This window comes from Paenibacillus sp. R14(2021) (assembly GCF_019431355.1).
Lineage (GTDB): Bacteria > Bacillota > Bacilli > Paenibacillales > Paenibacillaceae > Paenibacillus_Z.
Genome location: NZ_CP080269.1, coordinates 5141178 through 5198848, shown reverse-complemented (window position 1 = coordinate 5198848; position 57671 = coordinate 5141178). Strand labels below are relative to the sequence as shown.

General features: G+C 55.9%; 51 protein-coding genes and 1 pseudogene (2 of these 52 cut by a window edge). 17 read left to right on the top strand and 35 right to left on the bottom strand.

What is annotated here, in order from left to right; translation table 11 throughout:
* Positions 1–277 carry the 5' end (the start) of a two-component system sensor histidine kinase NtrB gene (locus KXU80_RS24105; protein WP_258171134.1) on the bottom strand. It extends 1310 nt beyond the left edge of the window, so only the first 277 of its 1587 coding nucleotides appear in the window; its start codon is at positions 275–277; the stop codon falls past the left edge of the window.
* 384 nt (positions 278–661) lie between these two features.
* Here KXU80_RS24105 and KXU80_RS24100 point away from each other — a divergent pair, with 384 nt between their 5' ends.
* Entirely contained in the window at positions 662–1918 is a 1257-nt protein-coding gene (locus KXU80_RS24100; protein ID WP_219835657.1) for a BaiN/RdsA family NAD(P)/FAD-dependent oxidoreductase, read from the top strand.
* Positions 1919–1975: 57 nt separating this feature from the next.
* Here KXU80_RS24100 and KXU80_RS24095 read toward each other — a convergent pair whose 3' ends face one another.
* On the bottom strand, positions 1976–2398 hold the full coding sequence (locus KXU80_RS24095) for a hypothetical protein (RefSeq protein WP_219835656.1): 423 nt from the start codon (positions 2396–2398) through the stop codon (positions 1976–1978).
* 88 nt (positions 2399–2486) lie between these two features.
* Entirely contained in the window at positions 2487–3437 is a 951-nt protein-coding gene (locus KXU80_RS24090; protein WP_219835655.1) for a DUF1835 domain-containing protein, read from the bottom strand.
* 70 nt (positions 3438–3507) lie between these two features.
* Between KXU80_RS24090 and KXU80_RS24085 the strand changes: the two genes are divergently transcribed.
* Entirely contained in the window at positions 3508–4455 is a 948-nt protein-coding gene (locus KXU80_RS24085) for a helix-turn-helix domain-containing protein (protein ID WP_219835654.1), read from the top strand.
* Positions 4456–4494: 39 nt separating this feature from the next.
* Here the strand turns inward: KXU80_RS24085 and KXU80_RS24080 are convergent, their stop codons facing one another.
* From KXU80_RS24080 to xylA, 3 genes are all read right to left on the bottom strand, one after another.
* On the bottom strand, positions 4495–6228 hold the full coding sequence (locus KXU80_RS24080; protein WP_219835653.1) for a methyl-accepting chemotaxis protein: 1734 nt from the start codon (positions 6226–6228) through the stop codon (positions 4495–4497).
* Between the two features lie 261 nt (positions 6229–6489).
* Positions 6490–7989: a xylulokinase gene (gene xylB / locus KXU80_RS24075; protein ID WP_219835652.1), complete on the bottom strand. Its 1500-nt coding sequence runs from the start codon at positions 7987–7989 to the stop codon at positions 6490–6492.
* Between the two features lie 14 nt (positions 7990–8003).
* Positions 8004–9317, bottom strand: a complete 1314-nt coding sequence (gene xylA / locus KXU80_RS24070) for a xylose isomerase (RefSeq protein ID WP_219835651.1) — start codon at positions 9315–9317, stop codon at positions 8004–8006.
* Between the two features lie 352 nt (positions 9318–9669).
* Between xylA and KXU80_RS24065 the strand changes: the two genes are divergently transcribed.
* Positions 9670–10833, top strand: a complete 1164-nt coding sequence (locus KXU80_RS24065; RefSeq protein WP_219835650.1) for an ROK family transcriptional regulator — start codon at positions 9670–9672, stop codon at positions 10831–10833.
* 163 nt (positions 10834–10996) lie between these two features.
* On the opposite strand, the gene KXU80_RS24060 is transcribed toward KXU80_RS24065, so the two are convergent.
* The 4 genes from KXU80_RS24060 to KXU80_RS24045 form a co-directional block, all read right to left on the bottom strand.
* On the bottom strand, positions 10997–12328 hold the full coding sequence (locus tag KXU80_RS24060; protein WP_219835649.1) for an ABC transporter substrate-binding protein: 1332 nt from the start codon (positions 12326–12328) through the stop codon (positions 10997–10999).
* A complete protein-coding gene (locus tag KXU80_RS24055) occupies positions 12325–13869 on the bottom strand; it encodes an ABC transporter substrate-binding protein (RefSeq protein WP_219835648.1) in 1545 nt (514 codons plus the stop codon). Before KXU80_RS24055 ends, KXU80_RS24060 begins: the two co-directional genes overlap by 4 nt.
* Positions 13866–14441 carry an RNA polymerase sigma factor gene (locus tag KXU80_RS24050; protein ID WP_374987720.1) on the bottom strand — a complete coding sequence of 192 codons (576 nt, stop codon included), beginning with the start codon at positions 14439–14441 and terminating at the stop codon, positions 13866–13868. Before KXU80_RS24050 ends, KXU80_RS24055 begins: the two co-directional genes overlap by 4 nt.
* Before the next feature lie 242 nt (positions 14442–14683).
* Entirely contained in the window at positions 14684–15103 is a 420-nt protein-coding gene (locus KXU80_RS24045) for a GIY-YIG nuclease family protein (RefSeq protein ID WP_219835647.1), read from the bottom strand.
* Positions 15104–15280: 177 nt separating this feature from the next.
* On the opposite strand from KXU80_RS24045, the gene KXU80_RS24040 reads away from it, so the two are divergent.
* On the top strand, positions 15281–15799 hold the full coding sequence (locus KXU80_RS24040; protein WP_219835646.1) for a hypothetical protein: 519 nt from the start codon (positions 15281–15283) through the stop codon (positions 15797–15799).
* Between the two features lie 39 nt (positions 15800–15838).
* Here the strand turns inward: KXU80_RS24040 and KXU80_RS24035 are convergent, their stop codons facing one another.
* Positions 15839–16024 (bottom strand): hypothetical protein, encoded by a 186-nt coding sequence (locus KXU80_RS24035; RefSeq protein ID WP_219835645.1) that lies wholly within the window; start codon positions 16022–16024, stop codon positions 15839–15841.
* A 230-nt stretch (positions 16025–16254) separates the two neighbouring features.
* Positions 16255–17478 (bottom strand): MFS transporter, encoded by a 1224-nt coding sequence (locus KXU80_RS24030; RefSeq protein ID WP_374987719.1) that lies wholly within the window; start codon positions 17476–17478, stop codon positions 16255–16257.
* Positions 17479–17818: 340 nt separating this feature from the next.
* Between KXU80_RS24030 and KXU80_RS24025 the strand changes: the two genes are divergently transcribed.
* Complete coding sequence (locus tag KXU80_RS24025; RefSeq protein ID WP_219835644.1) at positions 17819–18865, top strand: efflux RND transporter periplasmic adaptor subunit; 1047 nt, start codon at positions 17819–17821, stop codon at positions 18863–18865.
* Positions 18866–18957: 92 nt separating this feature from the next.
* Here the strand turns inward: KXU80_RS24025 and KXU80_RS24020 are convergent, their stop codons facing one another.
* The 6 genes from KXU80_RS24020 to KXU80_RS23995 form a co-directional block, all read right to left on the bottom strand.
* Positions 18958–22071: a beta-galactosidase, LacZ type gene (locus KXU80_RS24020; RefSeq protein WP_219835643.1), complete on the bottom strand. Its 3114-nt coding sequence runs from the start codon at positions 22069–22071 to the stop codon at positions 18958–18960.
* 179 nt (positions 22072–22250) lie between these two features.
* Positions 22251–23423, bottom strand: coding sequence for an ABC transporter permease (locus KXU80_RS24015; protein ID WP_219835642.1), 1173 nt, complete (start codon positions 23421–23423; stop codon positions 22251–22253).
* Positions 23389–24120, bottom strand: a complete 732-nt coding sequence (locus tag KXU80_RS24010) for an ABC transporter ATP-binding protein (protein WP_219835641.1) — start codon at positions 24118–24120, stop codon at positions 23389–23391. Before KXU80_RS24010 ends, KXU80_RS24015 begins: the two co-directional genes overlap by 35 nt.
* Positions 24120–25586: an efflux RND transporter periplasmic adaptor subunit gene (locus KXU80_RS24005; RefSeq protein WP_219835640.1), complete on the bottom strand. Its 1467-nt coding sequence runs from the start codon at positions 25584–25586 to the stop codon at positions 24120–24122. Before KXU80_RS24005 ends, KXU80_RS24010 begins: the two co-directional genes overlap by 1 nt.
* Positions 25583–26302, bottom strand: a complete 720-nt coding sequence (locus KXU80_RS24000) for a hypothetical protein (protein ID WP_219835639.1) — start codon at positions 26300–26302, stop codon at positions 25583–25585. The genes KXU80_RS24005 and KXU80_RS24000 overlap by 4 nt, the downstream gene beginning before the upstream one ends.
* A gap of 165 nt (positions 26303–26467) precedes the next feature.
* Positions 26468–27241, bottom strand: coding sequence for a phytanoyl-CoA dioxygenase family protein (locus KXU80_RS23995; protein WP_219835638.1), 774 nt, complete (start codon positions 27239–27241; stop codon positions 26468–26470).
* 134 nt (positions 27242–27375) lie between these two features.
* Between KXU80_RS23995 and KXU80_RS23990 the strand changes: the two genes are divergently transcribed.
* Positions 27376–28254 (top strand): helix-turn-helix transcriptional regulator, encoded by an 879-nt coding sequence (locus tag KXU80_RS23990; RefSeq protein WP_219835637.1) that lies wholly within the window; start codon positions 27376–27378, stop codon positions 28252–28254.
* 161 nt (positions 28255–28415) lie between these two features.
* On the opposite strand, the gene KXU80_RS23985 is transcribed toward KXU80_RS23990, so the two are convergent.
* On the bottom strand, positions 28416–30044 hold the full coding sequence (locus KXU80_RS23985; protein ID WP_219835636.1) for an amidase family protein: 1629 nt from the start codon (positions 30042–30044) through the stop codon (positions 28416–28418).
* Positions 30045–30724: 680 nt separating this feature from the next.
* Positions 30725–32680, bottom strand: a complete 1956-nt coding sequence (locus KXU80_RS23980) for a glycoside hydrolase family 127 protein (protein ID WP_219835635.1) — start codon at positions 32678–32680, stop codon at positions 30725–30727.
* A 149-nt stretch (positions 32681–32829) separates the two neighbouring features.
* Between KXU80_RS23980 and KXU80_RS23975 the strand changes: the two genes are divergently transcribed.
* The gene (locus KXU80_RS23975; RefSeq protein WP_219835634.1) at positions 32830–33723 is read left to right on the top strand and encodes a helix-turn-helix transcriptional regulator; all 894 of its coding nucleotides are present in this window, start codon (positions 32830–32832) and stop codon (positions 33721–33723) included.
* Positions 33724–33906: 183 nt separating this feature from the next.
* Here the strand turns inward: KXU80_RS23975 and KXU80_RS23970 are convergent, their stop codons facing one another.
* The gene (locus KXU80_RS23970) at positions 33907–34488 is read right to left on the bottom strand and encodes a sigma-70 family RNA polymerase sigma factor (RefSeq protein ID WP_219835633.1); all 582 of its coding nucleotides are present in this window, start codon (positions 34486–34488) and stop codon (positions 33907–33909) included.
* A gap of 231 nt (positions 34489–34719) precedes the next feature.
* On the opposite strand from KXU80_RS23970, the gene KXU80_RS23965 reads away from it, so the two are divergent.
* Positions 34720–36264 (top strand): GGDEF domain-containing protein, encoded by a 1545-nt coding sequence (locus KXU80_RS23965; RefSeq protein ID WP_219835632.1) that lies wholly within the window; start codon positions 34720–34722, stop codon positions 36262–36264.
* 110 nt (positions 36265–36374) lie between these two features.
* Here the strand turns inward: KXU80_RS23965 and KXU80_RS23960 are convergent, their stop codons facing one another.
* From KXU80_RS23960 to KXU80_RS23950, 3 genes are all read right to left on the bottom strand, one after another.
* The gene (locus tag KXU80_RS23960; RefSeq protein WP_219835631.1) at positions 36375–36791 is read right to left on the bottom strand and encodes a hypothetical protein; all 417 of its coding nucleotides are present in this window, start codon (positions 36789–36791) and stop codon (positions 36375–36377) included.
* Positions 36792–37038: 247 nt separating this feature from the next.
* A complete protein-coding gene (locus KXU80_RS23955; RefSeq protein WP_219835630.1) occupies positions 37039–37269 on the bottom strand; it encodes a hypothetical protein in 231 nt (76 codons plus the stop codon).
* A gap of 9 nt (positions 37270–37278) precedes the next feature.
* On the bottom strand, positions 37279–37419 hold the full coding sequence (locus KXU80_RS23950; protein ID WP_219835629.1) for a hypothetical protein: 141 nt from the start codon (positions 37417–37419) through the stop codon (positions 37279–37281).
* A 173-nt stretch (positions 37420–37592) separates the two neighbouring features.
* Here KXU80_RS23950 and KXU80_RS23945 point away from each other — a divergent pair, with 173 nt between their 5' ends.
* Together KXU80_RS23945 and KXU80_RS23940 are read left to right on the top strand one after the other, a co-directional pair.
* Entirely contained in the window at positions 37593–38561 is a 969-nt protein-coding gene (locus KXU80_RS23945; protein ID WP_219839210.1) for an aldo/keto reductase, read from the top strand.
* Positions 38562–38693: 132 nt separating this feature from the next.
* On the top strand, positions 38694–38996 hold the full coding sequence (locus tag KXU80_RS23940; protein ID WP_219835628.1) for a glycosyl hydrolase-related protein: 303 nt from the start codon (positions 38694–38696) through the stop codon (positions 38994–38996).
* Positions 38997–39849: 853 nt separating this feature from the next.
* Here the strand turns inward: KXU80_RS23940 and KXU80_RS23935 are convergent.
* Both KXU80_RS23935 and KXU80_RS23930 read right to left on the bottom strand, forming a co-directional pair.
* Positions 39850–40782, bottom strand: a complete 933-nt coding sequence (locus tag KXU80_RS23935; RefSeq protein ID WP_219835627.1) for a manganese-dependent inorganic pyrophosphatase — start codon at positions 40780–40782, stop codon at positions 39850–39852.
* A gap of 135 nt (positions 40783–40917) precedes the next feature.
* Positions 40918–41442, bottom strand: a complete 525-nt coding sequence (locus tag KXU80_RS23930; protein ID WP_219835626.1) for a hypothetical protein — start codon at positions 41440–41442, stop codon at positions 40918–40920.
* A 272-nt stretch (positions 41443–41714) separates the two neighbouring features.
* Between KXU80_RS23930 and KXU80_RS23925 the strand changes: the two genes are divergently transcribed.
* From KXU80_RS23925 to KXU80_RS23915, 3 genes are all read left to right on the top strand, one after another.
* Positions 41715–42017: a Dabb family protein gene (locus tag KXU80_RS23925; RefSeq protein ID WP_219835625.1), complete on the top strand. Its 303-nt coding sequence runs from the start codon at positions 41715–41717 to the stop codon at positions 42015–42017.
* A 238-nt stretch (positions 42018–42255) separates the two neighbouring features.
* Entirely contained in the window at positions 42256–43245 is a 990-nt protein-coding gene (locus KXU80_RS23920) for a lipoate--protein ligase (RefSeq protein ID WP_219835624.1), read from the top strand.
* A 52-nt stretch (positions 43246–43297) separates the two neighbouring features.
* A complete protein-coding gene (locus KXU80_RS23915) occupies positions 43298–43522 on the top strand; it encodes a hypothetical protein (protein WP_219835623.1) in 225 nt (74 codons plus the stop codon).
* 126 nt (positions 43523–43648) lie between these two features.
* Here the strand turns inward: KXU80_RS23915 and KXU80_RS23910 are convergent, their stop codons facing one another.
* Positions 43649–44422: an MBL fold metallo-hydrolase gene (locus KXU80_RS23910; RefSeq protein ID WP_219835622.1), complete on the bottom strand. Its 774-nt coding sequence runs from the start codon at positions 44420–44422 to the stop codon at positions 43649–43651.
* A gap of 155 nt (positions 44423–44577) precedes the next feature.
* Between KXU80_RS23910 and KXU80_RS23905 the strand changes: the two genes are divergently transcribed.
* From KXU80_RS23905 to KXU80_RS23895, 3 genes are all read left to right on the top strand, one after another.
* Positions 44578–45171, top strand: a complete 594-nt coding sequence (locus KXU80_RS23905; RefSeq protein ID WP_219835621.1) for a TetR/AcrR family transcriptional regulator — start codon at positions 44578–44580, stop codon at positions 45169–45171.
* A gap of 223 nt (positions 45172–45394) precedes the next feature.
* Positions 45395–46978 carry an MDR family MFS transporter gene (locus tag KXU80_RS23900; protein WP_219835620.1) on the top strand — a complete coding sequence of 528 codons (1584 nt, stop codon included), beginning with the start codon at positions 45395–45397 and terminating at the stop codon, positions 46976–46978.
* A 4-nt stretch (positions 46979–46982) separates the two neighbouring features.
* Positions 46983–47618 (top strand): PadR family transcriptional regulator, encoded by a 636-nt coding sequence (locus tag KXU80_RS23895; protein ID WP_219835619.1) that lies wholly within the window; start codon positions 46983–46985, stop codon positions 47616–47618.
* A gap of 35 nt (positions 47619–47653) precedes the next feature.
* On the opposite strand, the pseudogene KXU80_RS23890 reads toward KXU80_RS23895, so the two are convergent.
* The 4 genes and pseudogenes from KXU80_RS23890 to KXU80_RS23875 form a co-directional block, all read right to left on the bottom strand.
* Positions 47654–47884, bottom strand: a pseudogene (locus KXU80_RS23890) (hypothetical protein); the annotation flags it as partial.
* Positions 47885–48013: 129 nt separating this feature from the next.
* Positions 48014–49735, bottom strand: coding sequence for a type 2 periplasmic-binding domain-containing protein (locus KXU80_RS23885; RefSeq protein ID WP_219835618.1), 1722 nt, complete (start codon positions 49733–49735; stop codon positions 48014–48016).
* Between the two features lie 92 nt (positions 49736–49827).
* Positions 49828–50706, bottom strand: a complete 879-nt coding sequence (locus tag KXU80_RS23880; protein ID WP_219835617.1) for a carbohydrate ABC transporter permease — start codon at positions 50704–50706, stop codon at positions 49828–49830.
* Positions 50707–50719: 13 nt separating this feature from the next.
* Positions 50720–51649 (bottom strand): ABC transporter permease, encoded by a 930-nt coding sequence (locus KXU80_RS23875; protein ID WP_219835616.1) that lies wholly within the window; start codon positions 51647–51649, stop codon positions 50720–50722.
* 218 nt (positions 51650–51867) lie between these two features.
* Here KXU80_RS23875 and KXU80_RS23870 point away from each other — a divergent pair, with 218 nt between their 5' ends.
* The gene (locus tag KXU80_RS23870) at positions 51868–52527 is read left to right on the top strand and encodes an SGNH/GDSL hydrolase family protein (RefSeq protein ID WP_219835615.1); all 660 of its coding nucleotides are present in this window, start codon (positions 51868–51870) and stop codon (positions 52525–52527) included.
* 132 nt (positions 52528–52659) lie between these two features.
* Here the strand turns inward: KXU80_RS23870 and KXU80_RS23865 are convergent, their stop codons facing one another.
* The 4 genes from KXU80_RS23865 to KXU80_RS23850 form a co-directional block, all read right to left on the bottom strand.
* Positions 52660–54342, bottom strand: a complete 1683-nt coding sequence (locus KXU80_RS23865) for a response regulator transcription factor (protein ID WP_219835614.1) — start codon at positions 54340–54342, stop codon at positions 52660–52662.
* Positions 54335–56140: a cache domain-containing sensor histidine kinase gene (locus KXU80_RS23860; RefSeq protein ID WP_219835613.1), complete on the bottom strand. Its 1806-nt coding sequence runs from the start codon at positions 56138–56140 to the stop codon at positions 54335–54337. The genes KXU80_RS23865 and KXU80_RS23860 overlap by 8 nt, the downstream gene beginning before the upstream one ends.
* A 250-nt stretch (positions 56141–56390) precedes the next feature.
* Entirely contained in the window at positions 56391–57167 is a 777-nt protein-coding gene (locus tag KXU80_RS23855; protein ID WP_219835612.1) for a DeoR/GlpR family DNA-binding transcription regulator, read from the bottom strand.
* 205 nt (positions 57168–57372) lie between these two features.
* A protein-coding gene (locus KXU80_RS23850; RefSeq protein ID WP_219835611.1) for an MFS transporter crosses the window boundary here: on the bottom strand, positions 57373–57671 show its final stretch. It continues 976 nt past the right edge of the window; 299 of the gene's 1275 nt are visible here — the last part of the coding sequence; the start codon falls outside the window, past its right edge; its stop codon occupies positions 57373–57375.

Sequence of the window (57671 nt, the reverse complement as noted above, 5' to 3'; positions counted from 1 at the left end):
TTCGCTGCTGCGTGAGTTGAATGAAACCGTTGTTGTACTTATAAATGATCGGGATGATCAAGAGGAGTGTGCCAATCGTCTCCACATTACTCCAGCTGCCGTCCATCATCAGCCAGCCGACGATCAAATAAACAGCCGTCAAAGCCAGCAGAACCCAGCCTCCGCCGTACAAGGAACCGAATATCAAGGGTATGTAATGATAATCCAGCTTGAAGCCGTGTATGTCTATGGAGATTGCAAAGCCAAGGAACAAGCAGGTTCCGCAAAACAGAAACACGATGAAAGGAACTCTTTTGAGAGGTTTGGAATAGTCATACCAAATTTGAAAAGCAAATAATGGCATTAAGGCTACAATGGTCTGCAAAAGAATAAGCTTCCACACAAAAACGAGCCCCACCCTTCAGAAGAAACCCAGTTATTGGTTCGCATGTTTTCCCTTTATTCCGATTAAATCATAGGTTTATCTATTTTACAATGTCTGTAAATGGTAGTTTTTGATGTCATTTAATGCCGAACATGCTTCTCCAGGCAATTATGTCTAAATATCCGTCAATAATCGAGCCGTTCCTTCGTGTAGACGTGCTTCTTTCTGGATAGTATGATAGGGTATCGGCGGCTGCACAGCCGCATAAACGGATACGGATTCGAGGAGAAACTGCGCGTGAACTACGATGTCATTATAATAGGCGGCGGTTCTGCCGGGCTGATGGCCGGCATTGCGGCCAGCAAGAACGGCGCGAAGACGCTGCTGCTCGACAAGGGCGATAAGCTCGGACGCAAGCTCGGCATTTCCGGGGGCGGACGCTGCAATGTGACGAACAATAAGGACATGGATGAGCTGATCAAAAATATTCCGGGCAACGGGCGGTTTCTGTACAGCGCCTTGTCCGGCTTCGGCAATAAAGATATTATCGCCTTCTTCGAGAGCCTTGGCATTGCGCTCAAGGAAGAAGATAACGGACGGATGTTTCCGGTAACCGATAAAGCGAAGACGGTTGTCGACGCGCTCGTTCATCAAGTACGAAGACAGGGCGTCGACATTCGGGTCAATACGCCCGTCAGCCGGGTCGTGTATGCCGGCGGGCAAGTAAGCGGCGTTGTGCTCAAGTCGGGGGAAACCTTCCCCTGCCGCAGCGTCATCGTTGCGACCGGCGGCAAGTCCGTGCCCCATACCGGCTCGACCGGGGACGGATACCCATGGGCGGAACAAGCAGGCCACTCCATTACGGAGCTGTTCCCGACGGAAGTGCCGATCACGTCGAACGAGCCGTTCATTCAGAGCAAGGAGCTTCAAGGGCTGTCGCTCCGCGATGTCAGCCTCTCTGTCTGGAATGCAAAGGGTAAACGCGTGATCGAGCATCGGGGGGATATGATTTTCACCCACTTCGGCGTATCCGGTCCCATCGCGCTTCGCTGCAGTCAGTTTGTCGTCAAGGAGCTGAAGAAGGGCGATGCGCGGAACGCACTCCTGACCATCGACCTGCTGCCGGACCTCAGCAGCGATGAATTCTACAAGGAGTCGCTCCTTCTGGCGCAAGCCGAAGCCAAGAAATCGGTCAAAAACGTGCTGAAGAGCTGCCTGCCGGAACGGATGATCCCGCTCTTGCTGAAGGGCGCAGGGCTGGACGAGCAGCTGACCTTCGATCATATTCCGAAGCAGGCCTGGCTGGACCTTGCCAAGCTGGTCAAGGCCTTTCCGATCCGTGCTTACGGCACGCTCAGCCTTGAGGACGCATTCGTCACCGGAGGCGGGGTCAATCTCAAAGAGATCAATCCCAAAACAATGGCATCCAAGCTGACGAAGGGACTCTACTTCTGCGGCGAGGTGCTTGATATTCACGGCTACACGGGGGGCTATAACATCACAGCCGCCTTCTCCACCGGCTACACGGCAGGCACGAGCGCCGCCCTATTATAATAGAAGGCTGACCGAGCGGATATCCGCCTGGTCAGCCTTCTTAGCGTACGAGCCCGATCAGCTGTGCACGTCTCCCGAGAAATACCCGTAAGAGCCGTCATCGGGGAAAAACTCATCCTCGTCCGGAGCATCATCATCCCGATTGCTGAGGCCGTCTCCGGCTGCTTGGTCCCCCGCTTCTTCCTGCGAGACCCAGTCCTCGTTGACGACATGCGCCGGAATCGCAATATGATTCTCCATATGGTAGGCTTCGTTCGTCAGCTCGATATCCGGAATGGAGGATTGCACCGCCAGCTGTCCGCCGTGCGACTGCGCGATCTCCAGCGCCGAGGGAAGATCGTCCCCGTGCATGTGGATGTGGATGTCGCTCCCCTGCTGGACGACGGGATCGTAGCCAAGCTCCTGAAAGGTGCTTCCGGCCATGGCGGCGGTACGGGAATCGCTGAACTGAAACAATAACGCAGTGTCATTTTGCTGCATAGCAGGCACTTCCTTTTCGGCTAAAATGTTCCATTCCCATATAGCCTGCCCCGATCGGCTTCGCGTCATTCTCTCCCGCTTCATCCTTCTACGGCGCTGACTCAGCTTGCCTCGCAGTCCATACAGATCTGCCGTGCGCCGTAATTGAGATCGTCCACTGCTGCCAATCGATGGGATGAACAGCCGCAAAGTCCGGCAGCGGCGCATCGCCCTGCACTGTGAGCAGCGGCATGCCGTCGTTCAGCGCCATCCCCTTCAGCACCTGCCAATACGAGAGATCGCCCATCCCGAGCATCGCAAGCTCGGATGAGACCGCGCCGAACAAAATCTCTGGCGTAACCGGACCGATATCGGAGAGTTTAGCAAGCGTCGTCGCTTCCACGATGCCGAGCCCGCCTTCTGAGTGAGCACCCGAACGCAGCAGATGAAAGTCCATGGCCTCCGCCATGACAGGCAGTGCCGCGCCTTCCGCCGTCAGCCATGCTTGAAGCGCACAGGCACATTCGTCAGTCTCCGTCGATACGTACGCTTCCCAAGCCCGCGCTCCAGCAGCCAGCTCTTCAGCGCTCACTTCCCGACGCAGCTGCCACAATTCGGCTGTCTGCTCCGGCGTCAGCCCGCCAATGCCGCGAAAATCCGTTACGCCGGGCACCGCTTCCTTCCCCACAATGACCCAAGAAAGCTGCAGATGGGGAACCGTAGCCCCCCTGCTGGGTTCTTCTGCCAACCAATGCAGCAGTGCAGCCAGTATCGCTTGATCATACAAATCATATTCGAACCACAGCACGATCTCTTCGCCGCGCCTCACCACCTCCGTCAGCTGCACGAGCTGCTCTTCAGCCTGCCGGCGAAACAAGTCCTGCGGTACGCCGAAGGCATGTTCAAACCAGCGGGAACGCGCTGCCAGACTGCCCGCCTCCCACCAACGAAGCTGCAGCGGACCGTCAATCCAGCTTTCCCGCCAAGGAAGCACATTCCCTGGCATGCCGGCGCGGACAAGCAAGGACGCGGCGCTGTCACCATTTGTAACATGAAGCATAACAATCTCCCTCCAATTTAGACGAATGTGATATAATGGACGGACAACAAGAGCAGGGGTGTAGAAGAAGATGGTAGATATCTTCGCTTATTCTTCAGATGCGGTAATGATTATACGTAAGAATCCTGACAATTGGACAGTATACGCATGCAGCTCAGCCTTCTACAGCTTAATAGATTCTTCCTGCGAGCAATTAATAGGCAAGGATCTATCCGAGCTGCCGCTCATTGGTATCTATCCATTATGGCCGATTATCAGGCGGATGTGCAGCGATATTTCTCCTGGCACCCCTGAAGTTTACGCCGAATCCTATTTCTCGCTGACGGGCGACACGCAGCTCTTCGGCGAACTCTATGCCAAGAAGCTGCAGGAATCCGGCGAGCCTCTCATCATGATTACAATCCGTGACAGATCGGAGCATCATTGGATCGATGACAGAGTCAGCGAGTCGACCCCGATCGTATCCCTTCTGCTAACGAACAGCTTCACGATCGCCTCGCTGCGGAGCTACCGCGGCCCCATCATGTACGACATGCTGGAACTCACGCGCGCGGAGAGCGGACAGTTTCTGGCCGAGCAGGACCGGGAGCGCGTACGATCTCAGCTCTTGGATATTCAAGCCAGCGGTAATACGTCGGAGCTGTATTTTACGCAGCAGCTTGACGAGAAGCAGTACCTCACAAGCATCGTCGTCAAACCCTTCTATCATGCCAACGGCAGCTTTAAATGCTACGCAATCGTTGTTTATTCCATGGTACCGGTCCAAGATGAAGAAGTAAGCTTAGCTGCACCCGTAAATGAGCTTATCCAACGCGACGCTTCTTACAAGCTGCGCCTGCTCATGATGGAAAAGCAAATCTCAGTCACCAAATTAGCAGAGAATACGCAAATCTCGCTCACTACGATTTCCAACATCCGCAACGGCAAGATCAAAAAACCGCAGCGGCTCACCGCCAAGCTGATCGCCGACGAGCTCGGCGTTGCTCCCTCCGATATTTGGGATGCATTTCAATCATAGAGAAAGCGCGTTCCCGTACACGAGGAACGCGCTTTTTTCTTACAGCTTGAACCTGGCGGCCAGTTCGTTCATTTGCGATGCAATGGAGCTCAGCGACCGGGAAGACGAGGCAATCTGCTCCGCGGAAGCTGTCTGAGCTTCCGTCGTCGCGGCAACCGTCATGGCGGTCTCCGCGCTTTGCTTGGCAAGCTCGCGCAGGCGCAGCATAGCCGCTACGAGCTGATCCGAGCCTGCGGCCATCTCCTCGGAGGCGGCCGCCACCTCCTGCACCTGCCCCGATACCCGCTCGGAGGCGTCCGCGATTTGGGCAAAGGACGAGCCGGCTTCGCGAACGGCGACCATCCCCGTCTCTGCCTCGGCCGCGCTTGTCCGCATCTGCCGGGCCGTCTCGAACGTATCGTCCGTCACCTGCGCAATAACGTCGTCGATATCGAGTACGGCCTGCGACGTTTGCTGCGCCAGCTTGCGCACCTCGCCCGCGACAACGGCAAAGCCCCGACCATGCTCGCCTGCCCGAGCCGCCTCGATTCCCGCATTAAGCGCCAGCAAATTGGTCTGACGCGAAATTTGGCCGATCAGCTTCGAGATGCCGCCGATGTTCTGCGCATGCTGCTCCAGCCTGGCAACTTGTCCCGCCGTTACTCGCACGCTCTCATTCACCGAATCCATGCTTGCGACTGCCTGGCTTACCGCATCCCGGCCAAGCACAGCCTGTCCGCTGGCATTGCCTGACAAGGAGGCTACGATGGCGCTCGATTCCGCGATGCGATTTATGCCTGCGCCAAAATCCTGCGTTGTCTTATTCACTTCGTCGAACCGCTGCAGCGCAGCCTCCGAGCCTTCCGCCATCAGCTGCATAGCCGATGCGGCCTGCTGGGCCGAACCGGCATTCTGCTCGGACACCGCCAGCAACTGCTGCGACGAGAGCGCGATCCCGGCGGATGCTTCCTGTACGCCGAGCATCGCACTGCGCAGCTGCGTCACCATCGCTTGCAGCGAGAGGAAGAGTCCTCCGATCTCATCCCGGTTACGGATGCGCGGAACCGTTACCTGCAGGCAGCCGCCCGCTACTTCGTCGACAACATGCGCAGCCAGCCGAATCGGCTTCGCAATGGCCTGCCGTACGTACCAGGTCAGCAGACCAACGAGAACTAAGCCCGCGAAGAGGGCAATCAAGATGGCGAGCGTTGCCTGGGCGTTCAAAGATGAGCTCGCATTCTTCGCTTCTTCGGCGCCGCTGTGATTATTGCGGACCAGATAGTCCAAATTGCTCTGAACCGCCGCGAACGAGCTCTCAGAATCCTTCATGAAACCTGTCATTTGCTCATATGTAATCGATTTTCCGGAAGCGGCGGCGACCATTTTCCTATAGTTGTCCTCATAGATTTTCCAGGCTTTCTCGAGCTGATCGACCAACGCTTTCTCGTTGTCGTTATTGGTGTTCATAATCGTGCGATAGAGCGCAAGGCTGTCATCGACCTTCTTTATGGAGATATCCGCATCCGCCATGCGCTGCTTTTTCAAGTTCTCGTTTTTGTCGAAAAACAGCTTGTATTGAATCGTCATGACATTTTCGGCCATGTACGCAATGCCGTTGACCGTTTCAACGCCGACGATCCATTTGTCCGCCAACGCTTCGTTGTTCTCTTTCATCTTGGACATCATCGTATAACTGAGCCCGCCCGTAACGGTAAGCAGCAGCAGCACACTCAAAAATGCTGTCATCAGCTTCGCCCCTACCGTCCACCTTAGCTTCACCTTATTCTTCTCCATACGAATCCGCTCCTGTTGCCCATGATTTAAATGTAAGCTTTCACGTAAGCTATCTTTACAAAATTTATTATACGTTGAATGCGAATAAGTGAAAAAGCTGTCATAGCCCCGAAATTGCTTGTTAATCCTCCAAAATTCGAACGGTAGCCCCAATTATCTCCAATTATCTGCATTTACCTGTACATTACTACTTCATATAACAAAAACCGCTCCCCCATAACAGAGGAAGCGGTTAAATAGCCAGTGCGTACATGAAATAGCTTAATTGCGATACCCTTGAAGCCCTTCATTCAATGCGCGCGTTGCTGCGTACACCTCTTGATAAATACGGAACAAACCGCTGTAGGCATCTACTGCAGCCGGATTCGGCTTATAGACCGACCCGCGCTTCACGAACAGCTCCGCGCACGCCGTAAGGCTCTCGAACCATCCGCAGCCGTATGCCGCCAGCATGGCAGCGCCAAGACCAGGACCCTGCTCGTTGGCAAGCGACACGACGTCAGCGTTGAAAATGTCCGCCTGCATTTGCAGCCATACCGGATTGGATGCGCCGCCGCCGATCGAGATGATCGTATCGACCGTCTTGCCGGCTTGACGGAACATCGCCACCGACTCGTTGAGCGAGAAGGTAATGCCTTCCATCACCGCACGGGCAAAATGCACCCGTTCATGCGAGCCGTCTATGCCGATGAAGCTGGCACGAATAACGGAATCCGCATGCGGCGTGCGCTCGCCGACGAGATAAGGCGTGAAGAGCAGCCCTTTGGAGCCCGGCTTCACATCGCCGACGCCTTGCAGAAGCTCGTCGAACGACTCGCCCTTGGCGAAGGTTTGCTTGAACCAGCTTAAGCTGTAGCCCGCCGCAAGCGTTACGCCCATGGCGTAGAATGCGTTCTCTTGACCATGGTTGAAGAAATGAACCTTGCCGCGGAAATCGTTGGCGCTGCCTTCCTCATAGGAAAGGATAACGCCGGAAGTGCCGATGCTGCACATCGTCAGTCCTTCTTGCAGTATGCCTGAGCCGATCGCTCCGCATGCATTGTCTGCGCCGCCCGCGAACACTTTCGTCGAGGCGTTCAGCCCTGCTGCGTTCGCTTGCTCCGGAAGCAGCGTGCCCGTCAGCGCATGCGACTCCACGAGCGGAGGCGCGAACGATGCCGGCAGGCCGACCGCCGCCAGCACCGCGTCGCTCCAGCGCTTGTTCGCCACGTCCAGCAGCAGCGTGCCGGCTGCATCGGAGAAGTCCATATGCAGCGCGCCTGTCAGCCGGTAACGGACATAATCCTTCGGCAGCAGGAACGATACGGCTCTTGCGAATACTTCGGGCTCGTGCTTGCGCACCCACAGAATCTTAGGCAGCGTGAAGCCTTCCAGCGCGGGATTACGCGTAATCGTGAGCAGCTTCTCTTGGCCGAGAAGCGCTTCGATCTCGCGGCATTCCGCGGTCGTGCGTGTATCGTTCCACAGAATCGCGTTGCGGACAGGATTGCCCTCCGCGTCCAGCAGCACGAGACCGTGCATTTGGCCCGAGAAGCTGAGTCCTTCGATGGCATCCGGGGAAACGCCGGAGCGCTCCGCCAGCTCGCGAAGCGCCTCGATCGTGCCCTTCACCCAATCGTCTGGGCGCTGCTCGCTCCAGCCGGAATGCTCGTGAAACAGCGGATAGTCGCGCGATGCCTCAGCCGCGACGGCGCCGCTTCTGTCCAGAAGCAGCACCTTTACCGCGCTTGTGCCGAGGTCGATCCCAATGACGTATGACATGGTACGACGGCCTCCTATACGCTATAGATGATTTCGTTCAGCACCAATTTAATGCGCTCTTGGCGGCCGGATTCGTTCTTGATCACATTGTTTTGCAGCGCATACTGCTCAAGCGATGCCAGCGTGGCGCGGCCGGCTACGATCTCTGCGCCGATGCCGTCCTTGAAGCTGCGGTAGCGGTTGTCGACAATGTTGTCGAGCACCTTCTCTTCGATCAGCTTCGCAGCTGCTTTGAGGCCCCAAGCATACGTGTCCATACCTGCGATATGCGCGAGGAACAAGTCCTCGTCCTCGAAGGAACCGCGGCGTACTTTCGCGTCGAAGTTGACGCCGCCCTTGCCGATGCCGCCGGCTTTGAGCACTTCGTACATCGTAAGCGTCGTGGAGTACAGGTCGGTCGGGAATTCATCCGTATCCCAGCCGAGCAGCAGGTCGCCTTGGTTCGCATCGAGCGAGCCCAGCATGCCGTTGATTGCCGCTACGCGGATTTCGTGCTCGAACGTGTGGCCAGCGAGCGTTGCATGGTTCGCTTCCAGGTTCAGCTTGAAGTGCTCTTTGAGATCATATTTCTGCAGGAACGCGATTGTCGTAGCCGCATCAAAGTCGTATTGGTGTTTGGACGGCTCTTTCGGTTTAGGCTCGATCAGGAATTGAGCACCGAAGCCGATTTCTTTGGCGTACGCGATCGCCATGTGGAACAGGCGTGCCAGGTTATCGAGCTCAAGCGCCATATCCGTGTTAAGCAGCGTTTCGTAGCCTTCGCGGCCGCCCCAGAAGACGTAGTTCTCCGCGCCGAGGCGTTTGCCCACTTCAAGGCTCTTCTTCAGCTGCGCGCCGGCATAAGCGAATACGTCGGCATTGGAAGTTGTGCCTGCGCCGTGAACGAAGCGCGGGTTCGTGAACATGTTCGCCGTGTTCCAGAGCAGCTTCGCGCCGGAGGTCTTCATGTTCGCTTCCAGCAGGTCTACGATAACGTCAAGGTTCTTGTTCGTTTCGGCAAGCGTAGTGCCTTCAGGCGCGATGTCGCGGTCATGAAAGCAGTAGTACGGAATGCCGATTTTGCTCAGGAATTCGAAGTTTGCTTCGACGCGGGCTTTCGCTTGATCCATCGCGTCCGCGCTGTCCCAGCCGCGAACGGCCGTGCCTGCACCGAACGGATCGGAGCCGGTGCCTGTGAATGTATGCCAATAAGCGACTGCGAAACGCAAATGTTCTTCCATCGTTTTGCCAAGTACAACTTCTTGCGGATTGTAGTGTTTGAACGCAAGCGGATTGTCGGAGTTTTTGCCTTCGTATGCAATTTTACCAATGTTTTTGAAATAAGCCATGAAATGAAATCCCTCCCGGATTAATGATTATGAAAACGTTCTTATGGTTATTTTAGCATCGTTAAACTTTGTTTGTCTAGTAAACAAAGTAAGTTTTTTTGAATAGCTTGTACGTCTTGCCCGCATATCGGCAGCAGGACAGCCTACCTCTCAACTCCTGCCGGGGATTACGTTGTTTCAACAGAATCAGCCTCTGTTAAATCCAGCCGAATTATGCGGATATCGTCAGCTGTTCATTCGCGCCGAGGACGCTTCTCCTCTCTCGGCCCATAAACTATAGATGCAACATTTCGTTTCCCGTGGTAAAATCGTTCCCATATCATGCAAGGCAAACGGAGGAAGTCAGCGGATTATGAAGAAAACCGGAGATTTGGCGCTCGTCAAAAAAATGAATACCGCGATCGTGCTGGATGCGGTGCTCCGGTATGCCCCTCTCTCGCGTGCCCAAATCTCGGAGCGGACGGGACTGAACAAGGCAACGGTATCGAGTCTCGTGCAGGATCTGATCGACAGCCATCTCGTGCTGGATCTAGGGCTAGGCAAATCCAGCGGCGGCCGCAAGCCGAACCTGCTGCAGTTTCATGCGAGCGCCGGTTATGCAATTGGCATCGATCTTGGCGTCAACTACATTCTCGGCATTCTGACTGATCTGGAAGGCGCCGTCATCAGCGAATGTACGCTGACGCTGACTACGCAGGATTCGGATAGCGTAATCGCGCAGCTGATTGCCTGCATCGATGCGCTGCGGCTTGATATCCCGGACTGCCCTTACGGCCTGGTCGGCATCGGGATCGGCGTGCCCGGCCTTGTTAACGAATCCGGCACGATTCTGTTCGCGCCGAACCTCTCTTGGCCGGAAGTGCCGCTGCGGGCGGTGGTCGAAGCTCGGTTCGGCGTGCCTGTTACGATCGATAACGAGGCGAACGCAGGCGCGCAGGGCGAGCAGAAGTACGGAGCAGGCCGCCGTGTCGCCAATCAGATTTATGTCAGTGTCGGGATCGGGATCGGAACCGGCATGATCTTGAATAAAGAGCTGTACCGCGGCGCCGGCGGGTTCTCCGGCGAGCTTGGACATCTCTCCATCGAAGCGGACGGTAAGCCCTGCCGCTGCGGCAATCAAGGCTGCTGGGAGCTGTACGCTTCCGAGAATGCGCTGCTGGAGCAAGCCGTGCCGCTTGGCTATCACGACCTGGAAGACTTGCTGGATGCCGCATCGCACGGTAACGCGGAGGTGATTGCGCTGCTCGATCACATCGGGGAATGGATCGGCGTCGGCATCGCGAACATCGTCAACGTGTTTAATCCTGATGTCGTGATCATCGGAAACCGGATGCGGCGGGCGGAAGCCTGGATCAGCGATGCGATTCAGCGCACCGTTGCAGGCCGCGCCTTGTCGCATCACCGCGGCAAGCTGCGCATTCTGTTCGCGGAGCAGGGGGACCGCTCCGCCGTACGCGGGGCCGCCTACTATGCGATCTCCGCATTTCTGGCCAAAATGAAAGGAAGCGGCGTCTAGGATGGTGCTAAGCATTACCGCATATGAATGCGACACACGGACCGATGCTGCTGGCTAGCGCTGGTCTCCGGCAAACCCTATAGGACAAAGAAAGCTCCTGCAGCATCTGCTGCAGGAGCTTTCTTATTCATCGTCCCGATCTCGGGCTCGGAGGCTCCCTTCGCTACTTCTTCACTTTCGCAGCGTCAAGCAGCGCTTGTCCTTCTTGCTGAATCGCCGCGATGCAGGCATCGGCGGTTATCTCGCCTTTGACGGCGGCTTTGATTTCACGATCCTGCAGCTCGTAGAATAGGGTCATGAACTTGGGGTCGTAACCGGTGGAGTCGTACACTTGATCGACGCCAGGCAGCAAGTCATACAGTTTAGGCAATACAGGATTATGGTCGTATTTCATGTATGACTTCTGTACCGGCATGGCGTAGGCTTCTTCAAGACCTGCGCTTACCTTCGCCATATAGTCGCTTAACATGAACTGAATGACCGTCCATGCCGCATCCCCGTTCGCGGCGCCCGCGGGGATCGCCATGTAGTTGTAGACGCCCAGATTCATAGAGCGGCTCGTGTCGAGCGAGCTGACCGGCGGCGTGACGAAGCCCGTCTCGAATTTTGCATTCTGAATGCTGTTGTAGCTGGCGATCGTCATCGCCGCTTTCCCTTTGGCGAATAAATCCGCCTCGCTTACCTCCTCGGGGCCGTACCAAGTCTCCCCGTCCTTCACTACGCCCTGCACATTCTGCATCCTGTAAGTTCCGTTCCGATACAATTCGATGACCATCGTGATAAGCGCTCTCCAGCTGGGCGTGTTGACCGTGACCTTCCCTGAACGAAAGTCGACAGCCTTGATGCCCTCTCGGCTCGACATATCGAGCAGCAGATCCTTCGGCATGCTGCTCAGCGGCAAGTGGTAGCCTGCGATGCCGGCCTTGTAGCTGCCTGCTCTGGCAAACTGACTGGCCAGCTTCATCACATCCTTGATCGTCATCCCGTTCTGCGGCAGGCCGACCTTATACTGGCGGAACAGATCCGCGTTGTAGTATAGCACCTCGGCTTGAAACGTAGGGGCGATGGCAAACAAAGTGCCTCCTCCGTCACGTTTGATCTTCTCGATCATGCCGGGGTATAAATCGTCTTCATGCAGGCCGCTTGCTTGCATGCGAAGCGATAAGTCCGACAGCATGCCGTCTGACGCCAGTTTGGCGTATTTGCCCGAATAGCCCAGCAGAACGAGATCCGGCTTCTCTTCCTTCAGCTTCTGCTCGTATTGCTCGATGGAAATCGGATTAAAGCCCGGCTCCATTTCGATCAACTCAACCTTCATATCCGGATAAGCGGCTGACAAATAATCGCCTAGACTCGATTGATAACTATCCTTGTCCGGAAGCGCGATGCGCAGCACCTGTTGGCTGGCATCACCATCGCTGCGAAGCATGCAGCCGTAGAGCAACGAACTCATCATGATCGCCGCAACGAGAAAAGCAATTAGACGTTTTCTCATGGGCGCTTACCTTGTTCGATGCCAAGAAGCTGGGTTTCCAGTTTGCTCTGAAGCGACTCAAGCGCCGCTGAGACGGAAATCGAATCATTCAGAATGGATTCCATTTCTTCACTGCCGAGCTTGTACAGGATCCCGTTTGCCGCAGAAACATCTGGGTCCGACAGGAAGATCGTGTTTTCCGCCGCCTTCACCGGATCAACCCCTGTCGCATAAAAGGCATCCCAATGCTTGCTCGTTGCCGGGTTCATTCCTGTCCGATCGGCCAGCGGCTTCAGGAGCTGATATCGAGTACTAGGACTATCAGTAAGTTTGCTTCCGACGATAAACTGCAGCAGCTGCCAAGCCGCTTCGCTTTGGATCGAGGATGCATTCAATGCGTAGATCGTGTTCGCACTGAGATATCTGCCTGGATTGGTTGCCGACGGATCGACGTGAATCGGCAGCGCAGCCCAATTCGCCTTCATCGCCTCTTCTTGCGCATACTGCTCATAATTTGTGTAGTAATAGCTGGGTGCGATCGTCATGGCGACCTGGCCGAGCGCAAAGGCATCCTGTTTGGCCATCTCTGCCATTGTCAAACCATTCTTGCCGTAGTTTTTCGCCTTCTCCGGCTTGATCCAGCCGTCCCGGTAGCCGGCAGCGACCGAATCCCATATCTTCTTCCACGCCGCGGAATTGACCGTTGCCTCGTAGTGACCTTCAACGCTCTTCATCGTTTGCAGGCCGTTCGTTTGCCCGATCAGCTCCACCAGCGAGAACTTGTTCGCCTGGGCTGTCGCGCTGAGCCCCGTAACACCAGTGCCTTGAAACCGCGCAGCCAGCTGCAAAATCTGCTCCATCGACTGCTCGCCTTCGGGCACCGCAATCCCGTGAGCAGCAAATACATCCTCGTTGATGTACAACACCATGGTGTCAAAATCCGGCGAAAGTCCATATAGCTCGCCGTTCCCGCCCGCCTGCCGCAGGTAGTCGATCAGCGGGGCATGCAGCGCCCCCAAGTCGAATTTGCTTGCCTTCATCAGCGCATCCAGCGGCTTCAGCTTGCCGTCCGCAGCAAGCTTCGTATAGAGATTCATTGGCAGTTGTACGATGTCCGGCTGTTCCTGATCGAACCAGGCTTCGAATTTCTCGGGATCCTGCGCAAGCTTGTAAGCGGCGTTCGCCATCTTCAGTTTCACGGATGGATGCCGAATAATGAACGGTTTCTTATAGAGATATTCGAAGCTGTTCATCTGTTCGAACTGCTGCACCTTCAGCACATATTCCTTATTCGCGAGCGGGTCCTTGCTTAATGCGGCAGGCACCTCTTCTTGTCCCTTCGGCTTCAGCAGCGCTATGACATCGTCCCGAAACCACCAGCCGCAGCCTATCAAAATAACCATGCTCATTATCGCAGCCGCCGCTCGAAACAGCGCACGCCGTTTGGTTGTATTCATATAAATGCGCTCCCTCACTTTACGTTCCAGCTCCGAGGTGAACCCATTCCTTACGGGAGGCTTTCCTGCAAGACGACGCTCCCAGTCGTTTACCGGCTCCTTCATGTCCATTCTTCCTCCCCGGTCAACAGTGATGTCTCGGTCAGCATTCGATTGACCGCGGCTCTTGCGCGGTGCAAACGCGACTTCACGGTGCCGATTGATACTTGGAGCAAATCCGCCATCTCTTGCATGGAGAGGTCATAATGGCTATTCAGCAGCAGCACTTCCCGCAGCTTTCGCGGCAGCTTCAAGACGACCGCCCAAATCTCCTCGGTCATCAGCTTGTCCAGGCTCTCCCGCTCCGCCGACGGCGAATGGTGCGAGCGGGTACGAATCGTATCGAATAGCACGACCCGCCTCACCCAAGCCGACCGCAGCACGTCGCGCGCCGTGTTGCGGGTAATGGAAAGCAGCCATGTTTTGATCGACGACTGTCCCCGGAAATCGTAAAGCTGCTGAAATACCTTCACGAATACGTCCTGAGCGATATCGTCTGCCATCTCTCTCGAATGCGTGTAGAAGAAGGCGAAATTCCAGACGTCCTTGCCGTACGCCGCCATAAGCTCGTTAAGCACAGCGTGACGGTCCAAGCCATCTGTCACATGCTTCAAATATTCAAACTGCAACCTATTCACCTCGGAAAGTAGACGATGGAGCCGCCTAATAGTTCCCTAACTGTCAAAAAGATTTTCGCAAGGAACCCTGACTTGCTTGGTATGCCATTATTATACATAGCGACGAACTGATAGAGGAACAGCAAAAAAAAGAGACGCGCTCATCGTGATGATGACGGTCTCTCCAGTATTCGATCCTATCCGATACGTCCCGCTGCCCTACTAATGGCGAGTATCAGATGCATTCTGTTGCTGCGCGCGGGCTACTGCTCCCTCGTTGTCCGATTGTAGCCGTCCGGCTCGAAGGGCTGCAGCTTGTCCAGCCATTGCTGCTCCAGCCTCTTGAGCGCGTCCCGATAGGCCTGCACTGCCCCGCGATTGAGCGCGGTCGTTCTTGGTTCGAGCGCATCCTTGTTCACGCTGCCCGACTCTTCGGCAAGACTTAACCTCTCAAGCTCTTCATAATGAAAATCGACGCCGGCTTGCTCTTTATAGTCCGCTTGAAGCGATGAATTGAGATGGCTGCCCATGTCGAGCATGAACTTCTCCCGCTGCCAGGCCGAGTCCAAGGTCGGCGAAGCTGCGACGTACCGTTTGCCATTGCGCCCGTTAGTAATTTGAAAGATGCCCATGGCACGCTGCTTCATGCCGAATTCGTTTTGCAATTCTTTGCGTCTGTTCATCGTTCCGTTTTCCTTTCCAGCTATACGGGCAGCCTTAGAGACGGGCTGCGCTGCCCTAGTCAATATATCATGTTTTCCGCAATTAACAATGCCGCCTTCGCCGCATTCCGGCTGCTGCCCGCGGAACCTTTTCCTTCGAACGTTCGTCTATAGCAGCAACAAGGAGGTCGGCATTCCATGCGTAAAATTCCGTTCATCGCCCGATCCAGCGTCTTCCTGCTGCTCGCTGCAAGCATGCTCGCCTTGACCGGCTGCTCGCAAGCCTCGGCCTTGAAGTCCTTTGTCTCGCAGAAGGCCCATGCCATCCTTACGAAGCCGGATACCATTCCGGTGCCGCAAGTGGTTTCCGCCGGTAAACCCATTCCCGTCACGCAAAGCACGTACTGCTGGGGCAACAGAGGCTGCGCCGATTATGCCGGAGGTAAAATCATGCTGCAAGGCAAGCAGCCGGCAGTCGTAACGCCCGGCGCGGCTATTCAAATTTCGATTCCCTATCAGCCCGCCCCCGCGCAGGTAGATCTCACGCAGTATCTTGACGGCAACGCATTCAGCAGCATTCCGATGACAGGCGGGCAGTTCCATGCACCGGAGGAGCCTGGCGTGTATGATTACGGCATCTCGGCGTTCTGGAAATCGGAGGACGGCAAGTATGCCAAAGGGGATACGTCTGTCGTGTTCGCCATCGAAGTGCAATAACCAGCACCTTGCTACAGAAGAACGACGATGATCCAACCTTTAAGCCGCTGCCGCATGCTTAAAACCTCGATCATCGTCGTTCTTAGGATACGCATATTTCCGTTTATCCGGCTTCACCCTCGTAATCGGCTTGATCCCGTTCCAATGTCCCCGCTGCTGCCTTGGATCCAGTCCGCCCTGCTGCACTTGCTTCTCCATGCGCTTCCGCGCCTTGCTTCTCGCCATGCTTCATACACTCCTTCGGAACTAAAATCGGCCTGCGGCCCTGCTTCCATTCTACGCGATTACGGCTGTTTCGTTCAAGCCAAGTATCGGAAGAACAGCCGAAAACTTAGTGCTCGCATAGATATTGAAATAGTTATTGAATCGAAGAAGTCGATCTCCAAAAAAAAAGGCTGTCTCCCCTGTCATCGTCCATGACACAAGAGACAGCCCTCTGCTGCTGTAAGACCAGGTTAAGCTGATTCGCGCCGGTCCGGCGGAAGCAATATCGACAGCAGCCCAAGCAGTGGAAGCACGCTGGACCAGTTCATCACTTTGTCCAGCCCCCACGCTTCCGCGGCGTTGCCGAGTACGATCGCGCCGAGTGCCCCCATGCCGAAGGCAAGCCCCGTTATAAGTCCCGAAGCCATGCCGACATTGTTCGGAATGAGCTCCTGCGCATAGACGACGCTGACCGAGAAGCCGGACAGCAGGATGAAGCCAAGAATGAAGCTGACCGGATACACCCAGCCGAGCGGCAAATGCGGCAGCAGCAGCGCGAACGGCGCTGCGCCGCCGACGGAGAACATAATCATCCGTTTGCGGCCGAAGCGATCCGCAAGCACGCCGCCGAAGAACGTGCCCAGCACGCCTGCGGCCATGAACAGGAAGATCGGCACCTGAGCCGCGCGGACTGATAACCCGTATTTCTCCTCCGCGAAGAAATTATAAAAGCTGGAGATGCCGCTCATGTACCACGAACGCGCGAATACGAGCAGCACCAGAATCGTCATCGCGAACACGATTACTGACCGGCTCTTGCCGGCTGCCCCGTTCGTCGTTCCGGCAGACTTTGCTTTCTTGGCCGGCTTGCCGTGCTCATTGAGCTGGCCCTTGTACCAAGGTACGACGCGAAGCAGGATCGCGATTGCGGCAGCCGCAAGCAGCGTGCCCCAAATCGCGCCGGGCTGACCGAGAGGCAGGAAGACGAAAATCGTCATCAGCGGCGCAAGCGAGCTGCCTGCGTTTCCGCCGACCTGATAGATGGACTGCGCTAGTCCGCGCCGCCCGCCTGCCGCGAAGTAGACGACCCTCGAGCCTTCCGGATGGAAGATCGCGGAGCCGAGTCCGACGAATACGACCGACAAGAGCACGTAGGCAAATCCCGGCGCGTACGCAAGCCCGGCCATGCCGATCAAGCTGAGTCCCATCCCGACGGGGAGCATCCAGGGCATGGGACGTTTATCGGAGAAATAGCCGACGACCGGCTGCATGATGGACGAGGTCATATTGAGGGTAAAGGCAATCCAGCCCATCTGGCCGTAGCTTAGATGAAGCGAATCCGCAAATACCGGGAACAATGCGGTCACGACGGCCTGCATCGTATCGTTCAATAAATGAACGGAGCTGATCATGAATAAAATAACGTAAACCGTGCCTGTTCGCAGGACGGCCGTGCGTGCCGCTGCAGTATTCAATGCCGCCAGCCACCTTTCGCTTACACATTTGCATCAAACCAAACCACTACCTGCAACCATAGCACAGAGGGATAGCAGTGACAATTGTATAATTCTAAGCATTTGGCCCGTTCCGGCTCTGCCGCTCCGCTTTCGCGCGCAGTCCGTTCAATCGCTGCATTTCCCCGTGCAAACCCGCCTGCAGCCTCATCTTTCAGTCGTGCAATCCTATGTGCATACAACTAATATCTGGAAATGAAAACGTTGACATGACCTAACGTCGACGTTATTCTTTGTATAGACAGCCTGTCCGAACCCAGCTAAAGACCATCCCATTATGAGGGGAGAAGCCTTCCTGCTTATGCACATTTTTTCGAAACGCAAACATCGGCATGCCCTGATTCGCCGCGCAGGCGCAGCTTGCCTTGCCCTTTCGCTGCTGAGTGCCTGCTCCATGCTTCCTGCCGAGGAAGAATCACTGGATCCACCGGTGCTTAACATGAAAGAAGTCGTTCACGAGACCTCACCCGTCACGCGCGGCAACATGGAGCTGTTTCTATCGTCCATTGCCACTGCGGTGTCGGATAGGAATCAGTCCGTCGCGTTCCCGGAATCCGGCGGCATATTGAAGAAAATGTTCGTGAACGAAGGCGATCCCGTCAAGAAAGGCGCCCCGATCGCGGAGCTCGACAGCGGCGATCTCCCGATTCGATTGAAGCTGCAGGAGCTTACGGTGGAGCAGCGCAAAATCCGCTATCAGGATGCGGTAAAGCAGAACAGCGACAAGGACACTGTTCGCCTCGCACAGATCGATTTGGAGGCCGAGCAGCTGCAGCTGGACGCCTTGAAGAAGGCATACAGCAAGGCGCTCCTGTTCGCCCCGGCCGACGGCGTTGTTACGTATGTGAATGATTTGAAGCCGGGTGAAGCCGTGGAAGCGAACCAGTCGATGGCCGTTATCTCTAACCCGAACAGAATCAATCTCGTCTACGACGCCACGGATGCAACCAAAATCGCAGCCGTCAAGAAGGGGACCGAGGTCGACGTCACCTTGGATAAACAGGCGCTTCATGGCACCGTCATCCAGACGCCGTCTACCGCTCCAAAGAGCGAGGATCCCAAAGTAACCAGCCGCAATGCCAAGTCGCTCGTCATTGCCTTGGACGAGCCGAATCCAGGCCTGAAGATCGGTGCCTATGCGGATATTAAGCTGTTCATCGAGAAGCGCGACAATGTGCTCATCGTGCCCCGCGAAGGGCTGAAGTCGATGTTCGGCCGCAATTATGTCGAAATCATCGAGAATAATCGGGTCAAGCAGGTGGATGTGGATACCGGACTGCGCACAGGCAGCCAGGTCGAAGTGTTGAAAGGGCTCGAAGAGGGCCAGAAAGTCGTCATCGATAATTAAGACCGTTCAGCTTCCCTCATGAGTGGTATAGAAGCGCCCCGGACGCCGGTGCATGCTTGGCATGCACCCGGTACCCGGGGCGCTTATTTGTCTTATTGGCCCTTCAGCGTAAAGCTGAACGCATAGCTTCTGTTCGCGTGAAGCACGTACTCCGGATGTGTCCGCGCGCCCCAGCTGTCGTCGCCGCCAACGCCCATTTGCTTGTGGTTGATGCGAACGACGGTCTTGTCGCTTACAGGAAGCTTATAAGCGTGGTCGCTTGCCTCCAGCTCAGACGGCGTGTAAGGAAGGACGCTGAGTTCAATCGGAGCGTCCGCCGCGATGTACAGCGATGCGCCTTGGCCGTTGCTTACGGATGCATGGCGAACGCCCACTTTGTTGCCGCTCTCCTGGGGCTTCAGGTAAGGCGCCAGCTGGTCCGCGACCTTGCCGCTGTAGCGGCCGAGCTTCGCGCCGTGCTGACGGTCCCAGTACGACTCATGCGGGCCTTTGCCGTACCATTCCAGCTCGCCGAAGGCGCCGTCCATCGTCAGCATCATGCCGATTTCCGGAATCTCCGGCAGATCCTCGCCCGGCGTCAGCTGCAGGGTGATCTCGATCGTTCCGCTGGCAAGGATGCGGTAAATGACGGTACAGCGGGACTCCGTCGTCGTCGGCAGCGCATACTCGGCTTCGATGATGACGCGGCCGGCGAGCGTCTCCCAGTTCAGCTTGCGCAGTGCCCGTTCTTCGCCTGCGGCACGCCAGGTTGCACAGCGTTCATGATGCTTGCTGCCCCGGTCGTTATCCGTATAAGGACGCCAGAAATTCGGCGCCAATGCGCCTTTGAGCAGCTCCTTGCCGCCTACTGCGTACGAAACCAGGCTGCCGGCATTAAGATCAATCGCTGCGGAGAAGCTCTCGCCGCTTACGACCAACCGGCCGCCGGCTTCCACGGCTTCGATGACGCCGGCAGCATGCTCGGCACGTCCGACCGCTGCACCGCCCGTCTTCGGCTCCGGCAGAACGAACTGCTGAAACGCGACTTCATGTCCGGCATCCGACCACAGCGACGCTTCCTTCGTCAGCAGGCTGACGGTCAGCACGGCTTCGCCCCCGATCGTTCTATCCGGCAGCGGCAGCGTGACTTCCGCCGTCTCTCCTGGAGCTGCCGATACGCTCAGACTTCCTTGCGCCGTCACCGTGCCGTCCAGTGCAAGCGACCATGTCAGCGCGTACGCATCCAGATTCGTAAAGAGGAACTTGTTAAGCACGCTGATTCGTCCGGACGCCGCATCCGCGGCGGAGATCGTCACGTTCTGGTAGCACTGCTTCACTTCGTACAGCTTCGGAGAAACCGTCCGGTCCGCAAAAATCAACCCGTTGCCGCAGAAGTTGCCATCATGCGGATTCTCGCCAAAATCGCCGCCGTACGCCATATATGCGAGGCCTTCCTCGTTCGTCGTCCAAATCGCCTGATCCACCCAATCCCAGATGAATCCGCCCTGTATCAGCGGCAGCTTGTCGAACAGCTCCGTATATAGATGCAGGCCGCCGCAGGAATTGCCCATCGCGTGGCTGTACTCGCACAGGATGAACGGCTTCTTGCTGTTCGGATTTAAGCCGTATTCCTCTACCTTCTGCGGCGAGGAATACATCTGGCTCTCGATATCCGTCGCGGCATCGGACGCCCGCCACATCGTGACGCCCTCGTAATGGACGACGCGCGTCGGGTCCGCTTCCCTCAAGAAGTCATGCATCTGGATGAAGTTGTCGCCGCCGAACGATTCGTTTCCAAGCGACCAGATGACGATGGACGGATGGTTCTTATCTCGCTGCAGCATGGAGTTGGCGCGGTCCAGCACGTTCGCCGTCCACGCCGGGTTGCTCGCGGGCACGTTCTTTGGCAGCAACTCCGGCTGACCGTAATCCCAGCTTCCGTGCGTCTCCAGGTTCGTCTCGTCGATGACGTACAACCCATATTCGTTACAAAGCTCATACCAGAACGGATGATTCGGGTAATGAGACGTCCGCACGGCGTTAATATTATGCGTCTTCATCAGCTTCACGTCCGTCAGCATATCGTCGTAGCCGAGCGCACGGCCGGTGTGGCAGGAAAATTCATGACGGTTGACGCCCTTGAAGACGATGCGCTTGCCGTTGATCAGCATCAGCTTGTCCTTGATTTCGAATTTCCGGAAGCCGATTCGCGTGCTGACTGTCTCCAGCAGCGTGCCGCCGTCTTTCAAGCTGATGACCAGCGTGTAGAGGTTCGGCTGTTCCGTGCTCCATTTCAGCGGATTCGCGACAGGCATGGAGGCCTCTACTTCGAGCTCAGCGCTCCCTTGGCGGAGCGCCGCGCCGATCTTCAGCGGCTTCGCCAGTACCGGCTGTCCGGCTGCATCGTACAGCTGGGCTTCCAGCGATACCTCGCCGAGCTCCTGCTCGTAGTAATTCGTCAGCGTCGCGCGCAGCTTAAGCTCCGCATCAAGATACGCCTCGTCCAGCTCCGTCGTCGCGAAGAAATCGTACACATGCGCCTTCGGCGTCGTATACAGGTACACGTCGCGGAAGATGCCGCTCATGCGCCAGAAATCTTGATCCTCGAGCCAGCTTGCGTCGCACCAGCGGTACACTTCGACGGCCAGCTTGTTGTCGCCTGGACGAAGGTATGGCGTCAGATCAAACTCTGCCGGCGTAAACGTATCCTCGCTGTAGCCTACCAGCTCGCCGTTCAGCCAGACATAGAACGCGGACTCGACGCCTTGGAAGCTGATAAACACCGGCTGCCCGCTCCAATGCTCCGGAACGGTGAAGCTGCGCACGTAAGAACCGACGGGATTATACTTCGTCGGCGCGAAAGGCGGAGCGAGCTCCTCCGTCGCTTCCCACGGATACCGGATGTTCGTGTACTGCGGATAATCGTAGCCTTGCAGCTGCCAGTGCGCCGGTACCTTGATTTCGTTCCAGTCCGTGTGATCGAAGCCTTCTTCATAGAAGTTCGCGATCCGCGAAGACGGATTCTCGGCGAACGCGAATTTCCACATGCCGTTCAGGGACAAGCAGCTGCGGGATGCGGAGCGGTCGCCGCGAAGCGCCTCTTCCACCGTATCGAACGGCATCAGCGTCGCATGCGCTTTCATTCGGTTCAGCTCGAAGATCTCCGGATTGTTATTCCATTCTGGATAGCCGTTAGCCGGCGGTGTATACGTCAACTTCTGCTTCAAGAAGAGCACCTCATTTGTTGGAATTAACCTCATTTCCCTACTTTATATGACGCCCGTCTGAAGCGTAAATATAAAAAAAGGGTGAAATCATAGCTAATAACAGCGGTAGTTGGGCCTTATAACGCCAAGAGCCGGACGGGAGTTTCCCGTCCGGCTGCAGTTGTCGCCGACCCACGAGCCTATTCGTAACGAAGCGCCTCGATCGGTCTCAAGCTCGAAGCCTTGTTCGCCGGGAAGAGCCCGAAGACGACGCCGATAAAGACCGAGAATCCGAACGCCAAGCCGATAATCGGCACGGATAGAACAACGGTAATATGCATGAATTTCGATAAGAGCTGCGAGGTGCCGAGCCCAATGCCAACGCCGAGTATGCCGCCAAGACCGCTGAGCGCGACCGCCTCGATTAGAAACTGTGTCAAAATATCCCGTTTCTTCGCGCCGATCGCTTTGCGAATGCCGATCTCCCTCGTCCGCTCCGTCACGGACACGAGCATGATGTTCATGATCCCGATGCCGCCGACGAGCAGGGATATCGCGGCAACGCCGCCAAGCGCCAGCGACAGCGTATCGGAGATGCTGCTGAAGGAATCGAGCAAATCCTGCTGATTGAACACGCGATAGCTGTTCGTGTCGTTGCGGAATTTCTTGCTGAGCGCCGTTTCCAATTCCGCCATAACCGTGTCCATCTTGTCCGATTCCGCGACCTGCACGTTGATCGTCTTGACGCCCTTGGATTTGAACAGCCGTTCCGACGTCGTAATCGGGATAACGACAATCTCGTCATTGGAGCCCGTCAAGGAACTGCCCTTGGCTGCCAGTACGCCGACGACCTTATACCGGACGCCGTTGATAAGAAACGTCTTGCCGACCGCATTCGCGGTACCGAACAGATCCGTCGCCGTCGTCGAGCCCAGAACGGCGATCTTCTGATCGTAATCCAAGTCGATCTGCGCGACGAATCGGCCTTCGGCGACGTTATAATCCTTCACGTCCAGATAATCGGCCGTCGTGCCGACGACGCTGACGCTCGTGCTTGCACTGCCGTTCTTCACCGTGGCGTTCTGCTGGTTGAACGGCGCGGCATATGCGATGTCATCCTTATTCGTGATATCTTCCGCTTCTTTATAATCCAGCGTCGTCTTGGATCCGCGGCCCGTGATGCTGACCGTCAGCAAGTTGGTGCCGAGACTCTGCACCTGATCCGTCACCTGCTTCGTCGTGCCTTGGCCGACGCCGACCAGCGCGATTACCGCGGCAACGCCGATGATGATGCCGAGCATGGTGAGCAGCGAACGCATTTTGTTCGCCAGAATGCTTTTAGCCGCCATTTTGAAGGCTTGACTGACGTTCACGTCCCTCACCGCCTTCTTCACTGATTTGGCCGTCCTGAATGCGGACGACGCGTCTAGCCTGCTTGGATATGGCCGTATCGTGCGTAATGAGGACGATCGTATGTCCCTGCGCATTCAATTCTTTCATTAGCCCCATCACTTCCGCGCCTGTGCGTGTATCCAGCGCTCCCGTCGGTTCATCCGCAAGCAGAATCGGCGGATTGCCCGCCAACGCCCGCGCAATGGCAACGCGCTGCTGCTGCCCGCCGGATAACTCGCTCGGCTTATGCCGCGTACGGCCTTCCAGCCCGACCTTTGCAAGCGCCTCGGTCGCCTGCTCCTTGCGCTGCTTCGCCGGAACGCCTCGGTAAATGAGCGGCAGCTCTACGTTCTCGAGCGCAGACAGCTTATTGAGCAGGTTAAACCCTTGAAAGATGAATCCGATCTTCTGGTTGCGAATTTCAGCGAGCCGATTCTCGCGCAGCCGGCTTACTTCTTCGCCGTCCAGCCAATACTTACCTGACGTTGGCGCATCCAAGCAGCCGATCACATTCATGAGCGTCGATTTGCCCGAACCGGAAGGTCCGATAATGGCGATAAAATCGCTGTTATCCACGCGCAGCGAAATTTCACTCAGCGCATGCACGGTTTCGCCGCCCATCTTGTACAGCTTGGACAGCGACTCGATTTGAATGAGCGGTTTACGGTTGGCTTCCATTATCGTGTACCCCCGCCGCCGCTCCCAGTGCCGGTACCTCCGCCTGTTCGCGTGGTCGTACGGCCGGTTCCGCCTCCGAAGCCTCCTCCTCCGAAGCCTCCGCCGCCAAGACCGCCCCCGCCTCCGAATGCTGCGCCGAAGCCTCCGCCCCCGCCGAATCCGCCCTGCTGCTGATTGGCATTCGTCGTAGTCGGGACGATCGTAGGCACGACGACGCTTTGACCTTCTGTAAGGCCGGAGAGCACTTCAATGTAATCTTCGTTATGGATGCCGACCGTAATCATTTGCGGCGTTCCGCCGCCAAACCGACTGCTTCCACCTGTTCTTCCGCTGCCGGCATTCCGATAGCCGGAGCCGCCCTGACCGCCCGTACCGCCTTGGCCGCCTAATCCTCCATAACCGCCTTGACCATCTCTACTTTGTCCTTGTCCTCGGCCTTGAGTGACTTGTTGTCCTTCAGCGCCCGATGCTCCGCCGGAACCTGATTGACCGCCGGCTCCTGCTCCGTATCCACCGCGACTGCCGCCGTTTCCGCCGGCCGCCGGTGTTCCCGTGCTGCTGGCAGCTGCGGGCAGAAGCACGATATATCGATTGCCTACCGACTGCACGGCATCGATCGGAAGCATGAGCGTGTTTTCCTTCTTCTCGATTTCAACACTGGCTTCAGCGGACATCCCGCTCTTCAAGCCTACGCCTTTATCCAGTGCAACCGTTACGTCGAAGGATGCAACGCCATTGCTTGAAGTGCCTTCATCCGCGATTTTGGTCACTTTGCCGGTAAACGATTTGTCGGCGAGCGCTTCGACGGAGATCGTCGCGGTTTGGCCGATCTTCACCTTGGCAATGTCCAACTCGTCGATGCCGACGACCATTTGCAGTTTGTTATAGTTCGCGATGACCATCAGCTCTGTCGAAGGGTTCAGCGAATCGCCCGCCGCTGCGGCGAGCGCGGACACGGTACCGTCGAACGGCGCCGTAATCGACCCGCCTTCTCCGCTGTCCTGCAGATCAGCGATCGTATCCCGGGATTGATCGATGGACAGCTGCTGTTTCTTCAGATTCAGCTTCAAGCTGTCGATGCTGCTGTCGTCGGTCGCCGTCTTCAGCTTCGTCTGCGTATCCTGCAGATCCAGCAGCTTGCTCTGAAGGTTTAGCTCCTCGGATTTGATCTTGTCGCTATTGTCCTCGCCTTCAATCGTCAGAAGTACGTCGCCCTTCTTTACGACGTCGCCTTCCTTGACGTTCACCTTCTCCACCGTGCCCTGCTCGGAGGACTTGATCGTTTCCTTATCTACCGGCGCCAGGCTGCCCGTGCCGCTAACGTGGACGTCGATCGTTCCTTTAATAACCCTTGTCGTCGCCACGACCGGGGCCGCCGCCGTCTCCTTCGAACCCATTCGCATATAAACGACTACACCGGCTGCGACAAACAGCACGCCGATTCCAAGGAGCCACCATTTTCTCATTTTGCGTTACCCGCCTTCCCCTGATTCCCCATATTCGCCGGATTAAACCGGAGCATGATGTACGCAGCCGTCGTATTATCTGCTCCCATCCAGACCGACAGCACGTCGCCTTCCTTCAAATCGGCCGCCTTCAGCGTCTCGTTCGTGATGCCGTCCTGGCTGCGCTTCACCGTCACGATCTCGGTATCGCCATTGATCGGAACCGTCGTCTGCTCGTCGGCGAATTTCATCTGATTCATGAAACCGCCGCCGAAACGCCCGCCTTGACGGCCGCCTTTACCACCGTTCTGATCGCCAGTACCATTGCCGTTCCCCTGCTCGCCGCCGGTACCGCCATTGCCGCCGCTCTGCGGCGCGGAATCGGCGTTGCCGACTTGCTGCCCTTGTTGACCGTCATCACCGCTACCGCCGTTTCGATTCGGCCGCTGCCCGCCGCCCTGACGGCCGCCGAAACCGCCGCCCGCCGGCATATCCGCCGGAGAGACCGTGGATTTCTGCACGATAATGGAGTCCCCCGATACCTTGACCACTTTGGCAAAATAATCCGCCGTGCGGTCCGGCTGCTGCAGCCCCGAGCTTGCGGCAGCGCCGCCCGTGCTTCGATCCGCCGCTTGTCCATTATTCGCAGGCTGCGCGTCGTTCTTGTCGCCGCAGCCGGTAAGCATGACCGTGATGACCATTGCGGCTGCCATCATTTTTATACTTGAGCGTTCCATAATGTTCGTATCCACCTCTCTATATCGTCTATTGCTCTCCCACAATAGCAAACATAAATGAAGACTATATGAAGAACGTCCGCATACCCGTAAAAGCGCAAAGAAGACCGGCGGGAGCATGCTCACTCCTGCCGGTCTTCCTACGCTTCTATATCCTATTTCCATTTAGACGATTCTAAACTCCGGGTGAACCTTATCGAAATGCGGATTTTCGCCGCACACCATGAGGCCCATGCCCCAGTCAAAATGCTCCTTTGTCGTCGGGAAATCCGTCGCGCTGCGATACTGGAACAGCACGTTGCGGCGGTTGCGCTCGCTGCGGTTTGGCGGCGAGCCGTGAATGGTTAAATAGTTGAAGAACAGCACGTCGCCCGCTTCCGCCACGCATGGGATGCCTGCCGAGATCGGGTATTCCTTGGCGTTCAAATAATGTCTGCCCACATGCGGCAGCGAGCCTTGCTTATGGGAGCCGGGGATGACGTGAAGACAGCCGTTCTCCACATTGGCATCGTCCAGATGAACGCTTGCCGCAAGCATCGTATGCTGTTCGTGCGGGAAGTACGGGTGATCCTGATGCATCGGGAATGCCGCGCCGTTCTCCGGCGGCTTAACGAGCATCTTGGAGTGATGGAGCTGAACGTTCGGGCCGATGATTTGCGAAAGCACCGCCGTCATATTGGGATGCATCAGCGCACGCAGGAACGAAGCGTCGTGATAATGAACGTCGTGGAAGCCTTTCAGCACAAGCTTCTTCAATTCATCGGCCGGGAGGAAGTCTCCCTGCCACTGGGCATTGTGGTCCCTATTTGCTTTGGCCGCGCGGTCAATAATATTGCCGACCGCCGTACGCATCTGTATCACTTCATCTTGGTTGAATACGCCTTTAACGAGCAGGTAGCCTTCTTCATTGTAAAATTCAACATCCTGTGGTTTAATCATCGTACGGACCTCCTTAGAATGATAGCGCTCTTATGGCTTTATTATAGCTGATCCCGGGGATTCACATCTTTAGCCGATGACGTCATGTTTTTGTCTTTTTCGGACATTATAGACAAACTAGGAGAACTGACCCTATGTTTCTGTGGAATGAAACCGCCACTTGGCTCAATCAAAACGCCCTTCGGCTCAAGACGGATGGAGCTGCCTTCACCGTCCATTATTGGGGCGTCCAAGACCGCATGATGTCGAACTTCCTGCATAAACATTCTTTCCTCGAAATCTGTTACGTGCTGGGCGGCCAAGGGACGTATCTGGACGACGGCAAGCTCTATCCGCTGTCCAAAGGCAGTCTGTTCTGCTCTCGTCCCGGCATTACCCACTACATTGAAAGCCATCCCGAGCTCGCCATCCTCTACGTTGCCTTCGAGCTTGATGAGAGCGACAGCTCGGAAGCGATGCGAACCGCGTTCCAAGCTCTCGCCGAGACGGACACCTGCATCGTCCAAGACGGCGACGAGCTGGCAGCCGCGCAGCTGTGGCGCGCCTTAATAAGGCGCAGCGGCGATGAGGCTTCCCTGCCGGAGGCGGTGCTCCTGCATATTGCCGTCTCCCTGCTGCTGTCGCTGCCGGCCGTGTTCGGCAAGCCCTTACCGCGGCAGTGGACAGCGCCGAAGCGCAGCTCCATCGCGCTGCTGAAGCAGGCGAAGCTGTTCATCACCGACAACCTGAGCGACGACGACCTGTCGCTCGACAAGGTTGCGGCGCAGATTAATATCTCGGCGCGGCATCTGTCCCGCCTGTTCGCCTCCAACGTCAACGAATCGTACACCAATTACGTACGCAAGCAGCGCATCCGCCGGGCAGCCGAGCTGCTGCGATACTCCGAGCGTACCATCAAGGAAATATCGGAGCTGACCGGCTTCGGCTCGGTTCATTATTTTACCCGTACGTTCAGCAGCTTGATGAAAACGACGCCTGCCCGGTTTCGGGATGATGCACGAACGCATGATTAAAAACCCGCTTCAATAGGTAACTTCTCCCCCATGATCGACCGACTAAGGAAGGTGTCCGCCCGTCGTGGCGTCCCGTATCGGCCGGGACTCGTCGCCGCCTAATAGAAAAGACTGCCCTACATATGTCGGGCAGTCCTCGGGATGGTCTATGCTGACTTGCATTAAGGCTGCAGCGCCGGAAGCAGAATCGGCAACTCGGGCGTATGGATCGGCGCGGTTCTGGCCTTCGCCGATTGCTCGAACGAGTACGCCAGGCTCAGAAGCTTCTGTTCGCTGTAGGCCAGGCCGAAGAACGAGATGCCGACCGGCAAGCCGTCCTTGGTCCCGCCGGCCGGAACCGTCACCTCCGGGTAACCGGTAGCCGACGCGACGTAGCTGGCCGCGTACGTGTCGTACGCTTCGCACTTATACGTCGGATCTTCGCGGTCGAAACGCGGGGATGCGGGGCAGGACATCGTCGGGAAGACGATCGCGTCCAGCCGGTTTTCTTTCATGATTTTCTGAATTTCGCCCCGCGTCTCCGGTATGATCTTCTGCATGATTCGGTTGTACGACGGCGAGTTCTTGTTCGCCGCCGCGCCCAGCGCGGTCTTCAGTCCCTCGAGGCGTGCCGGGTTGACCGGCGTAGCCGAGCCGAGCACCTCCGGCGATTCGCTGATGTCAATGATGTCCTGAAGCGTCTTCGGCTGACCTTGCGGCAGGCGGCCAAGATACTTCTCCAGCTGTACCTTGAATTCCGCGTCTCCGACCGGGCCGAGCACCGGGGTCCACAAGTAGCTCGTCGTCTTGGAGAAGGTGACGGGCACGAACTGCGTCCCCATCCGCTTCATGCCGGCGATCGCCTTGTTAACGATCTCGTCCACCTCGGCATTGTCGCCGAAGAACTCGGCAGCAACGCCGATTCGGGCCGTCTTCAGCGAGGCGGCGTTCAATCCGGCGCTGTAGTCCGCGGCGTGTTTATCCGCGGCTCTCGTCGCGTAGTCGTTCTTGTCCGTGCCGGCCATGGCACCGAGCGCGATCGCCGCATCCGTCACGCTTCTGGCCAGCGGGCCTGCCGTATCAAACGATAGCGCGGCGGGGATGACGCCGCTGCGGCTGGTCAAGCCGAGCGTAGGCCTGACGCCGACGAGCCCCGTTACGTTGGCAGGTCCCCGGATGGAGCCGGACGTATCGGTGCCCAAGCCGAATACCGCAAAATCGGACGCGACGGCGGCGGCGGAGCCGCTGCTTGAGCCGGAGGCATCGCGGTTCAGGTTGTACGGATTGAGCGTCAATCCGCCAAGAGAGCTATAGCCCAAACGGCCGTAGGAGGCCGCAAATTCGGACATATTCGTCTTCGCGATCACGATCGCGCCGGCATCGATCAGCTTCTGAACGGCAAAGGCGTTCTTGGCCGGATATGACGATTTCAGTGCCACGGATCCCGCCGTCGTCGGCATGCCAACCACGTCGTAGTTGTCCTTCACGACGATCGGTATACCGTGCAGCTTGCTTCGCGGCCCGGTCGCCTTGCGTTCCGCATCCAATTGCTTCGCGAGCTCGACGGCCTTATCGTTCACCGTAATAATGGCGTTCACGCGCGGACCGGTCTTGTCGTACGCCGCGATGCGGGCCAAATAATAGTCGACCAATTGCTCGGACGTCGTTTGGCCCGAGACCAGCGCCTCGTAGATTTGATCGATGCTTTTCTCGAAAGGGTCGAAGCCCTGTTCCTTCGCGTCGGCGTTCTGCCAAGGAACGACGGCAATTGCCAATAGCAGCGCTAAAACAATTTTAAATAGGTTTCTCATAAATGATGCTGCTCCTCCCTGTTGTAGCCCATATATATATGTTAGATTACTTAACATAATTTAAGGGATGATGCGAATAATGTCAATAAATATCCTAGATTATACATGAAAAATCAGGTCCGTCAGACGACAACTACACTTTTATATACTTATATGTAAGAATTAATTACACAACGCCCGTTAGTGCAAAGAAGCTGCCATGCATATATGCTGGCAGCTTCTTGATTTTGAAAACATAAAAAGACCACGGGCACCCATACAAGCGGAAACTATTGCGTTTACTTAGATTAAACGAGATTACAGAGCCGCTGCGAAAGGAGGAAAAAAATGAACATCAAGGAGCGTTTGCGCGGACTGGGCTATCGGAATAATTCGATAAAATCGGCCCTGCTATCCTTTCAGAAGAATTCCGCATCAGTGCATCGAATCGGTTGCATCCGTTGACGATCCGGCGGTTAACCGAACTGACCCAGGGAAACATTCGCCTCAACCTGCTGGCCCGCATCATCTACAGCGAGTCGAAGGGCGAGCCGTACCGAGGCATGGTCGCGGTCGGAGCCCATTCACCGAAGCCCCTTCTATAGTGAATCAATAGCAAATAGAACAGCTGAATGTTCAGCTGTTCTATTTGCTATTGAATATTGTGTCACATCATAAATCAGATACGCATAAGCCTCGAATTAATTCGATAGTCTTAGCCACACCGCCATCTCGCCGCTGCCTCGGTTGCCCCATAAGCTGTACGGGATGGCTTTGAGCGGAATGCGCCCGGCCTCCCTGCGAAGCGGACGATAGAGCTCGCCGCGCCAGCTTTCCTCGCCGTCCTTGACGCCTACCCCTTCCAGGACGATGCCCCCTCCGCCCGGCAGCTCGGAGTCGAACTTCGCGTCGAACACGGCTTCCGGCGAGATGCTGATGGAGGCCAGCCGACTTCCGTTGTCCTTCTCTTCCAGGCAGTACACGAGCGGCCCGCGCTGCAGTGCGCCTTTGCCCGCGTTGCTGCGTACGTTCGGGTTCGCCTCCATGAGCTTAACCGCCATCGGAAGCGTCAAGCTCACGTTGTCGCCGCTGCGCCATGTCCGGCTCACGTACGCATAGCCTTTCTTCACGCGAACGCCTTCTGCCGGCTGTCCGTTAACGAAAATTACCGCGCCATCGCACCAGCCAGGAATACGCAGCGCAAGCGTGAATGCCGCTGCCTCTGCCAGTTCCAGCGTAAACGTCACTTCTCCGTCCCACGGGTACCGCGTCTCCTGCCGAAGCGATACCGATTGTCCCGCAAGCTCGACAATTGCCTCGCTGCCGATATAGAGATGTGTATATAGGGTATCCGTTCCCGCGGTATAGATGTACTCGCCTAGCGACGCCAGCAGACGCGCTACATTCGGCGGGCAGCAGGAGCAGCCGAACCAGGCTTGGCGCTCGGCTTTCACATGATGCAGGTCCGGATTGCGCTGCGAAGCCTCCGGCCACACCTCCAGTGGATTCACATAGAAGAAATGCTTGCCGTCGCAGGACATGCTGCCGACGACATTATTATAGAGGGCGCGTTCCAGTACGTCGGCATACGCACCGTTCGCTTCCAGCGACAGCATCCGCTGCGCGAAGAAAATGAGACCGATCGAAGCGCAGGTTTCCGCATAGACGGAATTGTTCGGCAGGTCGTAATCGAACGTAAACGCTTCGCCGAGATGCGTCGTGCCGATGCCGCCGGTGATATACATTTGCTTCGTCACCGTGTTGGTCCACAGTCTGCGGCAAGCCTCAAGCAGCGGCTCGTCGCCGGTATGCAGCGCCAAATCCGCCATAGCCGCGTACATGTATACCGCGCGTACCGCGTGACCGACCGCCGCGGCCTGCTCCCGAACCGGTACATGCGCTTGATTGTACGCCATATCCGGCTTCGGCGTTACGCGCCCTGTCCAGTGGGAGACGCCGCCCCTGGCCGACCATTCGTTCAGCAGGAAATTCGGTTCCTGTCCCCGCTCGTCGATGAAGAACTGGCTGAGCCGCAAATAGCGCTCCTCGCCCGTCGCGCCGTACAGCTTGACCAGCGCAAGCTCGATCTCTTGGTGACCGTCATAGCCGCGCAGCTGACCCGGCAGCGGGCCGAACACGGAATCGATATAATCGGCGAACCGGCACATGATATCGAGAAGGCTGCGCTTGCCCGTCCCGTAGTAGTACGCGACTGCCGCTTCCATGAAGTGGCCGGCCACATACAGCTCATGGCAATCCTGCAGATTCGTCCACCGGTTTCCGGGCTCCTTCACCGTAAAATACGTGTTGAAGTAACCATCCTCGCCCTGAGCCATGCCGACCAGCGCAATCGCTTCATCCGCCAGACGTTCCAGCTTCGCGTCCGGCCGGATCGCGAGACTGAAGCCGACGGCCTCCAGCCACTTGGCCAGGTCGCTGTCCTGGAACACCATGCCGCCGAACTCGCCCTGCTCCAGTCCAGCCGCGATTCGGAAGTTGCGGATCGCATGACTCGGCTCGGCGCCCTGAATGCGGTCATTCAAGGCTTCCCATTGGTAAGGGATGACCGTATCTTGAATCAGCTTCTGGTACGCCGACCAGTAGCTGTCCGTTATCGTTACCAGCTTGAGCGGGATCGGCTTGCTGTGTGCTGTCATAGCGTATTCAACCTCCACATTTTTTCATTTATCGAACCTTTCATATCCGTATTCTATCTTGTATAGTGGAGAGGAAATAGACGCATTTTGACACCATTTTTATAAAATATGAACCTATCCAATATCGCCTCAAGGAGGGATCGCCCGCCATGTATGAACCTGCAGTTGTCTCGTTCCCCCCCCCGCCGATGCCCTATTATCTGGAATGCGGCAAATCCGTCTTCCAGCCCGGCGAGCAGCATCCCAGCCGCAGCAATCTGCGCGTATTCGATTTGCTGATTCTGTTATCGGGCACGCTCTATATCGGCGAAGGCGACAAGCAATGGGCGCTGACGAGCGGACAAACGCTGCTGCTCCTGCCGGACCGTTACCATTACGCCGTGCAGCCCTGCCGGGAGGAGACGATTTTCTATTGGATGCATTTCAAATGCGAGGGAAGCTGGGAGGAGTTCGCGGCGCATAATGAGCCGCTGCGAAGACCGGAGGGGGAAGAAGGGGGATCGCTGCACTATACGATTCATATTCCCAAGCATTGGACGATTCCGGCCCCGAGGACGACGTACGACCAGATGGAGGCGTTGATCAGGCTCGGCACCGAGAAGCGGTCGGCCGCGTTCTGGAACGAACAAAAGTTGTTCCATGATATTCTTCAATCGCTGGACGAGAGCCGGAGAGCGACGTACGCGTCGCCTTCCTTCCATGTCGCCGAACGAACGGAAGCCTACATCAAACAGCACTATGCGTCAGCACTCACCAACACGGTCCTTGGCGAGGCGCTTCATTTTCACCCCGGCTACATCGTGCGATGCATGAAGGAGATTTACGGCTGCACGCCGCAGGATTACTTGCTGCGCTACCGCATCGAGCGGGCCAAGCTGCTGCTCATCAAGACCGAACGGGCCGTGGCCGCTATTGCCGAAGACGTCGGCTTTCACGGGACGCCCTACTTCTCCGTCTGCTTCAAGCTCGCAACCGGCCAATCGCCCTTGCAGTACCGCAAGCAATTCGCCGCGGAAGCCAGCCGGCAGCAGGTGCCTGAATAGTTGCTGGCCATTAGATACCGTCAGCATGCTGCTGATGCCGTCCCGCAGGCATCAACGGTGCCTCTCCGCAGTTGTTCGCCATAACGGAAAGCGTAAGCCGCGGCCAAGGCCGAAATAGGGCATGCATGCAAAAAAAGCTCCCGACATGTAGTCAGGAGCCTGGTCAGCTGCTTGCTATAGGAATCAGAAGAAACCGAATAATAACAAGGAATAGATGAGAAACGTCTTGCCCCAGCGCTTCTTCATGAAGTCTTTGCCGCGATGAATGCGCGACTTGACCGTGTTGACGGGAATATTGTTGGCGCGCCCGATGTCTTCCATCGACATCTCCAGCACATACCGCTGATACACAACACTCTTGTACTTGTCAGGCAGTTTGTCGATCATCTCCGCCATTTTCGTCGAAAGCTCGCGTTCGATCACTTCTCCTTCCGGAGAAAGAGCCGTATGCGGGATAACGTCGTGCAGCGAGAGATTCTGTTCGGAGTGAGCCGTGACAGGCTGATCAAGAGGAAGCGGCGGTGCTTTGCGGCGGCGCAGCAAATCCAGACAAACGTTCTTGCCGATATGGAAGATCCACGTCGAGAAGCGTTTGTTTTCATCGAAGCGGTTCAAATTCAAATACACCTTCAGAAACGTTTCCTGAACGACATCCTCGCACTCCGACTTGCTGCGGAGAATCCGATGCGCCATGTGAAACAATTTATCCTTATAGAGCTCAACCAGTTTGTTGAAGGCCATCTGGTCGCCTTGTCTTGATAACATGACTAACTGTGCCTCGTTCACCGCAATTCTCCTTTACCACCCGTCATCCATCTATCTTTTATTATAGCAGGAAATTAAAGAAACGCATCTGTAAAAGCATGCGTTTTTTGTGACCAATTAGGAGGCTTGGACACCAGCAGAAAACGACAATTCGGTTGGCAACGATTAACATCTGCGCTATGATTTAAATAGACAAGATTTTACCAATTGCGACAGAAGAGATGTGGTCAAATGAGCCTAAAGGAATCCCTGATCCCCCTAATTGCCTACCTGCTGCCTATTTTATTTTTTATGTATATGGGCATTGACGTGCTGCTGCGGAATCTCCGAAGCGCCGAGCATCGTCTAGTCAGCGTCATGATCGGTTGTTATTTGCTCTTGTTTCTGGAGGAATACGTGCGCTTCCAGCTGCCTATGTCCTACAGCGGCATCCTCGCGGCCAAATGGTTCAGCAATGTCGGCATCCTAATTCCAGGCATTGGCATACATGTGCTGATGAAATTCGCCCGTTTCGACAAGCGAATGCCGCGTTATCTCTATCCGTACGTGTTCTACGTGCCGCTGATCGTTGTTGCAGCCAACCTCTTCAGTTCGAAACGGATCATTTCCACGGACATGTTCGTACAAGCCGGCATCTGGAAAATGCCGATCCTCAACCTGCCCTACTACATTACGATCACCGTCAGCTTGTTCGTCAGCGCCTTCTTCCTCCTGTTCATCGCCAAAGGAAAATCGAACGCTGCCACCCCCGAGCACAAAGCCATCTTCACCTTGCTCAGCACAGGATCCATCCTGGTGCTCGTCTGGACGGTGCTGACGGGCTACGTTGACATGAGCTCGTTTCTGCCGCCTTATCCGTATATCTACGCAGGCTTGATCTGGGGCTTCACGCTGCGGCTGGCCATGATCAAATTTGATTTTCTGAATTTCGAAGACAAGAAATACGAGAAATTATTCAATCTGAACCCGGCGGCGATTCTGCTCATCGACCTGCAGGGCAAGATCAAAGAAATCAACCCCAGCGCCAGACATCTGTTCCGGCCCGTCACCTTGGAAGCACGGCTATTCTATGATTTGGTCGGGGATTCGGTCAAAGCGCGCATTCTCAGCCGGCAAGCGATTGTCGATTTCGAGACAACGGTACACGCAGAGGAGCGGCGGCTGGACGTGCTCGTGGATGGCGATTACGTGCTGGTGGACAACGAACCGCATACCATTCTCATCATCCGAGACATTACCGCGCAGAAGGAGAACCAGAAGGTCATTACGTTCATGGCGTATCACGACCCGCTGACGCTGCTGCCGAACCGCCGATACTTCTACGAGAAGTTCGAAGAAGCCATCCAAGACGCCCGGACGCATCGCGAGCAGCTGGCCCTCATCCTCATCGACCTCGATCTCTTCAAGGAGACGAACGATACCTACGGCCACAAGGCAGGCGACGAGGTGCTGAAGCATGCGGCCAAGCTCATCGGCGAGACCGCGGCGCATCAGGGCATGGCGGCCCGTATCGGCGGAGACGAATTTGTGTTCTTCCTAAGCGGAATCGCGTCAGCGGCCGATGTCGGCGAGCGTCTAAAGCAGCTGCAGCGCCGGTTCACTGACGAGCGCTTGCTGTTCGAGGGCCACGTCATTCCGATCGGCACGAGTATCGGGGTTAGCTTCTTTCCGCAGGACGGCGATGACAGCGACGCCCTGCTGCACAGCGCGGACGAAGCGATGTACAAAGTCAAACGGAACGGACGGAATGATTTTCAATTGAATGCAACGTTGTGACGCCGTGCCGGAGCTGGCAGCAGCGCAAAGAGAGGAGGCTCTCCCCGAGTGGGAAAAGCCTCTCTTTTGTTTGCGCCCTGGCTGAATGCTCATTACCTCCAGCATCGTATTTAAACCTTCTGAATCTGAAACGCAAACGTCCACTGCGCCGTGTTTCCCGAGTAGCGGCCCCGATTCTCGACGACGGTAACGTGCAACGCCTTCGTGATCGTCTTCGTCACGGAAGCGGCCTTAACCGTCGTGCTGGCTTCGCCGTCATCCGGGTATTTGTCCTGCTCCTGCGCTTCGGCTTTCAGCTTGATCGTGTCGGTCGATTTGACGTTCAACGTCACCGAGCCGCCCTCGTCGATCGGTTTGCCGTTGACATACGCGCCGCTCCACCATTCGTTGCCGACATGATTGTTCTCGTCCAGCGAAGCGCCGACGAAGGTGACCTTGATCTTCGTCGTTTTCCCGGCTGCTGATACCGGCTGTGCCAGCAGCAGGACAAGCAGCATTGCCACTATCATCCATCCCGCGCGTTTCATCGCTCTCTTCCTCCCCGTCGTTCTCCGGCCCACCGGAGAATCTGTTGATTCGCAATCCCCAGTATATCCCTCAAGTCTGGCTAAATCACGCTTTATTTTCGCCTGCTTTCCCAGGTATCTCGTTCCATGCAAAAACGGCGTTCCCCGCTGCCGCATGGCAGTAAGCAACGCCGTTCTCAGATAATTTGGCGCTCCCTACAACGACCGCCGATGCTCTTTCCGAAGCCGCGAACCGCGGGTACAGGGACTATTGCACTTTAATATTGTTGTAGAACTTCTCTTGCATTTTCTTCGCGGACGCGTCAAGCACGGCTTTCACGTCGACGTCTTTCTTCGAGAAGATCTCCTGCACGTTGTTCGTCATCTCCGCATAGTAATCCTGCGTGTTGAACTGCTCTTCCAGCTTCCCGTCCAAGAGGCTCGTGATTTCAGGGCTGTATTGGTAGACGTTGTCGTACTTGTCATAGACGGCTTTCACCTTCTGTCCTTACTCCGAGTTGTCCGTGAAGTATTGGATGACTGGCGGAATGAAGTATTTGTTGTCCTTCTTGCGCTGCTTGATGCTGGCTTCGACCGACTCCAAGCCTTTGTCGGAGAAATAGTCGAACGTCGCATATTTAAATGCCATCTCCTGCTACCGCGTTTGCGGAAGATTGCCGTCACAAGAACCCGCTATACTCCGGCTCACTAGGTATACCTCGTCTCATTTCATATCATCCTTTTCCCTACTATTCATTTGACAGCGGTTCCAGCATAATGAAACAGAGGTTTAAATTAACGATACCCTATCTGGAGGTAATGATGACGAAACTAATTCCGCTGCAACGCCGGGACATTCAAGCAAGCCAGCTCGTGCTGGGCTGTATGAGGCTCGGGGGCGATTGGAACGCCAAGTCGCCGATTACTGCCGAGCATTATAAAGAAGGCCATGAAGCGCTGGATGCCGCGCTTGAAATCGGCATCAACATGTATGACCACGCTGACATCTATACGCGCGGCAAAGCCGAGCGCGTCTTCGGCCAATTGCTGAAGGAGCGTCCATCGCTTCGCGGGGACATCATTCTGCAATCCAAATGCGGCATCCGCTTGGAGGAAGAGAATTTGCCGCATCAATTCGATTTCTCGGAAGCCCACATCCTTCGCAGCGTGGACGGGACATTGGAACGTCTGGGTACGGAATATCTCGATATTTTGCTGCTGCATCGGCCCGATCCGCTCGTCGATCCAGAAGAAGTGGCGAGCGCGATCAGCAAGCTGAAAGCATCCGGCAAGGTTCGCCACTTCGGCGTATCCAACATGAGCCAAGGGCAGATCCGCCTGCTTGCCGCTTATAGCGACGAGCCGTTCATCGTGAATCAGCTGGAGATGAGCCTGCATAAGACCAGCTTTGTCGACACGGGCGTTACCGTTAACCAAGAAGCGTCCCGAAACAGCGTGTTTCCCGAAGGGACGATGGAATACTGCCGTCTGGAAAACATTCAGCTGCAATCCTGGGGCCCGCTCGCGCAGGGCATGTATTCCGGGCGCTCGCTGGAAGGTCAAAGCGAGTCCGTCGTCAAGACGGCGAAGCTCGTAGCAGAGCTGGCCGAGCAGCAGGATACGACGGCTGAAGCCATCGTGCTGGCCTGGCTGATGAAGCACCCCGCCGGCATTCAGCCCGTCATCGGCACCATCAATCCCGCGCGCATCCGCGCCTGTAAGGACGCGACGAAGGTACAACTTTCGCGCGACGATTGGAACCGGCTGTATGCCGCTACGCGCGGGAAGTAGCGCGAAGCAGCGCTTCAGAGCGAAGCATTACCATAGTTAAGTAGAAACCTGAATGCCCGCATCGATCCGATGGCCCAACGAGGCGGAATCGCTCCTCCTTCCCCATGCCGGTGAGGAGGAGCGATTCCGCGCTTGCCAGGCGGCGTACGGCTATCAAGTTCCGCTGCAGATCAGCCAAACCGGGCTGCACGGCGGCAAGCTTGCGCCTCGGCAGAGCCTGCTGAATCGGAGCAGCACGGGGCGCTGTCGAACCTGAAAGTCAACGTGGACCGCGGCGACTGGATTGCCCGCTGGTACAACTTATCCGGCGAGTCGGCCGAGCTCAGCATGAGCGCGGAAGGGTTTGTTCATGGCAGCGCATACGCAAGCAATGTGCTGGAGGAGGTCGGCGCTCCCCTCCCATGGGGCGCCGGTCCTCCCAGTAACCGGCCATAATCATAAGCGTCGGATTTGACACGGGTGCACACTTGCGCTCTTCCTATGCCGGCAGGAGCAGATGATGTATCTGCTCCTACCGGTTTTTGCATATGAGGGAGAGGCAGGCGCGGTTCCCACCACAAGAAGGCTACTGGATCACCTTCTTGCGCCTAATTCGGCGGTTTTCCTCTCAAGAGGGCTACTACATCACCCTTTTGCGCCTAATTCGGCGGTTTTCCTCTCAAGAGGGCTACTGGATCACCCTTTTGCGCCTAATTCGGCGGTTTTCCTCTTAAGAAGGCTACTACATCACCCTCTTGCGCCTAATTCGGCGGTTTTCCTCTCAAGAAGGCTACTACATCCCCTCTTGCGCCTAATTCGGCGGTTTTCCTCTTAAGAAGGCTACGTCATCACCCTTTTGCGCCTAATTCGGCGGTTTTCCTCTTAAGAAGGCTACTACATCACCCTCTTGCGCCTAATTCGGTGGTTTTCCTCTCAAGAAGGCTACTACATCCCCTCTTGCGCCTAATTCGGCGGTTTCCACCGCAAGAAGGCTACTATATCACCCTTTTGCGCCTAATTCGGCGGTTTCCACCGCAAGAAGGCTACTATATCACCCTCTTGTGCCTAATTCGGCGGTTTCCACCGCAAGAAGGCTACTATATCACCCTCTTGCGCCTAATTCGGCGGTTTCCACCTCAAAAGGGCTACTACATCACCCTTTTGCGCCTAATTCGGTGGTTCCTACCGCAAGAAGGCTACTACATCACCCTTTTGCGCTATTTCCAGCGCCACCTCCCTCACCCGCCCAACAAAAAATACCCCGTCAGCCATAACAAGGCCGAACGGGGTATTTGCTTTATAGCATCTCTTACAGTTTCGCCAATGTTTCCGTCAATACCGGAACGATTTGCGACTTGCGGGATACGACGCCTTTCAGCACCGCTTTGTTGTCATCCAGCTTCACGTTGTAAGCTGTTTCGACGGCGCCGGCCATTTTGCCCAGTGCCAGTGCAACGGAATCGTTGTTCAGGATATCCGTGACAACGAGGACGAACAGGTCCAAACCTTTGTCCGCGATGATTGCATTCAGCGCCGCTTCAACTTCAGCTTGGCGGGACAGAACATCGTTCACGTCAACCGCGTTCACTTGAGCGATTTCGACTTTGTAGCTGCCCATTGCGAATTCTTTCGCATCCAGGGAGATCAGCTGCGCAACCGTTTTTTGGCTCAAGTCGGCGCCGGCTTTCAGCATTTCAAGGCCGTACGAATCGGCGTCAACGCCTGCGATCGCCGCAAGTTCGCGTGCCGCAGCAACGTCTTCCGGCGTACAAGTCGGCGATTTGAACAGCAGGGAGTCGGAGATGATTGCGGACAGCATCAAGCCTGCGATGCTGCTCTCGACAGCAACGCCGTTCTCTTTGTAGAGCTTCAACAGAATCGTAGCCGTGCAGCCAACCGGCTCGCAGCGGTAGTACAACGGGTGGCTGGTCTCGAAGTTTGCGATCCGGTGGTGGTCGATTACTTCAAGCACACGTACCTTATCGATGTCGCTTACGCTTTGTTGGCGCTCGTTATGGTCAACCAGGATAACGGTGCCCGTTTCGTTCGAAACCGTTTCCACCAAACGCGGAGCAGCCGCTTTGAATTGGTTAAGCGCGTATTGCGTTTCGCCGTTCACTTCGCCAAGACGCACAGCTTCAACCTCTTGTCCAAGCTTGGTTTTGAGGTCTGCATAAGCGATTGCCGAGCAGATCGTGTCTGTGTCTGGATTTTTGTGTCCGAAAATCAATGTTTTTGACATCTGAATACTCCTTATCCCGTCATGTATTTGGGTGCACGGACCGCAAGACGCCGCCCTTATAAATCCCTAACCGCTATTATACCTGTAAATGACATGAATTCCTATTCCATTACATGCAAATCGTTGACCGATTTATTACATTTCGTCGAAAAGCTCCGGTGACCGGTCCGCCTGAAGCCTCCGCTCCACCGCCTCAAACAGTGATGCCAGAAACAGATCCGTCTCTTCTTCCTTCAGCACCCCGAGTACGGGGAAGGTTACCTCCGTTCCGCCCCATTTCTGCTTGTAAAAGGCTTTTCTTATCGCGTTGCCCCCATCACGCTTCAGCGGATTGTACGTCCACTTCAGATGGGACGGCCGTCCGCCGTCATCATAGACGAGCTGGCGAATCTCCGCATGCGTCGTGGATTTGTCGCCGGCGTATAGGACGGCATAGTAGCTGTCGTTGCGATGCCAATCGATAAACAACAGATACAGCGCTCCGCCTTCCAATCGCTTCACGTGATAAGCGTTCACGAGCGGCTTGCCGTTCGCCCATTGATGAAAGCCCTGCAGCGGTAGGCCATCCATGCTGATCCGCGTAATATCATAGGCACTGACGATGCCGGCGCTGCTTCGCTCCAGCCATGCCGATAAGGCCTCCGCTTCCTCTCGATTCATCGATTCCAGTCCCCCTCTTCAAGAAATCAATCCAGCTTCGGCACCTCTCGCACCTCATGGCGCGAGAGGCGAAGGTACGTGGTACTATCAATCTAGTCTCATTGTACGCCGCCGTTCCGGCAACGCAAACAATAGGCTGTTCATTCCGACGCTATAGAGGAGCTGTCCACCCTAGGCGCCTTCCTTTTCACGCGCACAGAACGCTCCAGCATGGTATAATTTGGCCAACTGCACCACCATACCATCATCTATCTTGTGGAGGAGATCCATTCATGTTCGAGCATCTTGTTATCTTCAAATTCAACGCCGCCATCACGCCGGAGCACGAACAGGAGCTGCTGAACAAGCTGCTCGCGCTTAAAGGCGTCATTCCCGGCATCGTCGACTTATCGGCGGGTATGAACGTCACCGAAGAAACCGACAACAGGCACGGTTATTCGCTCGGCCTTCGCGTCACGTTCGAGAATCAGGATGCGCTTCGCGCATATGGTCCTCATCCAGCACACCAAGATTTCGTCCAAGCATTGGGCGGCGTGCTTGAGAATGTCGTTGTCGTGGATTACCCCGTAACGTAATGCCTGTAAGTCAGAAGCAAATGACAAGCCCGGCGGCTCCGCCGGGCTGTTCCTGTCTGCGCCGCAGCGTTATAATAGAAGCAAGGCGCAGAAGATTTGCGCGGCATCGACCGTTTTGCTATACCATTTCGTCCAATTCGGGCACAAGCCCCCGCTCAAGCGCAAGAACTACCAGGCAGCACGCCTTCCAACCCGGGCATTGGGAGGACGTCTGATGAAATAGGAGGCAGCAACGACCATGCGATTTCTCGATAACGGCAACAACCATGACCCCGCTTGGAATTTGGCGCTTGAAGAATATGCGCTGCGCCATCTGGCTGGCGATGAAGATTTTCTTCTGTTCTACATTAACGAACCATCCATCATTATCGGCAAAAACCAAAACACCGCCGAAGAAGTGAATGCTTCCTTCGTGGAATCGAGCGGCATTCATGTCGTGCGGCGATTGTCCGGCGGCGGCGCCGTCTATCATGATCTCGGCAACTTAAACTTCAGCTTCATTACGAGAGACGACGGCAAGTCCTTTCATAATTTCCGCAAGTTCACCGAGCCGGTCGTAGAAGCGCTTCGCAAGCTTGGCGTGGAAGCCGAGCTGACAGGCCGCAACGACCTTCAGGTCGGGGAACGCAAAATTTCCGGAAACGCCCAATTTGCGACGAAAGGCGTCATGTTCAGCCACGGAACGCTGCTTTTCAACTCCGAGGTGGATGCCATCGTATCCGCGCTCAACGTCAACCCGTTGAAATTCGAGTCCAAAGCGACCAAGTCCGTCCGCAGCCGTGTCGCCAACATCTCGGAATTTCTGAAGGAGCCGCTCACGATGGAGCAGTTCCGCCGCTTCATTCTGGAATCCGTATTCGGCAGCGGCACGGACATTCCGGAATACCGCTTAACCGAAGCTGACCTGAAAGCCGTCCAAAAGCTCGCCGATGAGCGATACCGCAGCTGGGATTGGAACTACGGCCGTTCGCCGGCCTTTAATGTCCGTCAGGTGAAACGGCTGTCCGCCGGAACCTACGATGTCCGGCTTCAAGTGGAGGGCGGCGTCATCGCAGAAGCTTCCGTGTACGGTGACTTCTTCGGCACCGGCGAGGTGTCCGAGGTGACGGACAAGCTTGCCGGCGTCAAGTATGACGCAGCCTCCGTTGCCGAAGCGCTTGCCGATGTGGATCTTACCGTCTATTTCGGTCCGGTGGACCGTGAAGAATGGCTGGCCCTATTGTTCTAAGGACAAGTATGCCCTACATTATACAATTCGCTGAATGGGAGTGAAATGGGAGATGAGTCAAGCCGAGAATGTGACCTCCTTTAAAGCACTGCAGTTATGGCGGGCGATTCCGCAGCAGCTGCGGGACAGGCTGGTGCGGAACGTGTTTTGCGGAAAATGCGGCGGCGCGGTTGAAATCGTCGATTACAGCATTCGGGAAGAGAAGCATGCCCTTCTGCTGACCGGCAAATGCCGGACATGCGGCAGACCGGTTGCGCGCGTCGTCGAGAATGAATAAGATCTTGCCTAATAAACAGGCGACCGCTCGTCCGGTATGATCCGGGCAAGCGGCCGCCTGTTTTCGCGGCGCTGCCCCATTTAATGAAGCAAACCACCAAAATCCATTTAAATCTAAAATAAAGTTTTAGATTGCTGCTGTATTGAGATCAATTACTTCCCCGTCATCTGGCACTACAGCAGCATGCTCCAGGCCCCTATCCTTTAGAAAAGATCGAAGGTGTTGGCGCTTGAATGTGCAATGGCTGATTGCATCCATATGTACGGCTATAAGTCTCGTGGTTGGAAATAACTCTGCAATACGAACGATATCTTCAGCTGTCATTGTGATGATGGTTCCTAACAGCATCTGTGCGCGGGGTGTATTCAAGACGGCAGTATCTGGTTGATATTCGCGGAAGGCCTCTTCTATAGCAGGAGTATAGATGCAGTCGCCAACGATATAAACTGAGCCATCAACTGGTGTGCTTACGATATATCCGGATACCGGTCCGAGCAGCTTAGCCGCGAAGCCTGGAGCATGACGTCCTTTTATACGTTTCATCTGGATGCCGCACCATTCAAACGACTGTTGAATTGCATATACATTGATAAATCCGGCTTTATGTAAGAAGGCTTGATCCTCTGGTTGACAAAAAACAGGCATTTTTTTATTCAGTACGGACAGGGCTTTCTTATCCAAATGGTCAAAATGGCGATGCGTCAGAAGTATTGCGTCCATGTGATTGAAAAAATGCAGCGGAACAGGAAGAGGCGTCAACGGATTTCGGCGAAGTGAACGAGTGAACGGAACCGGCGGAAGCTCGCCTGTATCACTTAACATAGGATCGATCAATATTTTTTTACCGTTCACGTTTAAAACCGATGTAGCGTTTCGTATGTGTTGAAACGACATGCCCATCGCAATCACTCCTTGTATTTTAATACCGACCGGTCTGTTTTAAAATTAACATAGTCCACTAGACAGATCAAGCACAATTTTCCATTTACATATTGAGTGCAAAAGTAGAGTGTGATAATTTAAGACCATTCGGTACTTTTGAAAGAGGGATTGCTATGGGTAAAGGGCAAGATACAAAAGAACATATTATTCGTCAATCCGCTGGGTTATTTAATACGAAAGGGTATGGAGGTACATCTCTGTCGGAGATTATGGAGCGTGCCAATATTCGCAAGGGGGGCATCTACAACCATTTCGAAAGTAAAGACGAAATTGCGCTAGGCGCATTTGACTTTATGTTTGCTCAGTTAAAAAACGTCTTGACGGAGGCGATGTCTGAGTGGTCCGAGCCAACAGAAAAAATACTAGCGATCTGTGATGTTTATATCAATTTGATTGAACAGAATATCTGCGAAGGCGGCTGCCCCATATTGAATACCGCTGTTGAGAACGACGATGGCCATCCTCTGTTAAAACAAAAAGCACAGTCTGCAATGAATGAACTAATGACGGGGCTCGGCGAGATTATCAAGGATGGCATCAAGCGGCAGCAGTTTCGAAGCGATATCGATGTCGAGGCCGCGAGCAGTGTAATCATTGCTCTAATAGAAGGCGGAGTTATGTTGAGTAAATTGTATAATGACAATAAATATATTCGGCATTGCGCGAACCAAGTAAAGGTTTATATTCATGGAGACATGGCAGTCTAGCAGTCAGCTTTTTATTCACTATCCTGCGAAGAGACAACCACGTATGCAATGCATTGACTCTTTAAAGTTTCATAGCGTTATCCTTATTTAGAGACGAGCTGCCCCTAGGGGCGGCTCTTTATTATTTACATTATTTTTTCTTGCCAATCACTCAAATTTGAGTATAATGACTGATGAGAGTAATCAAATTTGAGTATGTCTAGATTGAAAGGAATGATTCTTTTTGGATGCAAAACGAAGCAATATGAAGCTCGTTATCGCAGGTCTGCTCCTCGGCTTGTTCATGGCCGCGCTGGATCAGACGATCGTATCCACCGCCATGGGCACGATTATCAAGAAACTCGGAGGACTCGATAAATTCATCTGGGTCTACTCCGCTTACATGATTGCCATGGTCGTATCCACACCGATCTTCGGCAAATTGTCCGACATGTACGGACGCAAACGCTTCTTCTTGACCGGGCTGATTCTATTCATGGTGGGCTCCATTCTGTGCGGGACCGCGAATAACATAGACCAGCTCATTATTTACCGCGCGGTTCAAGGGGTTGGCGGCGGCGCGCTCATGCCGATCGTCTTCACGATTATTTTCGACCTGTTCCCTGCCGAGAAGCGCGGGAAAATGATGGGTCTCTTCGGCGCCGTATTCGGCATCTCCAGCGTATTCGGGCCCATTATTGGCGGACTCATCACCGATAATATCAGCTGGCGCTGGATATTCTATATTAATGTACCGATCGGCCTTCTGGCCGTGCTGTTCATCGTGCAGGCTTACCACGAGACCAAGGTTTCGCGCAAGCAGATTATCGACTGGGCCGGTGCCATTACACTTACAGCCTGCGTACTCTTCCTAATGTTCGGCCTGCAGCTTGGCGGGTCAGACGGCTGGGCCTGGGATTCGGTCAAGACAATCTCGCTCTTCGTCGCTGCCGCAGTTCTCTTCGTCGTGTTCCTGCTCGTCGAGCGCGCGGCGAAGGACCCTATTATTAGACCCAGCTTGTTCAACAGCCGCGTCGTCACGAGCAGCATGGTAATCAGCATGCTTTACGGGGGCATTTTGATTGCAACTTCTTCTTATATTCCGCTTTTCATTCAAGGCGTATTCCATAAGACGGCAACGCAGACGAGTACGGTCATGATTCCAATGATGCTCGGCGTTGTCGCAAGCAGCCAAATCGGCGGCCGCGTCGTCAATAAATTCCGCTATCGCGACATCATGCTCGTGTCCGTGCTCGTGCTGATTCTCGGTACCGCGCTGCTCGGATTCAGCATGGACACGTCGACAAGCCGTTTCATCGTCAGCTTATACATGGTCATCGTCGGACTTGGACTCGGCGTTTCCTTCTCGCTGCTGAACATTTCGACGCTCAATGCCGTAGCGCCGCAGTACAAAGGCTCTGCTTCGTCGCTCATAACGTTCTTCCGGACGATCGGCTCCGCGCTTGGCATCGCCGTATTCGGCGCCATTCAGAAGGCTTCGTTCCAATCCGGCGTTCAAACCACGTCGGACGTCAGCCCGGCAATGGCTGCTCAGATCAAAGGCGGGCAAGTGCTGCTTGATCCTGAGATGCAGAAGAAAATGAACCTCCCGCAGGACGTCGTGAACAACCTGCTGAACCAGTTCGCACATTCCGTCATCCACATCTTTCAATGGTCTCTCCTGCTGCCGGTCGTGGGGTTGGCCTTCGTATTGCTGATGGGCCGCGCACGTCTTGAAATCAAGAAGCCGGGCGCACAAGACGCTCCCGGCAAGCCTGGCCAACAGCACGATGCAGGCAAAGTAGAACCGACCTTCCACGGAGGATAACAGCATGTCAATGAGGCTCTTAATTTTAGGGCTGTTAATGGAACGCGAGCAGCATCCCTATGAAATTCGGCAGACGATCAAGCTGCGCAATTGGAACGAAAGCTTCCGGCTTCGTGATGGATCACTTTATTATGCAGTGGACCAGCTGCGCCAAGACGGATTCATCGAAGCGGTGGAGGTCATCCAAGGACCTGATCATCGTCCCGACAAAACGATTTACCGCATTACGGACAGCGGCCGCGAAGCGTTCGTCGGTCTGCTGCACGAACAGTTCAAGCTCACGTCCTATCCGCAGAACCCTTTGTTTCTCGCCATGCCCTTCGTTCGCCACGGCGACCGCGAACAGGTCGAGGCGCTGCTCGTGAAGCAGCTTGCGGACTGCGAGGCACGCGTTGCGCGGATGAAAGCGATCATGGAGCTGAAGGGACATTTGATCCCCCGCGGCTCCTCCCTCATGATCGAGGGCTTCATCCAGTTTGGGGAAACCGAGATTGATTGGATTAAGAAAGTGATTGAGGAAGCGCGGGGAGGCAGCCTCTTCGAGGCGCATATGCTGACCAGCGAGCAGGTCGAGGCTTATGTTAAAGGATTGAAGGAATTCGATAAGGCGAACCCAAGTCCGGGTTCTGAGAAGAAATAAGGCTTTAGCGACAAGAAGGCGCCTGTTCCAGGGATCTAATCCCCGAAACAAGCGCCTTCTTCGTGTGCTGCGCAAGCGCGCGTCTGTCCGCCGGCCAGCCGCTCAGGATGCGGAGTCCCGTCCAGCCCCACATAGGCATCGTACGCATCGAAAATTTGTCTCGCGATCGGGGCAGCGCCGTAGGCGCCGAACCCGCCGTCCGGCACGACGACCGCCACGGCAAGAACAGGATTAACCGCGGGAGCAAGTGCGATGAAGACGGAATTCAATAGGCCATGCCCGGTTCCCGAGTCGCCAGTTGCCGCCTGCGAACAACAAAGAGGTCAACCACGTATCGCTGGTTGACCTAAATATACGAAGGACCGCCGGGTAGCCCCGGCGGTCCGTTCTTCGTCTTATTGAATTCCTTTCTTCTCCAGATCCTGCAGATGGCGCTGCCACATTACTTTCTCGACCTTCTCGGCGCCGACTTGATCCATTTGGCCGATAAAGTCGTTGTAGATGCCGTCGAACTCCGCGTCCGTTTTGGACAGAATCAGCTTCGGAATCGTTTTGTTCCACAGATCCTTGATCTTCGCGTTGATGACGCCTTCAGGCGACGAGCCGTCCGGCTCCAGGTTCTCCATGCCGAGCGAGTAGTTGTCGAAGTTGTACTTCTCCAATTCCTTCGCCGCTGCGAACTGATCCGGCTGGTCTTTCTTGAAGTCGCGCGTCGAGGCATCATCCCACAGCTTGCCTGCCCGCCAGAGGAGCGTCGATGCGGTAAAGCCGTATTTGGCGTACCATGCGCTGTTGTCCTTCAGCATCAGCTCCTGCACTTCCGGCTTGTATTGCGGCAAGCCGTCGACCATGTCATACGTTTCGCCTTCTTTGCCGTAACGGAAATCCAGCTGGCCTTCATCCGACCATGCGTACTCCAGGAAACGGATGATGCGCTCCGGGTTTTTCGCTGCTTTCGTAATGAAGAAGCCCTGCCAGCCCATCAGGCGGGAAGCCGGATAGCGCGGATCTTGACCGTTCGCTTTCACGCCGCCGAGCGCCTGGTACTTCTGATCCTTGCCGAGCGTGCTTTCGATCTTCGGATTGTACTGCGTATACATGCCGTTCATGAACTGCGAAGCGACCGCATACTGCGCGCCGTACAGCTTCTCTTCGTACTGCTCCTGCTTGTAGATCAGCAGCTGCGGATCGAACAGGCCGTCGCGGCTCAGCTGGCTCATGTAGCGGAACGCGTCGATAAACCCTTTGTTACGCATCGGATATTCGACAATCTGCTTGTCGGCCTTCACGCGGTCCTCAAGCAGCTTCGGCGAGAAGGAATCGATCAAGTAATCCATCGACAGACTGCCTTCGAAGCCAATCTTCGCCACGTCGAAGAACTCCACGCCGACCGGGCTGATTTTCGGGAATTTCGCTTTCGCCTGCTTCAGCGCGTTCGTCAAATCGTCCGTCGTCTCGATCTTCGGACTTCCGATTGCCTTGTAGATATCCGAACGGATAAACCAAGGGCGGATCGGCGTAATCGGCACGCCGCTCGTCAATCTGTCCTTCGTCTCGTAGAAGTTCGGCAGGTACCAGAGCTTGCCGTCGATGGAATGGTATTTGACCATATCGGGATCGAGCATTTTCTTCAGATCCGGCGCGTATTTGTCCATCAATTCGTCCATGGAGTACACCATGCCGTTCTTGATCAATTTCGTAACGGCCGGGTTGTTCCAATCCAGCATGATCGTGTCCGGCAGATCGCCGGAGGCAATCATCGTGTTCAAGTAATCCTCGTCATTCCCGGTCGCCAGCTTGCGGTCGATCGTAATGCCGGTTTTCTCCGTCGCCAGCTTCATGGCGTACTGATCCTTCCACAGGTAGTTGGACGCCCAGTTGCCGTAGAAATATTGCGTGAACGTGAACGGGGACGTATCCTTCTTCCAAGATGGACCGCTGTCCGCTTGCGTCGCCGCGTTTCCTGCTGCATTGCCGGCGTTGTTCGTTGTCTTTGTGTCGCTGGCCGTATTTGCCGCGCCGTTTCCGCCGTCATTGCCTCCACCAGATCCGCAGCCGGCTAGAACCGTTGCCGCAATCGCGGCAGCAGCAAGCACTTTCAAACCTTTCGTTTCCATTTGATGACCTCCTGAAGTTATAATCTGAACCGATGAATGCGGACTTTCTCTCTATACTTTAAACGGCGTGAGCCCTTAAAGCCGAAGCAGCCTTACCCTTTGACCGAGCCGATCATAACGCCTTGGACAAAGTATTTCTGAACGAACGGGTACGTAAACACGATCGGCAGCGTCGTGATCACCATTGTTGCCAACTTTAGCGACGCAGCCGTCACCGTGCCGAAGCCAAGATTGTTCGCCAGCAGGCTGACGTTACTGTTGGAGCTGATGATCTGCATGAGAATCTGCTGCAGCGTGACGAGCTTCTCGTTGCCGAACAGCATGGCATCGTACCAGGCGTTCCAATGGGAGACGGCGTTGTACAGCGCGATGGTGGCGAGCACCGGCTTCGACACCGGCAGCACCAGCTGGAAGAAGATGCGCAAATCATTGGCGCCGTCGATCTTCGCCGACTCCTCGATTTCCTTCGGCAGCCCCTTGAAGAACGTCAGCATCAGAATCGCGTTGAAGACGTTGAACAAATTCGGCACGATATAGACGAGAAAGTGACCCTTCATATGCAAATATTTGGCCACGACGAGATAGTAAGGAATGATGCCGCCGCTAAAATACATCGTCACGATCGCCAGCATCAGGAAAAATTTGCGTCCGATCAGCTCGTTCTTCGCCACGCCGTAGGCGAAAGCGCCGGTGAAGAGCACCGCGGCGGCCGTACCGACGAGCGTCCTTGCGATGGTCACGATGAACGCGCGAATCATGTTGTCGTCCTTGAACACCATCTTGTAGTTCTCGACCGAGAATTCGCGCGGCCAGAACGTAATGCCTCCCCGGGCGGCGTCGGTCGGATCATTAAACGAAGTAATAACAATATTGTAAAAAGGGTACAGGGTCATCACGCAGAGCGTGACCAGAAGCAGCACGTTCAAGATGTCGAAACTTCGCCCTGACCAGCTTTTCGAATTGGCAACCATAACGTTCTCCCTCCTAGAACAAGCTTTCTTTGGTGAGTTTCCGCGAGGAGTAATTCGCCGCGTACATGAGCACGAAGGCCACGATCGACTGGAACAGTCCAACGGCCGTACCGTAGGAGAACCTGCCGGAGACAAGACCCATCTTGTAGGAATAAACAGCCAGCACGTTGGCGGCATCCTGCGTCATCGAGTTTTGCATCAAATACATCTGGTCGAAGTTGGAGTTCACGAGCCCGCCGATCGACAATATGAGCAAAATAATAATGGTCGGCTTGAGCGCGGGCAGCGTGATGTACCATACGCGCTGGAACCGATTCGCTCCGTCAACGACGCCCGCTTCGTAAAGCTGGGGATCGATTCCTGCAATCGCGGCCAGGTAGATGATGGAGTTCCATCCGATGTTCTTCCAGATCTCCGTCGCCACGACCAGCGTCAGGAACGAATGCGTATCGCCCATCAGCATCGTGTCGCTTCCGATGACGCCAAGCTTCATCAGCAGCCGGCTGAGCACGCCTGTTTCCGGATCGAACAGCGTGTACATGAAGCCTACGACAAGCACCCAGGATACGAAATACGGCAAATAGGTTAGCGATTGCACGATTCGCTTGAAACGCTTGAAGACCAGCTCGTTTAACAGAAGCGCCAGAATGATCGGCGGCGGGAAGCCGAGCACCAGCTTGTAGATGCTGATTTTGAACGTATTGGACAGCGAATCCTTGAAGGTCGGGTCCGTGAACAGCTCCCGGAAATTCGCAAGGCCCGTCCACTGGCTGTGGAGGAAGCCTTGAAACGGCGTATATTCCTTAAAGGCAATAATGATGCCGTACATGGGAATGTAATTGAACACGATGATCCAAAGCACGGCGGGCAGCGTCAGAATCATCAGGTAACGCTGCACCCATAACCGTTTGGCAAATGTGCGTTTGGCGGGCATTGTACGCATAGAGGTCTTCCTTTCGTCTTCTCTTTTGTTCGCTCTCGCTGCTAGTGATAACGCTTACGTTTATTATAAAATCGGTCGAAACGGGGCGAAATACAAAAAAACTACGCGGGTATCAGAAACCAACGGTGTTTGTAAACGCTGTCTTTCGCCGCGTTGACGCCTGCTTCTCCTTCCTGCTACCCTTGGGTTACATACTCATGGAGAGGGGCAATGCCTGCATGTTTCAACCCAATACGACCATTCTGTTCCAGGGCGATTCCATCACGGACGGCAACCGGGGACGCGACAGCGACCCCAACCATATCTTCGGCCACGGCTACGTCCATCTGATCGCGAGCCGGCTCGGCGCGGATTATCCGGCGCGCAATCTAACGTTCATTAACAAAGGGATCAGCGGCAACCGCGCGGTGGATTTATATGCGCGCTGGCAGGAAGACGCCCTCAACCTGAAGCCGGATGTGCTGAGCATCCTCGTCGGCGTTAACGATATTCTGAAGGCGTTCGACGACGCCAGCGGTGCCCCCGCCCCGAAATTCGAGCGCGTCTACAGCCTGCTGCTGGAGGAAGCAAGAGAGGCCAATCCGGCGCTGAGCCTCGTCCTGTGCGAGCCGTTTGTTCTGCCTGTCGGCCGGGTGGGCGAGCAGTGGGAACGCTGGCGGGAAGAGATCGGGCTTCGTCAGGAAGCGATCAAGCGTATCGCGTCCGCCTTCGGAGCAGTCCATGTGCCGCTCCAGCAGCTATTCGACGATGCGGCACAGACTGCTGCTGCAGCCTACTGGCTGTGGGACGGGTTTCACCCCACGGCAGCGGGACATGAGCTGATCGCGAGACAGTGGCTGAGAACGGTCGAAGCCGCTTTGCCCTCCGCACGCCGCTGATCATCCAGTGCCGGAACCGCCCCGGCCTGCGCCAACACCGGCAGGCTTAAACGAAAATGCCCCAAGCGCCGTTTTACATTGCGCTTGGGGCATTTTTGCATGTCGCGGCTGAGGGCGTGCGGCTTCCGCTCGTCACTGCCGCTGCATGACTTCCTGGTAGCCGCCCGGCGTCATGCCGTAGGCCTGCTTGAACAGCGTGCCGAAGTACGACGTGTTCGGAATGCCGACCTGCTCCGCGACGGAAGCGACCCGCTGCTTCGTCGTGCGCAGCAGCTCTTCCGCTCTCGTCAGGCGGTACGCGAGCACATATTCGTTCAGCGTCTTCCCTGTCGCTTTCTTGAAAATCATGCCCAGGTGATTCGGCGACATGAATACTTCGCCGGCGACAAGCGTTACATTCAGGTCGGCCTCGCCGTATCGTTCCTCGATAATCCGAATGACGCGGCTCACGACATAGTCGTCTTTGTGGTTTCGTTTCGCGTCCAAGCGGGCCGCGATTTCGGTTACAAGCCCGCTGGCACAGCTGCGCATATCCGCCAGCCGTTCGCAAGCAAGCAGCTCGCGAAGCCGCTCCGCCTCTTCGCCGGCGCTTCCCGCGCCGTGCACGGCGGCAAGCGGCGACAGCTCGCCGATCAAGCCGCTCAGCACCGCGCCGACATACGTTCTGTCCGCGCCGGGCTGCGCAGCGAACAAGGCGAACAGCTCGTCAAGGCATGCTGCCGTGCCGCTCTCGTCCAAACCGGCGACGCCGATGCGGATCTGCTTCGTCAGCTCCTGGCAGCGGCCGGCGAACGTCTCCGACACGAGCGCAAATTGCTGCTTGGCCCGCTCGAATTCGCCGGCCTGGGCAATGCCGCTTCGGCCGGTAAACACCGCGAACCGGAGCGCGTGCTGCGCCTGCCTGTACGATTCGCCTACCTCCTCGAGCTTGTCCGTGACCGCTCCGAGGGCGAGCAGCACCGCCCCGGCTTCAGCGTAAGGCGCGGCTCCGCTTACGGCTTCGGCTGGCTGTCCCGCATGCTCCTGCTGGCTGTGAGGGCTCGCGGGCGGCAGCTCCAGCGCCCGGAGCAGCTCTTCAGCCAGTAATTCCTGGCTGCCGGTCTCCTCGGAATCGAGCGGCACAAGCACGGCAAATGCACTGCCGCCGCCATAGCCCGGCACTGTCTGCACCAGACAGGAGCGTTCCAGCACCGACTGCGCCGTCTCCTCCAAGCCATCGATCTCCTGCGTCTGCAGCAGGCTGGAGGGCTGAATGATCCAGACCGAATACGCACCGGCCTCGAAGCCGCCGAGATCCTGAAGCTGCAGGATGGAATCGGCCGCGAATTCCGCGGCGCCCCCCGATGTCAGCAGCTCCGTGAACAGCTGCCGCAGCGCGGCGCGCCTGCTCTGGCCGTTCTCCTGCCGCAGGCGCGCCTCCTCGCCTTGCTTCAACCGCTCCTGCTCGCAGTCCCGCACGACCTTCAGCATCGTGCTGCGCATTTCTTCTTCCTCGACCGGCTTCAGCACATAATCGACGGCCCCCAGCCGAAGCGCGCCGCGGGCAAATTCGAAATCGTCGTAGCCGGTCAGCACGACGATCCGTACTTGGGGCAGCTGCTCGCGAATCCGACCGGCCATCTCAATGCCGGTCATTCCGGGCATCTGAATATCGGTCACGATAATATCAGGCTGAAGCGCAAGGGCTTTCTCCAGCCCTTCGATGCCGTCGCATGCCGTCTCGACCGTTCCGATCCCCATCGCTTCCCATTCAAGAAAGTCGACGAGTCCTTCCCGTTCCCAGCGCTCATCCTCGACGATAAGCATTTTAAACATCGCCCATTCTCCTCCTTGCGGCAAACGTGATCGTCACGACTGTGCCGATGCCCGGCCTGCTGAACAGCTCGAAGCTGTGCGTTTCCCCGTAGTACGCCTGCAGCCGATCCATAATGTTCTTGACCGCGTAGCCGCTCCCGCTTGTCTTCACGGCTTGACCTGCCAGCACGTCCGCGATCCGGTCCTTCGCCATGCCGACGCCGTCGTCGATAATGCGCAGCACGACTCGGTCCGCTTCAATGCCCGCCCGAATAATGATCGTGCCGTGCGAACGCTTCGGCTCGATGCCGTGATTAAGCGCGTTCTCGATAATCGGCTGCAAAATGTTTTTGGGCGTATAACAATCCATCACGCCGTCCTCGATCTCGAAGACGGCATCGAACCGGTCCTCGAAGCGGAACTTCTGAATATGCAGGTAGGCCTTCACCATCTCCACTTCATTCGCAAGGAGCGTCTCCGAGCTGCCTTTATTCAGCACCAGCCGGTAAAACTTCGCCAGCGCATTGGCGATTTGCGTCACGTCGGGCGCTTTGGCTTTGCGGGCCACCCAGGAAATCGTCGCCAGCGTATTGTATAGAAAATGCGGATTGATCTGCGACTCCAGCGCCTTCAGCTCCGCCTCCTTCTCGAGCAGCTCCGATTTATAAACCGTTTCCACCAAATCGTGGATCCGGCTTGTCATATGATTGAAGCTGAGCGTCATCTGCGAGAACTCGTCGCTTCCCACGACGGGCACGGACACGTCGAGCGAGCCCTCGCGCACCTGCTTCATCGCCTTCAGCAGCAGCTTCATTCGCGATAGCAGCTTCACTGTGACGAAATAAACGAGCAGGCTGAGCAGCAGCAGCGCAAAGGCAAGCACGATCAGGATCATACGAATCGAATGCGTCACTTTATCGTTAAAATGGCTGACCGGGAAGACGCCGACGACCCGCAGGCCCGGGCCTACGAGCGGAATTGAAATCACGATCGAACGGACACCGTTCACGCGCTGAATCTCGTTCACCTTCTCGTTCGGCGGCAGCGGCGCAAGACCAAGCTCCGCCGTCTGCTTCTTGTACGCACCAGGCAGATTGCCGGATACGACTTTGCCGGCCTCGTCGATTACGAAGACGCTGCCCAGATTGCCCGAGATGGAGTCCTTCAGCGACTGGAAGAGCTCGTTCTGCGTCACTTCGATCTCGACCAGCCCTGCCACGTCGAAGTTTTGAATCGAATAGATTTTGCGGTTGTACGAGAACACGTCCGCCTTCTGAATGTTGCCGGGCTTCGTCGAAAGCACTTTCTCCAGGTGCAGATCCCGCCACACGGTTTGCTTGCTCCGATTGTCCAGAAACACGCGGTACCCGCTCTCCGAGCGAATGCGCTTCATCCCGTAGAACCCGTCGTACAGCTCGTACAGCTCCGGGATCGTCTCGTTGTCCATATACACATGAATCGAATGGATATAGGGGTTTTGACGCATCATATTATCCAGAATCGGAACAACGTTGTAGCGGTAATCCTCCAGCTGGAAGCTTTCATTAATGAAGGCGCTTCCAAGCAAGGTCTGAATTCTGGAGTCGAAGGAAATGATCTGCGAGATATTCTCAATCATGTTCACCTTCTCCGAAATGCTGTTCTTCGTCTGCAGCACATTCTGCTCCATGACGGTCTGCGCCTGCGAAACCGCCGATTGGGATGCCTGCACGTACAAGATAAAACCCGTTACCGTGAGCGACACCAGCAGGATGGACACATAGATGGCGACGAATTTCGCCGTCACGCTCCAGCTGCGATAGAAGCGCAGTGTTCTCATTGCTGTGTCCTCCTTTCCGCCCCGTCTCCCGTAAGCTGCGTTATTCATTCTATCACGGGGTACGAGCCGGGTAAATCGGCAAAAAGAACCTGCCTCGAAAGGCAGGTTCTTCTTCGCTGCTCGGTTTATCTCCATCAGCAGATCGGCTGAAGCCGCTAAGGCCGCACGCCTGCCGATGCTTCGGCATCCGTCTTTAATGAGCCCTCCGCCCGCCAGAAGTGTCGGTCACATGCGCCGACTTCCCCGTTTATCAAAGCTCAATGCTCCCATTCCCCCGTATCATCAGCCGGATGCCTGCAAGGCGGTACTGCTCGGCCGTTTCGTGCGGCATGCCGGAATCCGTTAGTATCGCTTCAACCTCATCCAGCTTAGCAAATGTAAACAGCGCCCCTTGCCCGAATTTCTCGTGGTCCGCCAGCACGTAGGCCGTCTTCGCCGTTTCCAGCCACGCCCGCTTGATCTCCGCCGACTCGCCGGCATAAATCGTAAATCCGGACGCCGGATGTACGCCCGTCGCGGACAGGAACGCTTTCGAGATGTTCAGCTTGCGGATATACGCCTCCGCTTCCGCGCCGATCAGCATGTTGCGCATCTGGTAGCCGCCCGGCACGACCAAGCGTACCGCCTCCTTACGGGCCAGCTCCGCGATGATAAACAGGTCGTTCGTCACCACGGTCAGCGGCTGATCCGGCAGCTGCCTGGCGATTTCAAGCGTCGTTCGTCCTCCGTCCAGGGCAATGACGTCGCCGCGTTCGATGAGCGATACGGCAAGCGCGGCGATCTCCTGGCGCTCTGCCGCATTCGGCGCTTCCTCGCGCTTCGGCGACAGAATGCCGAGCTGGTTCGCTTGAGCCAGCACGGCGCCGCCATGGATGCGCTGCAGCAGTCCCTTCTCCTCCAGCTTGGCCAGATCCTCCCGCACCGTCTTGCCCGTCACTTCCAGCTGTTCGCTCAGCTCCGCGACCGTCACTTCTCGGGCCGCCAGCAAGGTTTCCATGATTTTCTCGTATCTTCGCAAAGGGTTCATCCGATTCCATCGCTTTCGTACTTAGTCTTGCTCTTATTTTACGTCCTTCAACGCCACCGCGTCCATATCCTCGAAGGTATGGTTCTCGCCTGCCATCTCCCATAGTAAATGCCGCGCAGCAAAAAGGCGCCTATTCCCAAGGCGCCTTGCCGTAATTGTTGAATGATCGACCGTCCTATCTATCCAGGCGCGGTCTGAACGCCGATTAAGCTTGCACGGATACAGGCAGTGCCGCCGCTTTCTTCGCAATACGAAGCGCCATGATCGCGGCGATCAGGCAGATAAATCCGGCCGTGACGAATACGGTCGTGTACGTGCCGGTCATATCGCGCACGATGCCGGCGCCATAAGCAGCCATCGAAGCGCCGATTTGATGGGCGACGACGACCCAGCCGAACACCATGCCGGCTTTCTCTTTACCGAATTCCTGGGCAGCCAATTTAACCGTCGGCGGCACGGTCGCAATCCAGTCCAGCCCGTAAAATACGGAGAACACGACAAGCA

Excerpts from the sequence above, each read along its gene's own strand:
- KXU80_RS24095 (WP_219835656.1), bottom strand. The coding sequence starts at position 2,398 with ATGCAGCAAAATGACACTGCGTTATTGTTTCAGTTCAGCGATTCCCGT.
- xylA (WP_219835651.1), bottom strand. The coding sequence starts at position 9,317 with ATGGCTTATTTCAAAAACATTGGTAAAATTGCATACGAAGGCAAAAAC.
- KXU80_RS23995 (WP_219835638.1), bottom strand. The coding sequence starts at position 27,241 with ATGATTAAACCACAGGATGTTGAATTTTACAATGAAGAAGGCTACCTG.
- KXU80_RS24000 (WP_219835639.1), bottom strand. The coding sequence starts at position 26,302 with ATGGAACGCTCAAGTATAAAAATGATGGCAGCCGCAATGGTCATCACG.
- KXU80_RS23985 (WP_219835636.1), bottom strand. The coding sequence starts at position 30,044 with ATGAGAAACCTATTTAAAATTGTTTTAGCGCTGCTATTGGCAATTGCC.
- KXU80_RS23975 (WP_219835634.1), top strand. The coding sequence starts at position 32,830 with ATGTATGAACCTGCAGTTGTCTCGTTCCCCCCCCCGCCGATGCCCTAT.
- KXU80_RS23855 (WP_219835612.1), bottom strand. The coding sequence starts at position 57,167 with ATGAACCCTTTGCGAAGATACGAGAAAATCATGGAAACCTTGCTGGCG.
- KXU80_RS24090 (WP_219835655.1), bottom strand. The coding sequence starts at position 3,437 with ATGCTTCATGTTACAAATGGTGACAGCGCCGCGTCCTTGCTTGTCCGC.
- KXU80_RS23915 (WP_219835623.1), top strand. The coding sequence starts at position 43,298 with ATGAGTCAAGCCGAGAATGTGACCTCCTTTAAAGCACTGCAGTTATGG.
- KXU80_RS24080 (WP_219835653.1), bottom strand. The coding sequence starts at position 6,228 with ATGGAGAAGAATAAGGTGAAGCTAAGGTGGACGGTAGGGGCGAAGCTG.
- KXU80_RS23930 (WP_219835626.1), bottom strand. The coding sequence starts at position 41,442 with ATGAATCGAGAGGAAGCGGAGGCCTTATCGGCATGGCTGGAGCGAAGC.
- KXU80_RS23925 (WP_219835625.1), top strand. The coding sequence starts at position 41,715 with ATGTTCGAGCATCTTGTTATCTTCAAATTCAACGCCGCCATCACGCCG.
- KXU80_RS24060 (WP_219835649.1), bottom strand. The coding sequence starts at position 12,328 with ATGAGAAAACGTCTAATTGCTTTTCTCGTTGCGGCGATCATGATGAGT.
- KXU80_RS24025 (WP_219835644.1), top strand. The coding sequence starts at position 17,819 with ATGCACATTTTTTCGAAACGCAAACATCGGCATGCCCTGATTCGCCGC.
- KXU80_RS23870 (WP_219835615.1), top strand. The coding sequence starts at position 51,868 with ATGTTTCAACCCAATACGACCATTCTGTTCCAGGGCGATTCCATCACG.
- KXU80_RS24035 (WP_219835645.1), bottom strand. The coding sequence starts at position 16,024 with ATGGCGAGAAGCAAGGCGCGGAAGCGCATGGAGAAGCAAGTGCAGCAG.
- KXU80_RS23875 (WP_219835616.1), bottom strand. The coding sequence starts at position 51,649 with ATGCGTACAATGCCCGCCAAACGCACATTTGCCAAACGGTTATGGGTG.
- KXU80_RS24010 (WP_219835641.1), bottom strand. The coding sequence starts at position 24,120 with ATGGAAGCCAACCGTAAACCGCTCATTCAAATCGAGTCGCTGTCCAAG.
- KXU80_RS23895 (WP_219835619.1), top strand. The coding sequence starts at position 46,983 with ATGTCAATGAGGCTCTTAATTTTAGGGCTGTTAATGGAACGCGAGCAG.
- KXU80_RS23910 (WP_219835622.1), bottom strand. The coding sequence starts at position 44,422 with ATGGGCATGTCGTTTCAACACATACGAAACGCTACATCGGTTTTAAAC.
- KXU80_RS24085 (WP_219835654.1), top strand. The coding sequence starts at position 3,508 with ATGGTAGATATCTTCGCTTATTCTTCAGATGCGGTAATGATTATACGT.
- KXU80_RS24055 (WP_219835648.1), bottom strand. The coding sequence starts at position 13,869 with ATGAAGGAGCCGGTAAACGACTGGGAGCGTCGTCTTGCAGGAAAGCCT.
- KXU80_RS24045 (WP_219835647.1), bottom strand. The coding sequence starts at position 15,103 with ATGAACAGACGCAAAGAATTGCAAAACGAATTCGGCATGAAGCAGCGT.
- KXU80_RS23865 (WP_219835614.1), bottom strand. The coding sequence starts at position 54,342 with ATGTTTAAAATGCTTATCGTCGAGGATGAGCGCTGGGAACGGGAAGGA.
- KXU80_RS23905 (WP_219835621.1), top strand. The coding sequence starts at position 44,578 with ATGGGTAAAGGGCAAGATACAAAAGAACATATTATTCGTCAATCCGCT.
- KXU80_RS23945 (WP_219839210.1), top strand. The coding sequence starts at position 37,593 with ATGACGAAACTAATTCCGCTGCAACGCCGGGACATTCAAGCAAGCCAG.
- KXU80_RS23880 (WP_219835617.1), bottom strand. The coding sequence starts at position 50,706 with ATGGTTGCCAATTCGAAAAGCTGGTCAGGGCGAAGTTTCGACATCTTG.
- KXU80_RS23990 (WP_219835637.1), top strand. The coding sequence starts at position 27,376 with ATGTTTCTGTGGAATGAAACCGCCACTTGGCTCAATCAAAACGCCCTT.
- KXU80_RS23885 (WP_219835618.1), bottom strand. The coding sequence starts at position 49,735 with ATGGAAACGAAAGGTTTGAAAGTGCTTGCTGCTGCCGCGATTGCGGCA.
- KXU80_RS23935 (WP_219835627.1), bottom strand. The coding sequence starts at position 40,782 with ATGTCAAAAACATTGATTTTCGGACACAAAAATCCAGACACAGACACG.
- KXU80_RS23970 (WP_219835633.1), bottom strand. The coding sequence starts at position 34,488 with ATGTTATCAAGACAAGGCGACCAGATGGCCTTCAACAAACTGGTTGAG.
- KXU80_RS24040 (WP_219835646.1), top strand. The coding sequence starts at position 15,281 with ATGCGTAAAATTCCGTTCATCGCCCGATCCAGCGTCTTCCTGCTGCTC.
- KXU80_RS23965 (WP_219835632.1), top strand. The coding sequence starts at position 34,720 with ATGAGCCTAAAGGAATCCCTGATCCCCCTAATTGCCTACCTGCTGCCT.
- KXU80_RS24065 (WP_219835650.1), top strand. The coding sequence starts at position 9,670 with ATGAAGAAAACCGGAGATTTGGCGCTCGTCAAAAAAATGAATACCGCG.
- KXU80_RS23920 (WP_219835624.1), top strand. The coding sequence starts at position 42,256 with ATGCGATTTCTCGATAACGGCAACAACCATGACCCCGCTTGGAATTTG.
- xylB (WP_219835652.1), bottom strand. The coding sequence starts at position 7,989 with ATGTCATACGTCATTGGGATCGACCTCGGCACAAGCGCGGTAAAGGTG.
- KXU80_RS24005 (WP_219835640.1), bottom strand. The coding sequence starts at position 25,586 with ATGAGAAAATGGTGGCTCCTTGGAATCGGCGTGCTGTTTGTCGCAGCC.
- KXU80_RS23960 (WP_219835631.1), bottom strand. The coding sequence starts at position 36,791 with ATGAAACGCGCGGGATGGATGATAGTGGCAATGCTGCTTGTCCTGCTG.
- KXU80_RS23950 (WP_219835629.1), bottom strand. The coding sequence starts at position 37,419 with ATGGCATTTAAATATGCGACGTTCGACTATTTCTCCGACAAAGGCTTG.
- KXU80_RS23980 (WP_219835635.1), bottom strand. The coding sequence starts at position 32,680 with ATGACAGCACACAGCAAGCCGATCCCGCTCAAGCTGGTAACGATAACG.
- KXU80_RS23860 (WP_219835613.1), bottom strand. The coding sequence starts at position 56,140 with ATGAGAACACTGCGCTTCTATCGCAGCTGGAGCGTGACGGCGAAATTC.